Below are 56,968 nucleotides of genomic sequence, written 5' to 3'. Positions count from 1 at the left end.
TGACAGCTGGACTTCTCGCTGCAGGGGTTTTTCTCTCAATGAGGCTTGTATATATTCAAAAAAGGCGATTTGCTGTCTCTCTGGCAGACGCTGTGTAAAGGGGAAGTGGGGTTCCGTTATATTGGAACCTCACTTTTTATGCGTTTTTTTCAAATAACCGTAGTGTCAAAAAGCAGGTATGCACTAGCCCAAAAGCGAATATACGTTACATGGAGGTGCAGAATATGCAGGGTAAATCCTATTTAGATCTTGTAGTCGAAAACTTTACTAGCATCAGAAGGCAGGCAGAGCGGGCAATGGAACAATTGACCTTTGAACAAATACAGTCCAGCCCAAACGACGAGTCTAATAGTATTGAAATACTGGTTAAGCATATGTCAGGGAATCTAAGGTCGCGTTTTAGTGACTTTCTAACCGCTGATGGAGAAAAGCCGGACAGAAACAGGGATGGAGAATTTGAAGGAAGCTTCCAATCCGGAGAGGAAATGATGGAGAGCTGGAATTCAGGTTGGGATGTTCTGTTCAATACGCTTGAGTCATTAAGCGAAGAAGACTTAAACAAAACCGTATTCATTAGAAACGAGCCTCACACCGCCATGGAAGCTATTCAGCGGCAGGTCGTCCATCAATCGTCCCATTCTGGTCAAATTGTGTATATCGCTAAAATGATCAAAGACAATGGCTGGAAAACCCTAAGCATACCGCGAGGACAATCATCCCAGTTCAATGAAAAAATGAAGAGACAGTTTAAGTAGAAAATGATTTTTGTAATGAATACCAATTAGTAATTTCATAACTTGGTTCTGTTGTGATGGCTGTAAAAGACACTCACTACTGCATCCCGGAAACGAATGTCTTATAGGAAAGTTGTAAAAGACATTCACCCACACATTTGGGCAGCCAATGTCCATAAGAGTCGTTATTAAGGACACTCCTCCTCCTTTGCTTCTCCCACGGATGAACATCCATAATCAATTAAAATTGTGTAATATAATCGGTTCAAAAAAAGACCGTGATAAGAGGTAATACTCGTATCACGGTCTTTCAATATTAATTTACTGCTGTCTTCCTCGCCAGGTACTTTTTCCATTGGAATCGAATAAAACAGCCTATACAAAATCCAAGGATTGCAATAAAGGCTGCAAGTGCAACCATGATAGTGAAGATATGCCCAAGCAATGGTATTCCAAATAAATAGGATGCCAGACCGCCACCCAGACAAATAACGGAGATCAGCTGATTGAATTGCTGCTGCTCCCAATCTTCCGGAATATATTCTTTCATTGGTTTCTTCAAAAAGGATTTTGCGATTCTCATTATTGGATTTAAGCCGAATAGCAAACCAGATAAACCAGCGGCAAGAGGTATAGACAATATCCATTCAACACCTGTCAGCCAGGAAGCAATTACACTTAATACGATAAACCATTGATTTGTACGAACAAGAGGCTGGGGTATTGAACGAGGAGCTTCAGTCATTTTAATTCCAACCTTTCTTATATGTTTTATTGGATAATAGTTATTTTATATCATTTTGAAATATAAGTGAAGAAAAAGAACCATATTTCTTAAAAATAACCGTTTTGCTGAGATATGGAAAAGTCTCCCTGAATAAAATAGAAAATGAATGGCCGGAGTTTATTTCGGTACAAATATAGAGAGAACGATGGGGGAAATATGGAAAAAAAGAATAGGTTGGTTTTATGTTTATTGATCGGTGTGTTTTTAGTGATAGCTGGGTGCTCGGGACAGACTGCAAAGGAAGAAGAGCTGGAAAAGAAGGTCGCTGAGCTGGAGAAAAAAATTGAACAAGAAACAAAACATGAAGAAGAACAGCAAGAAGAACAGATTGAGCAGGAGGAAGAAGCTGTACCGGTTGTGGTTAATATTATTGACCCAACAACGCAAACTTTATTGAGATCACTTACTCCAGAAGAATTAGGGTACGGCGTGGATAATGAAAAATACAAAGCAGAATTGGAGAAATGGGCAAGGGAACTGGCAAGGGGAGATGGGACGAAGCCAGGATTTGACCAGCGAATGACACTTGATAAAATTGGGCCTGATGGCCAGGTGATAAAAGGTCAGCCGCAACGTATCCTTGAAGAGGCGGAATTAGTCGAAAAAATCTTTGAGGCCTCCGATGCAGGAGGGGATGTTGAACTCCCGCTCTATGTAACCGCGAGTGGCTATAAGATAGAGGATGTTACCAATCTGGGAGAAGTTGTAGTCGGTAAGTATACAACATACTTCAATTCAGGCGTTGCTGGACGGACAAAAAATATCGAATTATCAGCGGAAGCCATCAATAATATCATTGTTGGAAGCGGGGATGTTTTTTCGTTCAACACAACTGTTGGCCCAAGTGACGCTGCTCATGGATATCAGCCAGCAGAGGAAATCGTCAATAAAAAGCTGGTGATGGGCATTGGTGGAGGGATATGCCAGACATCCTCGACTCTATACAATGCTGTCGATATGGTCGGTGTAGGCTATGTAGAAAAACATCACCATTCACTAGAAGTTGGCTATGTGCCAAAGGGGAGAGATGCAACTGTATCTTATGGCGGCAAGGACTTTCGTTTTCAAAACACAACAGGAGTTCCATTATTATTGAAAACAGTTTTAAATAACGGTTCCCTGACAGTAGAAATCAGGACTGCCAAACAGTATGAGCCTTTGTTAAAGAAGAAATTCTAATGTGGGTTAAAGGCTGAAAAAAAAATCAGCCGAACGATGTAGACAGAATCAATCCAGCGTAGAATGTTGCCATTCAAGATTTCCTTTATTCTTAAAGTATGAATAAGGGAGGCGATCAATATGGAAATGAATCCACTGGTTTTAGAAAGTATATGGAAAATTAGAAAAGAAGCAATGGAGAAAGAAGCTGCATTTAAGGAAACCTACAAGCTGTATCCGGAGTTTCAAGCCGTGAAAAGGATGCTAAAAATAAATAACCAATAATCATAAATCCCTTGCCTGTTTGGCAAGGGATTTATGATGTCCGCTTTTTTTCTTTTACATCTACAAGCAAACCGCGTTTTATCCAATAATGTAAGTTATCCTTTGGAAAAACACCTCTGTGGACCGCATTATTCATCTTGATCACAACGCTGTTCTCATGTACCTCCAGCACCTTCAAGCGATCGGAATTATTCATATTAGGAGCAAAACCATGCCTGATTTCAAACTCCATATCATTATAATATTCCAAGCAAATACCTCCTTGTTTCTTCCAGTAACATTAGTATTTGCCAATTTGGCCCATTTTATCCTTGTTCATATTTCCTGGGCTGCTTATTGGCATAAGATTGATTCTTAAACACCAAAGACAGACGCAAAAAAACAGCCAAGGGAAGTGCCTCCTGGCTGTTTCTTTTTATAAGGGCAGAGTATTAACTGCTTAAGGAGCTAGAGTATCAGAAAGTTCCTACTCATTTACTCAATCACTCTTCAAAACATTAAAATACCTGGCCTCAGGGTGTGAAAATACGATGGCTGTAACAGATGCTTCAGGCTCCATCATGCAGCCTTCTGTAAGATTAATCCCAATTTCCTCTGGCTTAAGAAGTTTGAACAGCTTACGCTGGTCTTCTAAGTCAGGACACGCTGGATAGCCAAATGAGAAACGCTGGCCCTGATATTTTGCCGCAAAACGATCCTTCATCGTCATTTCAGGTGTGTCGGGGAAACCCCATACATCGCGCATCTGACGGTGGATCAATTCTGCAAAGCCTTCCGCAGTTTCTAGTGCAAGTGCCTGGAGGGCATGGTTTTCGAGGAAACGGCCCTGATTTTTCAGCAGTTCAGCAGCCTGGCGGATCCCCGCTCCCGCAGTTACAGCAAACATGCCAATATAATCAACCTCAGAGTCACTTACAGGTCTGGCAAAGTCTGCAAGGCATAATCCAGGTGAAACCTCCTGGCGAGGGAAGTCGAAGGTTTCGATTATTTCGCGGCTTTCCTCATTGTTGTAAATAAGCAGCCTGTTTCCATCCGATTGGGCAGGGAAAAACTGATAGACAGCAGCAGGATTAATCCAATTATTATCCTTTGCTTCCGCTAAAAGTGATTGGACTACATCATGCAGCTTTACTGCTTTTTCATCCTTTTCACGAAGCAGCAGTTCCACCTTGCCTTTAAGGCCAAGATGATGCCCCAACAGCATTTGCTGATTTATATAAGGCTCGATATGCGCTATAGAGTAAGATTTTAACAAATGTCGCTTAGTATCACTTGGAACATAAACCGGAGCTTTCGAAATCGTTTTGGGCCGGTCTAAAACAGCTGTTGCCGAGCTTTTCTCACGAACGAAGACTGGCTTATTTAGGGCAGCCTCTTGTTTTTGTTTCTGTTCCTCCACAAATTTCTCATATCCATCAGGTTCACGCAGCTGATTGGCAAGAGACAGTCCATTCATTGCATCCTTGGCGTAAAGCACAAGGCCATCATATTCCCTGGCTATTTTTGTATCAGTGAACTTTCTGGAAAGTGCAGCGCCTCCGACTAAAATAGGTACATTGATGCCTGCCTGTTTCATGTCATGTGCAGTCAGCACCATTTGCTGTGCTGATTTTACGAGAAGACCCGAAAGGCCGACGATATCCGGTTTCTCTTTTTTTATCGCTTCAACCAAGGCTGTCGGAGCCACTTTGATGCCCAGATCGATGACATTATATCCATTGTTGCTTAGGATGATATCAACCAGGTTTTTGCCGATATCATGGACATCACCCTTGACAGTTGCAAGCAGGACTTTTCCTTTTGTGGAAGCTGAATCAGATTTTTCCATATGCGGTTCCAAATAGGAGACAGCTGCCTTCATAACTTCCGCACTTTGCAATACCTCGGCAACAATCAATTGGTTGTCATTGAAAAGCCTGCCGACTTCCTTCATGCCATCCATGAGCGGCCCGTTGATGATATCCAGCGGGGCAGGGAAGGAGGAGAGAGCCAATTCCAAATCCGGAAGCAGGCCTTCTTTCGTTCCTTCTATTACATAGTAAGCCAGCCTTTCTTCCAAAGTCATATCAGGCAAGCCACTTTTTACTTCCTTCTTTTTATCACGATAGAAATCCGTAAACTCTGCCAATGTTCTGTCTGTTGTATTAAAAAGCAGTTCTTCTGCCATTTTTACTTCATCAACACTGATGGAAGCAAAACGCTCAAGCTTTTCGGTATTGACAATTGCATAATCCAGGCCGGCCTGAGTGCAGCGATATAAAAATACTGAATTCAAAACTTCCCGTCCAACAGGGGGAAGGCCGAAAGAAACATTGCTGATCCCCAAAATGGTTTGACATTCAGGGAAGGATTCTTTAATAAGCCTGATGCCATCCACTGTAGCTTTTGCAGATCCGATGTACTGCTCATCCCCGGTTCCCACTGGGAATACAAGCGGATCAAAGATAATATCTTCTGGTTGGACCTTATATTTGTTGACGAGCAACTCATACGAGCGGCGGGCGATTTCAAGCTTTCGTTCAGCTGTAACTCCCATTCCTATTTCATCGATGGTTCCGACTACTACGGCAGCCCCATATTGATGGATCAGGCGGGCCACAGATTCAAATCTTTCTTCCCCATCCTCGAGATTGATCGAATTGATGATTGCTTTCCCCTGTGAATATGTGAGGGCTTTTTCGATGACATTATCATCAGTCGAATCAATCACGAGAGGCACTTTAACCTTTTTGACGACTTCCGGGATAAAATCCTCCATATCCTGAAGTTCGTCCCGATCAGGATCTGCAAGGCAAATATCGATGACATGTGCGCCATTTTTAACCTGGGCTCTGGCGATTTCAGCTGCTTCTTCAATTTTCCCTTCAGAAATAAGGCGCTTGAATTTCCTTGATCCAATTACATTCGTTCGTTCACCGACCATGATCGGTCTTAAAGTAGGATCATCATAAATAAATGGCTCAATGCCAGAAACCATATGGCTATGATTTACTGCTGAATTGCGGGGGGTTTGCTCCCGCATTTTTTCAGCAATGGATTTAATGTGGTCAGGAGTTGTACCACAGCATCCGCCTACGACGTTCAGCCAGCCTTCGCGTGCGAAACCTGCCAGTTTTTTTGCTAGTGTTTCTGGAGTCTCATGGTAATTTCCTTCCTCATCTGGCAGGCCTGCATTTGGATAGCAGCTGACTGCTGAAGAAGACAGGGCAGAAAGGGAGCGCAGATGCTCCTGCATAAATTCTGGTCCTGTTGCACAGTTCAGGCCAATGGCAATCGGATTCATATGCTGTACAGATATGTAAAAAGCTTCAATGGACTGGCCGGCAAGGGTAGTTCCCATCGGTTCAATCGTCGCAGAAATCATGATGGGCAATTTCCTTTCCCGGAGCTTGAAAGCTCTGGTGATACCTGAATAGGCGGCCTTTACATTTAACAAATCCTGACTTGTTTCCAAAAGAAGAAGATCCACGCTGCCATCAATCAGTCCTAAAGCCTGTTCTTCGTATGAATGTGACATTTCTTCAAACGATGATCCTCCGGTGACGCTTAGGGTTTTTGTTGTTGGTCCCATCGAACCTGCCACAAACCGCGGCTGGGAAGGGGAAGAAGCTTCATCTGCAGCTGTCCTTGCCAAAAGGGCTGCTGCCTTGTTTATTTCATATGCTTTATCACCTATCCCATATTCATCCAGTACTAGCCGGGTTGCTCCAAAGGTATTGGTCTCCACTATATCTGCACCAGCATCAAGATAAGCCTTGTGGATTTTCATGATTACATCAGGAGCAGTAAGGTTGAGGATTTCATTACAGCCCTCATATTCCTCACCACCGAAGTCCTCTGCTGTCAGTTCAGCCTGCTGCAGCATCGTTCCCATCGCGCCATCCATGATCAGGATTTTTTTCTTCATCTGTTCAGTTAACGTAGTTGACATTTTGTTTCCTCCTCATTAGACGGCTGCTATATTCGTTGGCAAAACGAGCCAATTCAACGCTCATCTCGTAGTTCATAAACGGTGTGATCAAGTAGATGCCATTAAAAAGTTCTGCTGCAGCCTCGATCAATCCTTTTGTAATAGCGATGCCTTCCCGTTTTGACTGGAGTGGCTCATTATTAAACTTCGCCATCGTATCGAGAATTTCCTGTGAAATCTTGATGCCAGGGACTTCGTTATGCAAGAACTCAGCGTTTCTGCTGCTTGTAAGGGGCATCAGTCCAATATAAATAGGGACATCAAGGTGCTTTGTTTCTTCATGCACTTCCATCAGCAATTTTTCGGAAAAAACCGGCTGGGTGATGAAGTAATCCGCTCCACAGTTTATTTTTTTCTCCATTCGTAATACTGCCTTTTCAAGAGACCGAACATTCGGATTAAAAGCAGCACCGATAGAAAAAGCTCCTTTTTGTCCAAGATCCTTTCCTGAATAAGAGAGTCCTTCATTAAATTGTTTTATCATCTCAATCAATTCAAAGGATGATAAATCGAATACCGATGAAGCGCCAGGGAAATCACCAACCCTTGCCGGATCACCAGTAATCGCGAGAATATCATGCAATCCGAGTGTATGCAGTCCCATTAAGTGAGATTGCAAACCGATAATATTTCTGTCCCGACAGGTTAGGTGCACGAGGGGGCGCAGGCCGATATTTTCTTTCACCAGATGTCCGATTGCAGAATTTGAAATCCTTGGTGAAGCCAGAGAATTATCCGCCAGAGTCAGGGCATCGATTCCTGCTTCTTTTAACGCTTTTGCTCCTTCAAAAAATCGGGTCGTATCCAGCTTCCTCGGAGAGTCAAGCTCAACAATGACCGAAGGACGTTTCTTTACAAGCTCAGGCAGGGAAGGGACAGGCCTTGAAATCTCAGTTGGACGTATTTCAACACTGGCTTTTTTTGCCGTTACTTTCTTTTCATTCGCAGGTTTTAGGCCTTTTAGTTCCTGAGCGAAGGCTCGTATATGCTCCGGTGTTGTACCGCAGCAGCCGCCAATCAGCCTGATACCCTGGCTATGGAAGTTGTGGGCAGACTTTCTGAAATACTCAGGGTTTCCTTCATAGTGGAACCTGCCATCTGTATATGCGGGCAGTCCAGCATTAGGATAGGCAGACAGATACGCTTTTTCAGGCATCCTGACTTGCTCCAGGCTGGCAATCATATGATGAGGCCCAAGCCTGCAGTTTAGCCCTACGATATCAGCGCCGATCTGCTCCAATTTATCAAATACAACCTGGAGTGGAGTCTGATCCTGCATGATGCCAATTTCCTGGAGTGAAACCTGGGCTATGATTGGCAGATCCGTTTCTTTCCGGGCAATCGCCAGCACGGTTTCGATTTCTTCCATATCATAAAACGTCTCAAGGAGTATTCCGTCCACACCTTCGAGAAGAAGGCAATATAGCTGTTCACGAAAGCTCCTTTTTATTTCTTCGAGTGGAATCGCTGAAGGACGGATTCCACGATTTCCGCCAATCGTTCCGAGAACATATGCATTTTTGCCAGCGGCCTGCCGTGCAAGCCTGACCGCTGTGCTATTAATTTCCTTGACTTGCTCCTCAAGTCCATACCGTTCCAATTTTATATAGTTCCCAGCATATGTATTTGTCTGGATTAAATCGGCTCCTGCCTCTATATAAGCTTCATGGATGCGGATAATGTCTTCAGGATGAGAAAGGTTCAGTTCTTCAAAGCAAGTTCCGGCACCATAGGAATAGAGAAGAGTGCCGATTGCGCCATCAGCTATCAATATCTCATTTTCCAATCGTTTGAGAAAATTCATTTTACACTCTCCTTTACTTCAGTTTTCCTGGTGGCAGCTGCCAAGGCCTGCTTAATGTCGCTGATCAGGTCATCAGGGTTTTCAAGGCCGACCGATAGGCGCAGCAAGCCCTCGCTTATTCCGCGCTTTTCCCGTTCCTCTTGTGGCATAGCTGCGTGTGACATTTTTGCAGGATAGGATAGGATGGACTCAACAGCGCCAAGACTGACTGCGAAAACTGGAAGTTTAGTATTTTCTATGAAATTGCTTAATATCTGTTTGTTTTCTAATTCAAAAGAGAGAACCGCTCCTGGTCCTTCTGCCTGCCTAAGCTGCAGAGCATATTGTGGATGATCCTGAAGACCAGGATAGTAAACATTTTTTATTAATGGTTCATTTCTCAGGTATTCCGCTACCCTTAATGCACTTTCCTGTGATTGCTTCATCCTGACTGACAAGGTTTTGATGCCCCGCATGACAAGCCAGGCATCCTGTACACCCAGTACGGCTCCAAAGGAATTTTGCAGGGAATAAAGCCGTTCACCCAGTTCTTTATCCTTTACAACTGCCAGTCCGGCAACTGTATCACTATGTCCTGAAAGGAATTTCGTTGCACTATGCAGGACAAGATCTGCTCCTGATTCAAGCGGTCTTTGCAAAAATGGAGTCAAGAAAGTATTATCGACAAACGAATATGCACCATGATCCTTCGCAAGTCTGCAGATGGCCTCAATATCCGTAACCTTCAGCAATGGATTCGAGGGCGTTTCTATATAAAATAAAGCTGTATTTGGCTTAATGGCATTTTTAACTGCTGTTATATCCGTCATCTCCACAAAGGTATGCTCTATACCGAAGCGGTTAAGCACCTGGGTGACCATTCGATAGGTTCCTCCATATACATCCTCAGTTATGACTACATGGTCGCCCTGAGAAAGAAGGAGAAAGGCGGTCGAAATGGCAGCCATACCGGAGGAAAAAGCAAAACCTCTTGCACCTCCTTCAAGGCTGGCGATGACATCTTCGAGCGCTTCCCGGGTAGGGTTTAAGCTTCTGCTGTAGTCATATTTGCCGAACTTGTCGACTGATGCCTGATGAAAGGTAGAGGCATGCTGAATCGGAACGCTGACACCGCCAGTAGCAGGGTCGAATTTATGCTTGTTATGCAATAGCTTTGTTTCAAATGTGTAAGATTGACTCATGCGTTCGCCTCCTGTTCAGCTTTTGAAAAAGCGCTGTTCAAATCCGCAATCAAATCGTCTGCATCTTCAATGCCAACCGAGAAACGGAGAAGCCGATCACAAACGCCAATTTCTTCACGGATTTCAGCAGGGATGTCTGCATGTGTCTGAGTTGCAGGGTATGTAATAAAGCTTTCGACACCGCCTAGGCTTTCGGCAAATGTAATGGTCGACAAGCTTTGTAAAAAAGGATTCACCATTGAAGGGGATTGAACCCTGAAGGAAATCATTCCGCCTCTGCCAGGATAGAGCACGTCACTGACAGCATCATGTTCCTTTAAATATTCTACCAGCTGTCTGGCATTACGTTCATGCCGCTCCATCCTTAATGATAATGTCTTCATTCCACGAATCAGGAGCCATGAATCGAATGGGCTGAGAACAGCACCGCCGCCATTATGATGGAGGAACAAGGAATCACACAATTCCTTGCCCTTTGCGACAATCAACCCGGCAAGGACATCATTGTGGCCTCCCAAATATTTAGTGGCGCTATGGATGACAATATCAGCACCAAGGGCAATTGGTTTTTGCAGAAGGGGAGTGTAGAACGTATTGTCAACAATGAGTAAAAGCCCATTAGCTTTTGCTATCTTTGCGATAGATTCTATGTCCGCCTGCTCCATAAGCGGATTTGTCGGAGTTTCAACAAACAATGCCTTCGTCCGCGGAGAAATAGAAGATTCAATTTCCTCTAAATTTGCCATATCTGCGTATGTACAGTTCAGCCCCCATTTTTTAAAGCCCTGCTCGAGCAATCGGTATGTTCCACCATATAAATCTTTTGATACTATCCATTTATCCCCATTCTGGAACAATGACAGGATCGTCCAGATAGCAGCCATACCTGAACTGCAGGCGAAACCCCGGTCTCCTTCTTCAAGATCGGCAATTGCTTTTTCAAGAATTTCACGAGTAGGGTTTCCTGTCCGGATATAATCATATCCGCTAGACTGGCCAATTCCTTCATGGCGATATGCGGTCGTTAGATAAATCGGGGGATTCACTGCCCCGGTAGCCGTCTCACTTCTGTTTCCAAGCTGTGCAAGCTTTGTATCAATCTTTGTCATTTTTCTCACTCCATCTGTTTAATGTAAACTCAATAAAAAAAAGTCTTCTATAAGAAGAAGACTTTGGAATTTACGAGCCATTCTCCTTATCTTCCAAGTTAACAAACTTGCTGGAATTAGCACCTTTTCAACTAAAGTTGAAGGTTGCTGAAGCTTCATCGGGCCAGACCCTCTGCTTCTCTTGATAAGAACTTATTCAATTATGAAATTTCTCTAAATATTACATCTCTTTTATGCGGATGTCAATCATTTTCTTATTAGCGCGTTAAAGGGCTGGTGTAGTTTCGTATAGAGATTAAGAGGTGATGCTTTTCAGAAGGAGGGGGCCAAGAGGTTTTATGGATTCCCGGGTAGCAAAAAAATTTTAAGTGGAGATAACCTGGAGATTCTTAAAGATTGCCTGTAAGGAAGAAAACTGCAAGAAGAGGGAATCTTGAGAACTTATATCTGCCCTGTAACGGAGAAATTTCTAAAAGGATGTAACCTATAAGGCTCTTAAAAATAGGGAAACTAAAGCATTATAGATACCAGAAAGTAAATAAAATACAGAAAGATATATAAACAAAAAGAACGTAGATTTCATTTTAAAACAAAAAAGCAGCCAGAGTAGGATATATCCCACCCGGGCCGCTTTTCAAAGCAAATAGTCTATTAATTCACACCGACTGCATCGAATGCTTGTTTAACAGAGTTAACTTCAGCAGATGTTGCACCATATAGGTCTGTTGCAGCCTGAACGAGACCTGCTCTGGCCTGGCTAAAGTTAGTAGAAGACGTGAAATAAACTGTGTTAGCGCGATAGAAGATTGCACCCAGCTTGGTCGTGCCAATTTCTTGAACTGTTACACCATAATGTGTGCCACCCTGGCTTAGAAGGTAAGCTGCTTTGTTGATAATTCCGCTGTTAGTGTGGACTCCGCCATTATCGGAAGTTCCAGTATAACGCTTTGAATAATGGTCTGGATCACCGTATTTAGTTGGATCACTCATTGAACGGAGCGCATCACCCGCTTTATTAGGTGTATAGATGTCCTCGCCGATTTCAAAATCAGGATTGTTGTTGTCATAGTATTCCATTAAAGTTCCAAAAATATCTGAAATCGCTTCATTTAAAGCACCAGATTCATACTGGTATACAAGGTCTGAGCTGAAGTCGGTAACCGCATGTGTTAATTCGTGAGCTACTACATCTAGTCCTCCTGAAAGCGGGATGAAAGTTGTTCCGTCTCCATCACCGTATACCATTTGCTGACCATTCCAGAATGCATTATTATAGCTTCTGCCATAATGAACTGTCGATTTAAGCGCAGCACCTTTATTGTCATAAGAGTTTCGTCCGAAAATATTCTTATAATAGTCATATGTCAATCCGGCATAATAGTGAGCATCAACAGCTGCACCATCATACTTAGCGTTCAGATTATTATCGGCATCCGACCATAAAGTACCCGGAGTGCGCTGTCTATTTTGTGCATCATAAGTGAAAACTCCTGAGCCGCGCGTATTATCCTGTAAATAATATGCACCATTTGAAAGCAGGGTATTTAAAGTTTTAGTATCACCTAGTACACCTACTCCTGATCCAACAGTGTTCGAGCCTGTTAATGAAGGGTCTGTCTTTCCTGCAGTATGAATCGCATTATATTTATTGATGATTTCGCCTGTTTCAGCATTAATGAAATATTGATAATTTCCTGGTTCTGGGCTCAAGAAGTTCAATGTCACATGATATGCATACACTGCTTGATCAGCAGTTGGGTAGATAACAAGGTTTGCTGATGGTGCCAGTTCATAAGTCGGCTTGAAGCCTAAGTCAGCTTCAGCAAGAGCGATTGCCTGTTTTTGTGATTTTTGACTTTGCTTTTTAACCAGCTTGCTGCCAAGCTCTTGACTCAAAGTACCGCTAAATACTTGAAGGACGCCGCTTTCATCGACTTTAGCAACCTGAGTAGAACCCCACACTGGCACTCCATCGAACAATTGCTGCAAACGAACCACGTCACCGCCAAGTTTATCTGCTTGTTCAGAGGTAACTGCAAATGAGTCCTTTGTGCTCAATTTATATTTTTGCTTTGAATTTTCAAGGTATTGAAGTACCACATCTTTCGCAGCTTTCGCGGAAGGGTTTGTCAGTTTGCCGGCAACAAACTCAGGTGTGCCATTGTTTTTCTCAAACTTTTTGGATTGTGAATCAGCCGAGGGTGCAGCGAAGGCAGATGCACTTACTAATCCACTTAATGCTAGACTCGCAGATAGACTTAAAGCTACGACATTCTTCTTCAAATAAAATTCCTCCTAAAATAGATGAAATGATGTGATCCACAAAATTATTTTTGTAGATTAAGATATTTATACTTTAATATTCTGAACATTTCAAACATTATCTCGCTTTTTGTCGAATAATCATGTTGGGAAATTTTTATCAAGGCGAATGAATGAATATAAATTACATAAAAGGAAAAAACAGGTAAATATAAGAGGAACGGGCATGCTGATAAAACAAATGATGCATAAATATTCATTAATATTTTTTGCATACCTTTGTACTTAGAACGAGTTATAGATTACTTTTAATCCATTTAGATAAAAACAATAAAAAAGAAAGGATCCCCAATCTGCAGCTTAATACCTTAGCTCATTTTACTGATGGAGCTAATTAAAGGGATTTCGAAATGTACTGGCGAAATTAACCATGTCGAAAGTATTATTTCGAATACATAATGGGAGGATAAAACCTTGAAAGAGTATTTGATAAATCTAGAGGAGCAAGTATCTTTGAATGTTAAAGCTTCAAATATAGATAGCAATAAACCTACCATCATTTTGATACATTTTAGCGGTGGTACCTCGTCCATCTGGAGTGGGGTTATACCTCGTCTAGAGAAAGAATTTAATCTGCTGGTACCAGATTTACGGGGACACGGAAAGTCAAGCTGCCCTGAAAAAGGCTATCATATTGATGAGATGGCAAATGATGTATATCATCTGTTAAGAAAATTTAATATTGATAGTTGTCATATTGTCGGAAGTTCAATGGGTGCAGAGGTGGGCGTCAGTCTCGCTGCCAGGCATCCAGAGCTGGTGCAATCCCTGATTTGCGAAGGCGCGATTTTTAATGAATTTGGTGAAAACGGCCTTTTCAATGGCAGCAGGGAGGATATTGAGCTGGAAAAAGAAAAGCTGCGGGCCAAATTGGCTGAGCGAAAGGAGGTAGTTTTTGATTCACATGAAGAATTTATCTCTTTTTATAGAAAGCCAATTGAAGATATGGGCTTATGGAATGAACATTTTCATGAGTTTATAAATAGCTGCAGCCAAGAAGGAGCCGCTGGCTATGTCCATTTTTACAAAAATCACGTAAGAAATGAGTATATGAATAAATATTGGGATTTGGATTTTGGAACTTATTATAAAAAAATCAAGTGTCCTGTTTTATTCATGCCAAGCGAGGAAGAGTGGAAGGACCCTAAGATCAAGAAATCACTAGATTACTTTGCAGGTCTGTTAGATACATATGAAATTAAATTATTGGACAATTCCCTTCATGCATATGTTTGGATGCAAATGCCGGAGCAAGCTTCAGCGGCAGTAAAGAGCTTTTTGAAAGAAACGATTTAAACAGGAGAAGGATGGCGAATTTGCCATCCTCCTTAAGGTAAAACAACTGGAATCAACTTGAAAAATTCTTCCTCATCATATACCTGGTAAAGTATCTTTTCATGGTCAAAGATCGCGTAGTAGGGCAAAGACTTTATATCTAGATCAGGGAATTGGGACCTTGCCTCATCTATCGTAACCACAGACATTGATTGAGCCTTATGAATATAGGAATTCTTTATTCTATCCAGTGCCCAGTTAGCTCCATGCTGTTTTTTGTCATATATCTCGAGTATTGCCAGGCCTCCTTTTTCCTCAGCCAGCTGATTCTGATAGGAAACCACCTTTTCAATATTGATTGGGAATGTGTAATGCACTTCCTGTTCATCATGGAATCCCCTTATTACTACAATTTGTTTACCAGAAAAATTATTGAATGTGTATTCGCCATTTAATAATGGTTCAAAGAGGAAGCTTCCATCTTCAAGATCATCAGTCCATTTGATTACCGCAATCTCGGCCTGGCGGGGTTCTTTTGAAAAATTCATCTGCAGCTGGCTAAAAGGCTTGATGGATTGAACAGGCGTATTTTTGAATAAAATTGGGGGTTCATCCTGGTCAATTACTACGCCGGTGCCTTTATTTACCCAATTGTAGTGCCCAGTTACAAATTCTACTGGCAGTCCATCGATCGAGAGTTGAAGAGTGGGCATTGAGCTATTTTTTTTCACAGATGACTGTTCTTCTTTATCAGGTTTATTTCCTTCTATTGAGAATATTGTGATCATGACCAGAAGCGCTATTGCGTATGGGAGAAATCTATTTATCATCCACTTTATGCTCCGATTCCAAGATTTTCTCTATTTCTTCATCTGTGGGTGGATAAGTCGGACGAATATGGTCAATCAACTGATCCACTTTGCGGTGAAGTCTGTATAAATCTATAAGTATAAAAACTAGCAAAACCACCAAAATCCAAAACATAGGTGCCTCCTTTAAACGTCTTTAGTTACAATATAATGGAAATTACATGTGGTGAATAGAGAATAATGGAATAACAGGGAATTTATCATTGCGCTTCCAATAAGATTAATATAGTATCTTACTGAATACTTATGGTGGTGTTGCAATGGAAATTACGAAACATTTGCTAATGAATTTATCGCTGCTGATCGTCCTGCTTTTTTTCGCTTATCTTTTTATTGAGCGAAAGACAGAAAAAGAAAAGCGAAAACGGCTGCAATTATATTATTTTATCCTTTCAGTTCTCACATGCTTTATTTTTTCCATTGAAGCGCAGGATGGCATTCGCTTTGATTTAAGGCATGTGCCTATGATTCTGGGAAGCCTATATACTGGCGCAAGTTTCTTGCTTGCAGCTGTGACAATAGTAGTGAGAGGAACTATGGGGATCAATGATGGATTCTGGGCCTCTTCATCCGTATATTTTCTGCTTGCCATTCTGTTGAAGCTGATTTACAAAAGGGGTTTTCACCGATTATCTTTGAACCAGCGGGTGGGAGTGTCCGTCCTGATAACTGTGATTACTTCCTTCGTTCTGATCCAATTGATTGGTGTTGTCAACAAGCCAATAGCAAGGCTGGAAGTATGGCTGAGTTTCATTGTTATTCCCGCAATTACAGCTTTTCTTGTGAGTTATTCGATCGAGATGATCCGGCAGACAATGTTGATGAGAAGGGAGCTTGCAAAGGCAGATAAAATCGAAGCCGTAAGCCATTTAAGTGCCTCAATATCTCATGAAGTCCGGAATCCGCTGACAACTGTGAAGGGATTTCTTCAGCTATTGGATGAGCAATCCTATCCAGAGGAGAAAAAGAAGGAATTCATCAAAATTGCTATAGAAGAATTAGACAGGGCCGAGCAGGTTATCAGTGATTATTTAACCTTTGCAAGGCCTGCTTTAGAGAAGGTTGAAAAAATTGATGTGGAAAAAGAACTCAACCATGTAATCAATATCCTAAAACCCCTTGCTAACTTGAAAAACATTTCGATCGTGTGCGATTACAAGGATTGTTTGATCATTTCAGGTGAGCCAGCCAAATTTCAGCAAGCTTTTATAAATCTGATGAAAAATGGGATTGAGGCCATGCATCAAGGCGGGGAGCTCTCTGTCCGCACTTTTAAAACAGGTCCTGTAGCCCATATCCTTATTTCCGACACCGGCGTTGGGATGACAGAGGAGCAGATTGCCCGGCTAGGCGAGCCATATTATACAACCAAAGGTCAGCGGGGCACAGGGCTTGGAATGATGGTGACTTTCAGTATTCTCCGGGCGATGAAAGGGAAAGTGGAGGTCAAAAGTGCAATTGGTAAGGGAACGACCTTCCATATCCGAATGTCCATGTTAAACGAGGAAAAATAGCGGCTGTTTTGCTCAGCGATTGATCTGAAAAATGTTAGGTATTTCATGTTTTCCAATACTCCAGGATGATCAATCCCATTGACAAATATACCCATCGTTGGTATGTTTAAAGTAGCAATTTGCACGTGCCAGGGTTAATGCATTTTGCTTATTCCAATGTATCAATACGTTTGAATGAGTCAGGCAGACAGGGACTAAACGTTGTGATTTGCTAATTTATTCAGGGCTTGTTCGGCCGCACTGGGAGGAAATTTTTTCATGAAAAATGGTAAAGTTAAATGGTTTAATGCAGAAAAGGGTTTTGGATTCATTGAAACTGAAGATGGCACCGACGTTTTTGTCCACTACTCAGCTATTCAAACAGAAGGCTTTAAGACATTGGAAGAAGGCCAGGAAGTAACTTTTGAAGTCGTTGAAGGTGCTCGTGGACCTCAAGCTGCTAATGTAACGAAACTATAAGCTCCATTAATATTACCTTTATAGCTCAGCCATCCGGCTGAGCTTTTTTAATTATTTTCCATTTCCTTGAAACCATACAAGCATCAAGTCCGTATGTATATTCATGATGTCTATGGGAAAAATGCAGGATTGATGGAAACTATATAAATTATTCAAGGAGGTATGCCAATATGGGAATTTTCATAGCTACGGCCGCTGGGGTAGCCATTGTCCTTTCATTTATATGGATTAAGAAGAAAGAAAATGAAAAGAAAACTTTATTAAAGGAAAATATTCCTGAGAATCTTGGACTCCTTCAGGGTGTGCCAGCAGACAAGATTAAATCCAAACTTGAGCGATCTCTTTCATATGAGTATTTGAATCAGGTGAAGTTGAGATTTTTGAGTGAGCATCCAGACATAACCGAAGATGAGTATGAATGGAGATTATTCGAATTAAAAAGATATTTCCTTATGAATTTAATACTGAAAAATACTCCGATGTTCAGTGCAGAGGCAGATGGAATTTGGCATGAGATGCTAATGTTTACAAGACAATATGAAAACTTTTCTGATAGATATATGGGTAAGATGCTGCATCATACTCCTAATGTAAATCCTGAGCCAGCACCTCAGGAGCGGGCCATGTTTGACTGGCTTTTTGCTCAGCTGTTTGAAATCACAGAATACTCCTGGAAGACGTGGGGCTCTTTTTTTCAATATCCGCTGTCTCAAGATTTCTTCAAGAATATTCGCAGCTTAAATGAAGCGGAGATAAAAAAGCTCTATTTTACAGTAAATGAAGAAAATGAAGAGTTAATCTCTTATTTAATCCAAAGACTTAAGAAGCAGGTAAGGGAATCAGAAGACATGTATTCGACCCACCGAAAAGGGAAATTTATAAGGCCCTCCAATTATGGAGATTTATCTTCACTAACTATGGTGATGGTATTCTATTCCTATTATTATTTTGATGAATACTGGATATATGCAAAGGAATATGCATACTCACAGCAGGCACAAGGAACATCAGGCTGCAGTGCAGTATTCTGCGGCTCTGGTGGAAACCATGACTCCAATGATGCAAATGGATGCTCTTCTGGAAATAGCTGTTCTTCAAGCAGCTGCTCCAGCTGTGGAGGAGGGTGTTCCTCATAGGAGAATGGGTTATATTAAACTCTGAATCTGTTTAGCATCTGAATTTTCAAGATGAGAAAAAGATTGTAATTTGATTGCAATGTGTCAATAGTAAGGAGTGATTTCATCCAAACTCTCACAAAGAGAAATTATACTGTTTCGTTTATATCATTAGCATTATGTTTGGCCACTGCGATATTGTTACTTATATTTTTTATAGAAGATAAAAGCTTGGAAAGCGCGGTTACTGACGAACTTGAAGAGACATTTGACACTGAAAAGATTACAATCAATTTCATACAAGAGTTAGAAAAAAGTATAGTTGCAAGTTATCAACTTGAAGGTTATGAGACGACCTTTTTAAGTCTCTTTGAAAGGGATAATGGAGATTTGACTCTTGTAAATACAAGAGAGGTTGAGGAATAATTCACCGAATTGATACGAATTTATAATAAATGGTAATAAAAAATAGAACCCAGATCCATTAGGTCTGGGTTACTGCAATTAATTAAAGGATTCGCCTGCCAAAAAGGAATCCGTTAGTAAAAACGCAGGTTTTTCCAAGGCATTTTGAAGTCATTTTCCAATAAGAGATTTAATCACATTATGAAGATTCCCGCCAGTCGCGATCCCCGAAAAATCCAATCCAAGCTGCACCGCAGTCTGCGCAACCTCTGGCCTGATCCCAGTCACAATGGTTTTAACGCCTACTAGCTTTAGGGCTTCGACCATTTTAAAAATCTGGTGGGCGACCATAGTATCGACCATTACAACTCCCGACATATCGAGTACCAGCGTATGGACTCCTGCCTGTACACTTTGTGCCAGAGTGGATTCCATTAAACCCTTGGCTCTTGCTGTATCGATATCGCCTATAAGAGGAAGGAGGCCAACACTGCTGGTTAAAGTAATGACAGGCGCACTGAGCTCCCGGATCAGTGTCGCCTGCGAAGATAAACGGTTCATCAATATTTCCATATAGACAATAATAAAGGTTTCAAATACGTAATCAAGCGTGTAATTGACTTTCTTTTCCCATAAAAATATATCATCAAGCGTGATATCAAGATCAGTAACTTTAACAAATTTCTGGATATATTCCCAATAAACTCGCCTGAATACTCCCGAATTCCATGCTACTTCTGTAAGCTGGGTCTGTGATTTGATTCTGTCAGCTGCCGTCTGGCTGGTCCAGGAAGAAATCGTTTCTTGCATTTCAGCTTCAGTTTGAAGAAGGGATTTGGCTACAAGGCGGACATAATTAGAATTTTGCTCCTTAACACGCTTCATTACTTCAACAGGTGCATCAGCTGAATAATCAGAGCCTGTTTTAACCTTCTGTCTTCTCATCCAGTCCTCGGTAAAATCAGCCGCACGTTCCACCAGGAATTGATATAGTGCCTCTGCTTTTTTGTCCATGTTCATTCACCAGTTTTCTTGAAAATTTATTACTACTTCCATTGTTGAAGATGATAGATGAAAAGTCAATTTTCAATGCGTTTTTACTTCCCCTTATTTGATGTCTATTTGCGGACATCCTTGACAGGAAAATTACGGTAGAAGTTTTATTGCTGATTTGATAGAATAGGAACGAATGTTCTGTAATATTTTCCTGTTATTTGATTGCCCAATACAATTTTCATTTTGCTATAATAATAGCATTGCAAATCTGACCAAAATTTAAAAAATAGATGAAAACTACAGGGGGGATTGGAATGAAATTTATCCATACTGGCGATTGGCACTTAGGCAAGCTTGTCCATGGAATTTATATGACTGAAGACCAGCGGGAGGTGCTGAACCAATTTGTTGATTTAGTAGCTGAAGAACAGCCGGATGCAGTCGTTATTGCCGGTGACCTTTACGATCGTTCCGTACCGCCAACAGATGCTGTGGACCTCCTGGATGAAGTCCTTTTTAAAATCAATGTAGAATTGAATACTCCTATAGTAGCAATATCAGGGAACCATGACAGCGCTGAAAGACTATCCTTTGGCAGCTCCTGGTATAGACACAGCCATTTTTACCTTACAGGGAAATTAACTGCTGATTTTAGGCCGGTGCATCTAAATGGCGTTAATTTTCACCTTGTTCCATATGCAGAGCCTGGCCTGGTCCGACACTTGCTCGATGATCCATCCATACATTCACATCAGGATGCCATGAAAGCAGTAATTGGAAAAATAGAGGAAAATCTCAACCCGAATGAGGCAAACGTTTTTGTTGGACATGCCTTTGTCCTCGGTGGTGATTCCTGTGATTCGGAAAGAACTTTGTCTGTTGGAGGTTCCGGCTGTGTTACCCAGGATTTATTCGATCCTTTCTCCTTTACAGCTCTGGGTCATCTCCATAGCCCTGATGCAATCAAACATGACAAAATCAAATACTCAGGCTCACTATTGAAATATTCATTTTCAGAGGCAAAACAGAGGAAGTCTATTTCTATTGTTGAAATGAATGAAAAAGGCGGCTTTGAAATGCGGTATCGCAGCTTGCAGCCTAAGCAGGATATGCGTGAAATTGAAGGACATCTGGAACAGCTGCTTGATCCTTCGTTTTATGAAAAAGAAAATACCAGCGATTATTTAAAAGTGACACTGCTCGATGATGGTGCCCTGATTGACCCTATGGGCAAACTCCGCCATGTTTTTCCGAATGTACTTCACCTTGAACGCAAAATTGAAAGCATTGACCAAAAGCAAAAGCAGAGTTTTACATCCATACGTGAAGAAAAGAAATCAGAGCTTGAATTATTTGAACAATTTTACAGTGAGATGACCACTTCCGAGTTCACAGATGACAAGCGTGGAATGATTGCTGATGTAATTAACAAGGTTCTAAAGGAGGAGGACAGATAAATGAAACCTCTGAAATTGACCATGCAGGCATTTGGGCCTTATGCGGGAACTGAAACAATAGATTTCAGGGAACTTGAAAACCGTACTATGTTTGTGATCTCCGGCAAGACAGGCTCCGGGAAGACAACCATTTTTGATGGAATCAGTTATGCGATTTATGGAAAGGCAAGCGGCGAGGACAGAAATGGTCCTGATTTACGAAGTCAGTTTGCGAATGAGGATTTATTGACCGAGGTAACACTAGAATTCTCCCTTCGCCAGAAAACCTATCGCATCAGCAGATCACCTCTTCAGGAAAAAAAGAAGAAAAATGGTGAGGGATTTACGACACTTGGAGCTAAAGCGGAGCTATACATGATTGATGAGAATGGAGAAGCGCAGCTGCTTGCGTCAAACGTGCGTGAAGTCGATGAGAAAATCAAAGAAATTATGATCATTGACAGCAACCAATTCCGCCAGATATTGATGATTCCCCAGGGAGAATTCCGCAAGCTGTTAACATCAGACAGTAAGGATAAAGAAATCATTCTTCAAAGGCTTTTTCATACGGAAATTTACAAAAGAGTAGAGGAAAAGCTGAAGGAAGAAGCCAGCATCCTGAAGAAATCGGTTGAAGACCAGGTCGAGAAGAGAAACTCAGCGATACGCGGGATCAAAGCTTCAGAAAACGAAGAACTTAAAGAATATATGGAAGCTGGCAGTGTGAACGACACATTGATGCTTCCTTTATTGAAAGATGAGATCAGTTTAATGAGCTCCAGGCTTCAGGAATTGGCGCAAGAACGGGCATTGCTCCAAAAAGAACGTGATGCGCAGCAGCAGCGTTTGTATGAAGCAGAGACAACTCTCAAGCAATTGCAAATGCTTGAGGATCTGCGGACGAAAAAGGCTGATTTAGAAGGCAGGCAGAAGAGCATTTCAGAGAAAGAAATGGCTGCTGAACTTGGAAAAAAGGCTGCGCTGCTGGCGATACAGGAACAATTGTGCTACCGGCTAAAAGCTGAGTGTGACTCGCTAAGCGACCAGTCTTCCAAAATCGCTGACAGGGTAAAAGGACTGACGGAAAAGCTTGCAGCCGCCGAAGCATACCAGCAAAAACAGATTGAGCGTGAGCCTGAACGGAGAGCTGCTGCCGATTTGGTAAACAAATTGGAAAATATGAAAGAGGATATTCATGCTTTTGCCAGTATCGCCAAACAAGCTGAGGAACTGGAACAGTCTTTGAAATTGACCAAGCAGCAGAGGGATCAGGCTGAAAATATGCTTAGTGCCGCTGAGAAAAAGCTGAAACAGCTACAAGCCGATAAAGAAGATGCCGAGCAGTCCCAGCTGCAGCTGATTGAAATTGACAGGAAGCTTGAGAAGTTAGGCCTTGAGATGGACAAGCTGAGGAAGCTGGAAGTACAGCTGCAAAAAGAAGAACAGGCAAAGCAGTTTTTTGACAGGAATAAATCATTGCTAACCAACTCAGCATCGAGACTTGATGACTCCAAGTCTACCATCCTTGAGCTTGAACAAAAATGGCTCCATTCCCAGGCTGCCGTTTTGGCTGCATCACTTCAGGATGGCCATGACTGCCCAGTCTGCGGGTCTCCCCATCATCCTAAGCCTGCCTCTGCGGCTGGGGGTTTTATTCCGACAGAGGAGGATTTGAAAGCGGCCAGAGAGCAAAGCAACATGCTAGAGAAGGAAAAAAGCCAGGCAGAGAAAGCGTTCATAGAAGCTGAAGCAAATCTTAATTCAATTGCCAGTAATATAGAAGACCTTCACTCTGAAATTCAAAAGTTACGTCCCGGCTTCGAGGATGAAGAACTGTCTGATCTGCTTATGCAGAATCATAGAGTCCGGGAACAGCTTCAACAAGAGCAAAAGTCCATATTCACAAAAGTGAACAGCCTGGATAAAATCAAATCAGAGCTTAAGAGATTTGAAGATAGCAAGGATAAACTATTGCAGCAAGTGAAATTGCTTGAAGAAAATTATCATCAGAAAGTAATTAAGTATACTGAAGCAAAAACAACACTTGAACGGATGACAGAAAAAATACCGGAAGAATTGCGCTCAGTCCGCGTTTTTGAGGCAAAGCTAATGGAGGCTGTTAACAAGCAAAAAAAGATGGAAGCTGAGCTGGAGCAAGCCAAAAAGGACTTTCAGGATGCAAAAGAACAGCTCGGAACCGAAAAAGCAAGAAGCGAGGATGCCCAAAAGCGGCTAACGGAAAAGAATGCTGAACTGCTTGCAGAGCGTGAAACATTCAAGAATAACATGGCCTCTCAAGGCTTTGACAGTTTCCAGGCTTACCATCAGGCTAAAAAGTCAGAGCATGATATCCAGGCTCTTGAACTGGAAATCCGCAGTTTCCGTGAAGAGCTTAGGTCGGTATCTGATCGATATACCGAAATGAAAGATATGCTCAAAGAAGTAAAAACACCTGACATTGACTCATTGAAGAATGTTTTCCAAGAGCTCAGTGAGAAAATCAGACAAGCAGATGAGGTGTACCAGGACTGCCAGATCAAGAAACGAGATAATGAAGCCATCCTGAATCTGGTCAAGTCATTGAACGAGCAGATGAAGGTCCTGGAAGAGCGGTACAAACTGATCGGTCACCTATATGAAATATCCAAAGGACAGAACACTTACCGTATTACCTTTGAACGCTTCGTGCTTGCTGCTTTTCTTGATGATATACTTGCTGAAGCAAATGTAAGACTGAACAAGATGACGAGCGGACGCTACAGGCTGTTACGAAAAACGGATCGTTCCAAAGGAAATGTCCAGAGCGGGCTTGAACTGCTTGTATTGGATTCTTACACGGGACAGGAACGCCATGTAAAAACCTTGTCAGGAGGAGAGAGTTTCAAGGCTGCTCTTTCACTGGCGCTTGGGCTTGCAGATGTAGTTCAGAATTACGCAGGCGGCGTCTCTCTTGAAACGATGTTCATTGACGAGGGATTCGGCACACTTGATCCCGAATCGCTGGATCAGGCAATCGAGGCGCTTATTGATATTCAAAGCAGCGGCAGACTGGTTGGGATCATTTCGCATGTTCCCGAATTAAAAGAACGGATCGATGCCCGTCTTGAAGTAATTTCTACTCAAACTGGAAGCAAAACTGAGTTCATGTTGATGAACTAATGGATAAATACAGCATCAACAGGACGATGATGCTGTATTTTTTTGACGCTGACAGAAAAAATAGCAGCAGGGAGAATAAACATGGATTTCGATGTGCAATTTTTATCATTTTATGTTGTAACAGTTGATGGAAAAGGCGATCAGGCAGATAAACGATATAAACACTTTCAGACACTTAATGAAGAAGAATATGAAAATAGCTCATTGAAGGATTTCCTTGATGGCGAATTTGCGAAGATAGTGAAGCGAAAGGTAGAGCGCCATCCAAAAACTGACGAAGTTCCTACGAAATTAGGCTATTTTATTGTCGAAGAAGGACATGACCTCACTTCTAACCCTAATTACAATCTGTTTAACAGGGTTCGATTTGCAGAAGCAAAGGAAGAGTTTCAGAATGAGAGTGAGAAATTCGCCATTGCCTATGTAGATACAAGTGCAGTGCGAGGCGGCGTGTTTATAGTCGCCCGTGCAAAATTGCGCAAGTATTTTGATGATGCCTTCGTATTCATCTTAAAATGTGATTTCGAGCCAAAAGTGGCATCTATTTCTGACGAGTCTACATTAATTCGCCAGGTTGAAATGGCCATTACCACAAAAAATATGAAATCAATTCAGTATCCTTACATGCCCGAAGAAGGGATGATCCAGGATAATGAGCTGAAAATCAATCAGGCTTCCCATGCGAGGTACTTTGAGGATTTCCTGAAATATGTTGAATACGGCCAATCCATGCCGGAAATCGTTAAAACACAGGTAATTGAGATGGTCAGGGACCATATGGAAGAAGTATTTGAGCCGGAAAGTGAGGAGCGTGAGCAGCTTGAGAATGCAATGGAAATTTGGGCTGCAAGCGAAAAACGGGAACTCCAGGAACGGTTTGAGCCTGAGCAGGTAATCGAGGCAGCAGCCCAGTTAATCGAGCACACGCCAGAGCTAGAGCTGAAAATGAAGCTTGACCATGTGTCAGTAAAGGGCTTGCTTGCCGATTTCGGCGAAAGTATTCACCTTGCCAAATTAAATGGCAAATATGTATTGATGATTGAGGCAGATTCTGTGACCTTTGAAAAAGGGTTTTCTCCAGTGGAGTTTGTCAAGCCGGCTGAGGTAGCGACTGTCATCGAAAGAATCAGGCAAAAGGGCTAAAAATACCATCTTGAAAGAGGTTCCATTTTTATGATGGAATCTTTTTTTATAGCATATTTTCATCTGTATTAGTATAATTGGAAAGGAATGGTATTTTTCAGCTTGTATAAACAAATTGCTTTTTCTTTACCAATAATTTTTTGGAGAGGATCTACTTGGATCTTATTACTCAACGCTTGTTAGTCATTTCGATTTTTATCCTTGTGGTTACTGCGATTGAAACATTGGCATACTCTACGAGGCTTTCAGGTGCCAGGGTAGGACTGATCGCGTCTGCAATCTCTTTGTTTAATACACTGGTAGTTACCAGCCGATTTTCGACAATGTTCCAGCAGCCGCTTACTGGTAAGCTAATAGCAGAAGTTCCAGAAAATGCAAATAGACTAGTTTTCCTTGAACATCAATTCCGGATTTTAATTGGATTCACATCTCTGGGCGTCATTATAGGTATATTTTTATTCCCTTCTTTTATAGCAATATTTTCGAGAGCGATTATACAGCTTTCAAATGAACGCGGGTCCGTATATGCTTTGACAAAAAAATGGTTCAACATAAAAGGGTTTAAAAGGATTATGAAATGTTTTAGACTTCCGAAACCTGCCTTGCTAAAAGGAATTACTAAACAAACCTTCCCTAAAAGGCTGTTTGCCGTGAATGTAATCATTACAGCTGTTTATACAGTTGGAGTGCTTGCTTCCATTTATGGTTCCTTGCTCACAGACCCAAAATATGCACCGGCAGTCGTTCTATCTTCTGGAATTATAAATGGAATCGCCACTATTTTATTGACGCTATTTATCGATCCTAAAGCATCAGTACTCGCAGATCGGGTCTCTAAGGATAAGACTCAATATAACTATTTGAAAAGCTATTCATTTGCGATGATCACCTCGAAATTCGCAGGAACGATTTTAGCTCAGCTGATCTTCATTCCCGCAGCATATTATGTTGTCTGGTTTGCAAAATGGCTGTAATTATGAATAACGATTGTAAAAATTAAAAGTAAGGAATGATGAAGATGGACACAAATGTACAAAATAGTATGGCATGGGATAAAAAGGTCGAGGAAAATGCTGTGTATACTATGGCAGTTTCTTCTGAATCAATCGATAAAGCAAGGGGAGGAGAGTGGGAAATAACGGTAACCGCTGGCAAACCTGTACCTAGGACCTGGTTCCCCAACTCATTAGAAGGGCTGAAGGTTCTGTGTCTTGCTTCAGGCGGAGGGCAGCAGGGCCCCATTTTAGCTGCAGCCGGGGCTGACGTGACTGTAGTCGATATCTCCAAAAAACAGCTGGAACAGGATGAGATGGTAGCACAACGAGAAGGACTCATGTTAAAAACCGTATTTGCTGACATGACTGACTTATCGATGTTCGCTGATGGAGAATTTGATCTTATTGTTCATCCAGTTTCTAATCTTTTCGTTGAGAATATCTCTAAAGTCTGGAATGAGGCAGCTAGAGTTTTAAAGGAAAAGGGTGTCCTCCTATCCGGCTTTGTGAACCCGCTTTTGTTCATTTTTGACGATGAAGAGGACCAGAAAGGAAACCTGGTTGTAAAAAATCACATTCCTTCCTCATCTTTGGACAATCTTACTGAAGAAGAGGTCACTGAGTATTTGAGCTCAGGTAACACCATCGAATTCGGCCATACACTTGAAAGCCAGATACAGGGACAAATCGACGCAGGTTTGGTGGTCACTGGATTGTATGAGGATGATTTTGGCGGCAGGCGGCCATTGGATCAATATATTAAATGCTTTGTTGCCACGAAATCGGTAAAGGTCAGGATTGACTGACAGATACATAAATAAGGCGCCGATTCCACAACGGAATCGACGCTTTTTTTCTACAGTATCATCTCTGACTGTAAGTAATGATAGAGAAGTTTAGCTGTATTATCGATTGATTCCTTATGAGTACGTTCAAAAGCATGGGAAGAATCGATTCCTGGCCCAATTAAACCGTGAATGATATCATGGCCGGAACGGATGGCCGCAGATGCATCAGAACCATAAAAAGGATAGATATCAAGTTTGTAGCCAATGTTATTATCTATTGCAAGCTTGGTCAGTCTTTTCCGCAATTCATAATGGTACGGGCCGCTGGCATCCTTAACACAAATGGAAACAGTATATTCATCGGTCGACTGGCCGTCGCCCATTGCACCCATATCTACAGCCAGATATTCTACAGTCTCTGGGGTAATGTTAGAATTACCGCCGTAACCGATTTCTTCATTATTGGAAATGAGGAAATGGGTAGTATAAGGAAGTTCGATGTGCTCATCCTTCACTTGCTTGATCAGCTGAAGCAGGATTGCCACACTGGCTTTATCATCTAAATGGCGGGACTTGATAAAGCCTGATGGTGTAATTTGTACACGCGGGTCAAAGGAAACAAAATCACCAACCTCAATGCCAAGGTCTTTTACTTCACTGGCATTTTGCACTTTTTCATCCAGGCGGACTTCCATATTGTCCTGGTTGCGCTCCGCTTTGCCGGCATCTTTATATACATGAACCGATGTTTGATGCATGAGGATTGTGCCTGTGTATTTTTTGCCGGATGAGGTTTCTATTTCACAGTACTCTCCTTCGATCGAGTTGTACTTAAAGCCCCCGATTAAATCCAGTTTCAATCGGCCGCTTGGCTTGATTTCTTTGACAATTGCTCCTAGCGTATCGACGTGTGCTGTCAGCATCCGATGATTCTGCCGGTCCTTTCCAGGCAATGTCGCAATCAGCCCTCCCTTGCGATTTCTCTTTGTGTCTACATTCCATTCCTTTAAAAGATTTTCTACATATGTAATGACTTCATTTGTATTTCCTGAAGGGCTGGGGATTGATACCAATTGCTTCAGCAAATTCATTATGTCTTCTGTGTTTGGGTATGCCATTAAAATTTCTCCTTTCGAAATATTGTTTATAACACTTATTATAGACTTTTTCTCTCAAAGCACGTAAAAATTTTAAATCAATTGAGAAATTTGTCCAGTAGTCCATGAGGAATTATTGCTATTTCAGCTGCTTGGCTCCTGTCATTTATATTTGAATGGACTCATATGGTGTTAAAGATGTCTATGAGGGAGGCGAAATATATGGGTGCAGATTTGTATAGAGCAGCGTTATTGGAATGGTGCCAAGATCTGGAGGCAAGCTGGATGGCTGTAAGGGATCAGCTGAGGGACAGCAGTCAGAAATCCCAGCTAAGCGTTTGGGAGGAACAGCTTTCATTTTTTAAAAAGGCAATTTTGACTGGGGAATTAAATGAATCAGAGCTGTATGAAGAAGCAAATGATTTATATGACAACTTTCAACGTTATCTACAAGCTGAAGATCAATCCATCAACCTGGATGAAGATGAAAGAACTCAATCTGTACCAATAGGGGGGCATAAGCTGCCGCCGCTGCCATATGCATATAATGCTTTAGAACCTGTGATTGCCGAGGAAATCATGAGGCTTCATCATTCTAAACATCACCAAAGCTATGTGGATGGATTGAACAAAGCCGAAAAGGAAATGAAAAAGGCCCGGGAACAGGGAGATTTTTCTTTAATAAAGCACTGGGAAAGGGAAGCGGCCTTCCATGGTTCAGGGCATTATCTCCATACCATTTTCTGGACGATCATGCACCCTGATGGAGGCGGAGAACCAAGGGGACAGCTAAGCAAAGCAATCAATCAAACCTTTGGCAGCTTTGCAGCCTTTAAAAAGCATTTTTCTGAAGCAGCAAAGAATGTCGAGGCAGCAGGATGGGCCCTCCTTGTTTGGGCTCCACGTGCCCAAAGACTTGAAATTCTCACAGCAGAAAAACACCAAAACCTTACTCAATGGGATGTAATACCACTTCTCGTACTAGATGTATGGGAGCATGCATACTACCTCCAATATAAAAATGAACGGGCAAAATATATTGAAAACTGGTGGGGTGTAGTGAATTGGAGGGCAGTTGAACAGCGCTTCAATAAAGCCAGGACAATTTTGTGGGAACCCTATTAGGAATCTTAAAGGAAACTATCGGGGAGCTTTATGCTTCCCTCTTTTTACATAAAGCATGTTAAATCCCGTAGTTGATGATTAAATTCTGTTGATTGTAGTGGAAGGCGGGCAGTCTATTACGGGACTTAGCGGGCAGGTTAGACCCCTCAGGAGCAAAGCGAAGCGCCTGTAATGAAAATCATCATCCAAATTTATTAGAGCCTACATAAAAATTGTGATTAAAAACAAAACTAAACATATGTTCGGGAGGTGTTAAAATGGAACAAAAGGATTTTAATCAAATCTACAATGAGTATAGAGAGCAAAGCCAGGAACAGGCAAGAATGGAGTCAACAGAAGCTGGAGCTGCCGAAGGGCAGGATAAAATAGTTGCTGTCCGGAAAAATGATGACGGTGATCTGATCGCTTTTAAAACCGAATCAGGAAGAGAACTTGATTACATTACAGCACTTAATGAAGCCAAGGCTGGGAAACTGGCACATGTCGATGTATTCCATAAGTATGGGCGTGACATTTTGCGGAGCGAGCCAGATGGCATCAAAGAAAATAATCTGGACAATCTGCCAGATTTTTAGGCAAAACTATTCTACTGCAGAAGGCGGCGGTTATTTGGACTGCTGCCTTTCTTTTGCTTTATATGGAGATGGAAAAGTAAAATAAGACATAAAGGCTCAAGAGAGGAGAGGAGCGGTTACAATGCCAAACAGCAGTATAGGAATAGATGCAGGCGGAACTCTCATAAAGATTGCCTACGAAGAGAATGGCAGATTGCTTTATCGAAACTACCCAGCAGAGGAAATGGAGTCAGCGATGGGCTGGCTGAAGATGTTCTCTTTCAGCAAGAGGATCATGCTGACTGGAGGCAGGGCTGCCAAAGTAAAGTCACTTTACTTTCCTGATGCAGAGTTAATTGATGAATTCACTGCAGCCTGTAATGGGGCCAAATTTTTGATGGATAGTTATGATATAACATTTAATGAGAAAATGCTGCTTGTTAACATTGGGACCGGGACGTCGTGGTTCATAATGGATGAGACTAAATCCGAACGCATTCTAGGCAGCGGGTTTGGCGGAGGGACTCTTATGGGTCTTGGCAAACTTTTAGCGGATATCGGTAATTATGAGAATCTGACAGAGCTTGCTTTACAGGGCAATAGGGAAAATATCGACATGATGGTTAAAGATATATACGAGCCTGAAACCCCGCCTATTCCAGGAGACTTGACAGCAAGCAACTTTGCCAAGGCTTCTGCTGGTGAACATCATTCTGTTCCGGATGTAGCTGCATCTCTTATGAATCTTCTTTCAGAAACCATAATATTGTTCACTGGGCAGGCTGCCATGTTGCACAATATCAAAAAAGCGGTTTTTATTGGCAGTACCTTATCAGGAAACAAAGCATTGAAAGAAAGTCTTGCTAAATATGGGAACATGTCAAATCTTGAGACCGTATTTTTAAAAAATGGAGAATACAGTGGTGCCATTGGAGCAAAAATGTTCTGAATTTCGTTTCTTGAACAATACGCTGTTTAAAGTTAGAGTAGTTTTATAGCGAAAATAAAGAAGGTGTCACTTTTGAGCAAGAGATATTTTACGATTGGGATGGCAGGACATATTGACCACGGGAAAACTTCGCTGACAAAAGCGCTGACGAACGTCGATACGGACAGGCTAAAGGAAGAAAAAGAAAGACAGATATCAATAGAACTTGGATTCGCTCCGTTATATGAGGATGAAGAATTACAAATATCTGTAGTCGATGTCCCTGGGCATGAACGCTTTATTCGCCAGATGATTGCAGGTGTTGCCGGGATCGATCTGGTTGTCCTGGTAGTTGCGGCAGATGAAGGGGTTATGCCTCAAACAAAAGAGCATCTTGATATCCTGCGATTCCTTGGAATTCGAGCAGGCATCATTGCCATAACGAAAATTGACCGAGTGGATGAAGAGTTTGCCGATCTGGTGAAGGATGATATTCTCGGAGAACTCGAAGGAACGGTTTTTGAGACAGCACCCTTCATGATGGTCGACAGCCTTTCCAAAAAAGGAATTCAAGAACTGAAAGAGCTGATTATCGAAACTCTGAAGGAGCAGGAGATGCGGGATGCAAAGGGAGCTTTCCGGCTTCCGGTCGACCAGGTTTTTACTGTTAAAGGACAAGGAACAGTTGTCAGAGGAACGGTATATGAGGGGACAGTGGAGGAAGGGCAGCTTCTGAAGATCTTGCCTGGAGGCACAGAAGTCAGGGCGAGGCAGCTTCAGGTCCACCATAAGCCAGCCAAAATGGCCTTTGCCGGCCAGCGTACTGCCATCAACCTATCAGGAGTATCAAGAGATGATATTCAGCGGGGTGAGGTTCTCGTATCCTCAGATCACTTTATTGAGACAAATACGATTGACGTGGCCATTAAAATTGTAGAGGATCTGGAACACCTTGTAAAACAGCGGACTCCGATTAAATGCCATATCGGTACAGCAGAAGTAATGGGCAGGATTGTATTCTTCGACCGGAATGAATTAAAAGAAGAAAACGGAGAAATCCTCTGCCAGCTTCGACTGGATGAAAAAATAGTCACCAAACGGGGGGACCGGTTTATCCTTAGGAGACCAAGCCCGCAGGAAACGATAGGCGGCGGCTGGGTTATTGATCCACGTGGAAACAAGTATCGATTCGGGCAGCAGACGATTGAGGAGCTCGAAAAGAAAAAAGAAGGATCTCCAGCAGAACGTATCCATGCAGCACTTTACGAAGCGAAAAGCCTCCCGATTGAGGAGCTGATTAAACGTACTGCATTAGATGAAGACACGCTGATGACCAATCTAGAGGATCCACAATTCATCAAAATTTCGAGCAGGGAATACAGCTTACAATCACTGGCAGAATTGATAGAAGAAGATATAAAGGATAAGTTGGAAGATTATCATGGTGCGAATTCTATGCGCCCGGGCATGAACAAGGCTGAGCTGCTGCAGTCTCTTCAAAAAATGTTCCCTAAAACTTTAATTGAATTCATCATTGATAAAGGTATCAGTAAAGGGGTTTTTTCGAGGAAGGAGCAATTTATTGCCCTTGCCAGTTTTGAACCTCATGTTCCGAAAAATTGGGAAAAGCGGACAGAAAACCTGCTGAATGAACTTAAGAAAGACGGTTTCAAGGTGGCTTATTTGGACGATTACATAAAAAATGCTGGTATCCCGGATGCGCTCGTAGTGGAGCTGAAACGATTCCTTGAAGATCAGGAAATAATTGTTCCTTTAGATGATCAGTATGCATGGTACGGTGATTATTTTAATGAGGCAGTACAGAAGCTGAAGGCCCAGACTGGACCTGAATTTGAAGTGTCAGGAGCAAAGGAAGCACTGGAGTTATCACGGAAATATATGATTCCTTTCCTGGAGCGTCTTGATGCACTTGGGTATACGAAAAGGGTGGAGAATAAGAGAATTTGGAAAAATTAATTAAAAGCAGCAGTCTATATATCGACTGCTGCTTTTAATCATTTTCAGATGGTATCCGTGAAACTGGCACAAATGTATCCAGCAATAGTTTACATAATATTATTATGCTCGCTCAGTTGATTTAACCTGCAGGGGAGGCGGCACGAGCCATCCTTTTGTTTTATTCAATTTCAGCATTTTAGCTCCAAACTGGGCTTTGGCCATATGGAATTGGCCATACATTGCGGCGATATCCTCCCGGATTGCCTGCCCAATGATCGTACCTGCAGCCACCAGGCCTTCAGCTACATCCTTTGACACTGCTGCACTTATTTCCGGATCAGTAAAACGTGCTCCCGGCGGGATATCCTCAATGTGCGCGACAGGACGTTCAGGGGGAGCCGGTGGAAGGGCGATTCCATTAACTTTTAATAATTCTTCTACCTGACGGTTTTCTTCCTTCATTGCCTCGATTGCTTCCTGAACAAGCTTTTTGAGATCCTCATCGCCAATATGGTTTATGAACGTCTGATAGCCGGCGATCAAACCATGATTAACAGAAAGGTGTGTCCATGTCCCGTAAATCTCGCCAAAATGCATCGGTTCATCCTTCGGGTTTCCGCTTAAAATTCCCATAACAGCACTCCTTATCATATCAAGATTCATAGTAACTCCTTACAAAAAAGGATTTTCACAATACAATTGTTATTTTGTATTGGAAAACACAAATGATACCTAACTAAAGCAGGAAAAGAATGTATTTTACACATTCGAATAGAAATAGAAATATATCATCTCACTGCCGCATCACCGCACTGGGGGTCAGACCCCCAGTGCGGTGATGCGGTAAAGTCAGTCTAAAGTTGTAGTTGTGTTCCTTCATCTTTCCGATGTGATAACAATACCTTTTTAATAAAATAGGTTTATCAAATGGTTGAGGGGAGATTATTAAATGGAGCATTTTATCTGCAATACATGTGGAGTGCAATATGGCCTTACTGCTGAAGTACCATTTTCATGCAGGATTTGCGAAGATGAAAGACAATATGTGCATCCGGATGGTCAATCATGGACTACACTTGAAAACATGCAGAACTCAGGGAACTTTTCTAATACAATAATTAATGAGGAAGCCGGATTGACGAGCATTACGACTTACCCATCCTTTGCAATCGGGCAGACAGCTTATCTGATCCAAAATAGCGGGTTTAATCTATTGTGGGATTGCATTACTTTTCTGGATGAGGACACGATAAAAAGCATTGAAGAGCTAGGCGGGATTGATGCCATCGCTTTGTCTCATCCTCATTATTATTCAGCGCAGATCGAATGGGCGGAACAATTCGATGCAGTCATCTATATTCATGAAAAGGACCGACAATGGGTGACAAGGGAAAGCGAGAGGATCATTTTCTGGAAAGGGGACTCAATCCAGCTTGCAAAAGGACTGACATTATATCGGCTTGGCGGCCATTTTGATGGTGGCTCCGTATGCCATTGGGAAAATGATGCCAATCAGAAAGGGATTCTTCTCACCGGTGACATAATCCAGGTCGTAGCCGACCGAAAATGGGTAAGCTTTATGTACAGTTATCCGAATCTGATCCCTCTGCCGGCTGCACAGGTTGAAGAAATGGCAGCGAAGGTAATGGGTTTGCGTTTTGACCGGCTTTATAATGCTTTCCATAAAATTATAAAGGCTAATGCCCATGAATCTGTACAAAAATCAGCAATCAGATATATACAGGCGCTGCAAGGCAAATTATTGAGGAAACTACCATAACAAAGCTGCCTGAGTAACCCCAGGCAGCTTTGTCTTCTTATTCACCGAACACTCCATTATAAATTTTAGCGACTTTCTCTTTGAAATTCTCTACATGAACGATCCTGGCTTCTCTTAAATATTCTTTGCCGTCTACATATAGGACAAGAACTGGCACCGTAAATGCCATCAGGAATCCCGCAATTTCTTCAACCTTCCCGGCATTGACTAGTCCCATTTCAATTTTCGGGAATTCCACCATCACTTCCTCAACCTGAGGAAGCAACCCATGACAGACACTTCAACTGTCAGTCAGCACATAGATAAAACTGACCTCATGGTTTTGGATCAAGCTTTTTACCTCTTCCATGGACGTTAATTCTTTCATGAAAATTACCTCCTTACAAACATACATACCCTTATTTGATTATCATAGCCCCGGGTCCTTTTATCATACTAAAAAAAGGGTAAAGGGTATAATAATCAAGAGGAGTGATGAAATGGGAAATCCGTGGAATGAAAGATTCGGTGCTGAACAATATGTCTATGGAAAGGAACCAAACAAATTTATACAATCAAAGGTTTCGGTGTTAAAAAATTGCGATAACATCGTTGCATTTGCGGAAGGTGAAGGAAGGAATGCAGTATTCCTGGCTCAAAATGGGCATAAAGTCACGGCATATGATTACGCTTTAAATGGCCTTTCCAAAACCAAGGCACTAGCTGAACATTCAAATGTTAAGGTGAATACCGCACAAAAGGATTTAATTCAGGATGAGGTCCCTCTTGAAGAGTTTGATGGAGCAATTATGGTATTTGGCCATTTTGAAAAAAAGGATCAAAAAACCGTTTTTGACAAGCTGGTTTCAACTGTTAAACCATCGGCCATTGTTATGTTGGAAGTTTACTCCGAGGACCAATTACGTTATAAAACCGGCGGACCTAAAACAGTTGAAATGCTCTATGACCCTTCAGACTTACTAAAATGGAGTCATGGATTTAAAATATTGCACTTTTTCTATGGCGAACAAGAGAGAAGAGAAGGCGAACTCCATACCGGAATGGGGCATGTTATTCAACTGATACTGCAAAAGGAAAAAGTGAAATAAAAAGTCATTTTCAAGCGGCACTTCTATTAAAGAAGGCCGCTTTTTCAGTGTTTTTCCAAGGGTTTTCCATATTAATGTCGAATTAAACTAGTAGGTCGAAATAGTGGGGATGTTTTTATGAAGTTTACTATTTGTCGTGATTTGTTTTATCGCGCACTTGCTGACATCTGCAAAATTACTGTTAATAATGATCAACTGCCATTGCTGAACGGAGTCAAATTGATTGCCGATTCAAGGGGCTTAACATTGATTACAAGCAATCTTACTATTTTTATCGAGACCATTCTTCCAAAATATTTGAATGGAGACCTCATGATTTTAGAGGAAGGAAGTATAGTTGTCCCGGCTAAATATCTCATTGAACTTGTTAAAAAGATGCCAGGCAGGCTAACGGTCACTTCGATTAATCTGACTAAAGTGAGCCTACAGTCAGGTGATATACATATTCAAATGAATGCCTTTAATGCAGAGGATTTCCCTAAATTACCGGATGCCGCTTATTTGCAATCGTTTATCATTCCTGCCAGCGAGCTTATCGACATGTTCAAACAAACATCTTATGCAGCAGCCGTCAATGTCAGCAGGCCGGTATTATCAGGAGTACTATTTTCCTTGGACCGAGAAAAGCTTATTTGTGCAGCTACCAATTCTCACCGGCTGGCTCTCAAAGAAAGGGAAATGAAGATTGGATTTAAAGGAACATGCATTATCCCGCTTCCAGCTGTAAAAGAAATAGTAAGGCAATTTCAGAATGAAAAAAGGAATGTCACTGTATATGTCTCTGACAATTCTCTGATCATTAAATCGCCAAACATTTCTCTTTACACAAGACTGATTGAGGGAACATACCCAAAATTATCTGCTTTAATCCCAAAAGAATTACATACGATTATAAGAATTAATGCAAAGCAATTTTTAAATGGGATTGAACGGGCTTCTCTTTTTGCACGTGATTTAAGGAACAACCACATTAAGCTCGAAATAAAAGAGGGGACATCTCTGTTCATATCCTCCCATTCAAATGACATTGGCAAAATTGAAGAAAAGCAGCAATGTGAATATATTCTGGGAGATAAGGAGCTTGTTATCTCTCTTGATGGAAATTTTTTAAGTGAAGCGTTAAGGGCAGTTGCTGAGGAACAGGTAACGCTTAGTTTTACCGGCACCATGAAGCCATTAATGATACAGCCAGCAAGCTCAACGGGACTTTTCCATCTTATTTCACCAGTTAGAACGCAATAAATAGGGGGAGCGACATGGAAGAAACAATCTATAGCTATGATGATTTATTAATGATGCTCGACAGTTTGTTAAAGGAGGAATCAACTTTCAACTGGGATCAGTTTTATTCTGATCGCCAAAGGAAAATTCCCTTTTTTAAAAATGAGCCGGACGAGAATGCAGCTGAATACTTTAAAAACGGCCAAGTACGGCCTGGCAATGTTCTTGAATTAGGCTGCGGTCCCGGAAGAAATGCCATCTTTTTCGCCGAGAACGGCTGTAAAGTAGATGCGGTTGACCAATCTGTTGAAGCACTGCAATGGGCGAAGGAAAGAGCAGCAGAAAAAGGCGTCAACATCAATTTTATTCAAAATAATATTTTCGACATAGTGTTAAATGAAGGCACATATGATTTTGTTTATGATTCAGGCTGTCTTCATCATATAGCTCCACATCGGCGGATTGCCTATGTGGAACTTGTCAATAAAGCATTGAAACCAGGCGGTGTATTTGGAGTAACCTGTTTTGTCCTGGGTGGTGCCCTTGGCGGTTCAGACCTTTCAGATTGGGATGTATATAGAGTCAAAAGCCTGAGGGGCGGTTTGGGTTTTACTGAGGAAAAACTTAAAAGCATTTTTCATGATTTTGAAGCCGTTGAGATAAGAAAAATGAGAGATGTTGAACAAACTGAAGGTCTTTTTGGCACTTCTGAATTGTGGACTGCTTTATTTAGAAAAAGATTCGAATAAAACACGCTGGATTATATGGGTGGCAGTTGAAATTCCAGTCTAAATCAGTAACCAGAAGGACTGACTGAATACAAAACTGATATCAATTTTATTCAATGGGGGAGAGACATGGGCAAGGACGAAGAGGATTTTTACTGTGATGAAGTGCTTCCAGGTAAGACTGTGGTTCACAAACTGGTTGAAACAAAACATAGTCTGGCATTTTACCATACCAGGCCATATTATGAACATCATATTATTGTGATACCGAAAAAGCATATTCAGTCGTTTTTAACGGTAACCGATAAAGAAGCTGAAATATTGGCTGACGTCCTCAAGGTTGTTAAAGAAGCAGCTGGCATCCTGAATGAGGAATATGGGGCATGCACGATTTCTACGAATATTGGAGATTATCAAAGCAATAAACATATGCACTGGCATGTCCATTTTGGCCAGCGGATCAGAGATGAAAACGGGAGAGTCATTCATGGTCACGACTCAAAATAATGGCTGGGAATTCATCGAGTATCTAAGTTTAAAGTCATCGGATTTATATGAATATGAACCACTGTCAGGGTCATTTGTAATAATTGAATGTAATCGAAAATATCTTCTATGCTTTAATCGCTTCCGACAGCAATGGGAATTGCCCGCCGGAAAAAGAGAACATGGGGAAACGGCCCTTCAATGTGCAAAACGGGAATTGTTAGAAGAGACAGGTCAGGAGATAATTGACCTCGCATTTAAAGGAATTGCCCGGCAGCAGAATCGATCTGCCAATAAAATCAAGCATAATCCTATATTTTACGCTTCAGTCAAACAATTGACCCCTTTTATTGAGAATGCAGAAACCACTCACATCATGCTTTGGGATTTGCTGGAACCTATACATATTGATCAGGCAGATTTAGATTTGCTGAGAAACTTTGCAAGGAGGAACATCGATGCTCAAGCTGAGAAACCCTAGGAATGCATCCCAAATCATCTTTATTGGGTTCATTGTCGCAACCGTGACAACGTTCGCGGACCATTACATAACGTGGGGAAGCAGGATATATGCCGGAATTTTCGCTGGATTAGTCAGCGTATTAGCGATCTGGCTAGCTGACAAATTGTTTAAAAGGAAAGAGGTTTGATCTTTTGCTAAAGTGAATCTGAGATGTTTTTTTAAAAAAGGGCAGAAAGATAATTTACACAAGAAAGGCGGAAAGCTGGTCAAAGTTGGCCAGCTTTCGGTTTTACTAAACTGATTTTTCCCTATTAAATATCAGTAGCTATTAAGTATATCATCCACTATTTTACACACTTGAATATAATGGTAGTGGGCAGCGCGGAAACCTTTGCTTCATTATACCACCGGTTTTCATGTCTTGTTTTTAATTCGTCCGTAAATCGGACATCCTCTATCATACTTTGAATTTTAAAGCCGGTGCTGACCAGCTTATTTATATATGTACTTACTTTATACTGCTGCATGAACGCTGGCTCGCCCCATGCCTCGTGCGCGTAGCTGCCTTCCTCATGATAAGGCTTTGCAAACAACAGTCCATTCTCACTATTTTTCACTCTGCTAAAAAGGGGATGTTCCCAGCTGAAAATAAAAATGCCACCAGGCTTCAAATAGGTATAGACGTTGTGCAGAGTCAGATCTAGATTCGTCGTCCAGCCAAGTGCAAAAATGGAGTATACGATATCAAAATAGTCTTTAGGCAAGCCGAGATCTGTCTCCATAGGTGATTCGAATAAATTAGATTCTTCATCCTGCAACAGCATTTTCGCCGTTTTAATTTGAGTGCTGGACAAATCCAGTCCCCATAATTCGGCAGCATTGCGCTCAGCCATATACTTCAAAGAATGTCCGCTGCCACAGCCCACCTCAAGAACTTTTAAACCAGCAACTTCACCGAATAAATTCAATTCATCTTCTGTAGGTGCAAATGGACCATATTCAGGCAATGAAGTCCTTCCAAAAAAGCGGGGTGCAGCTTGATCCCAGCTTTTCTTATTTATTGCTAAAGTTTCCGAATTCATAATACTGCCTCCTAACTGTTGCTAAAAGAATATTCTATATCGAATGTTTAATTACCTTTAGGACTGCAGACTAAAATCGTTATAAAAATACCTTTCAGAAATGATAAGGCATTTGGCATTGTGACCGAGAATCAATCTAGCTGCCATTAAGATTCCACGTCCAGATTTTTATAGTTTGATGTCTAACAAATTCGGTGCAATTCCTTAGGGGCAAAATTAAATTTCAGAAAGGAATTTCATCATTTTCGCAGAAGTTTTAGTAAAGTAACATTAGCTAATCTAATTTATTATGAAACTGGGCAGTCAGGTTTGCTTTAACAATATGTCTGAGGCACATGCTTTTTTTTACGAGATTTTGAGAAAAGTTAGAAGAGAAGGTTTTATAGAATGATTACAGCAGCAGTCCATGGGTTTATTTTAGCATTTGGCCTGATACTTCCATTAGGAGTTCAAAATGTGTTTGTATTCAATCAAGGAGCATTGCAGCCTAGCTTTAAAAGGGCAATGCCGGTAGTATTAACAGCATCCCTTTGCGATACAATTTTGATATTAATGGCGGTTTTAGGAATATCTGTCCTTGTTCTAAAAATCAGCTGGCTGCAAACTTTACTTCTTGCTGGCGGTTTTATCTTTTTATTATATATGGGCATAATCACATGGCGGTCAGCACCAGCAGGGGAATCAGCAGGAAGAGAGTCATTTTCACCCAAAAAACAGATAGCCTACGCAGCCTCAGTGTCGCTGCTTAATCCTCATGCAATTCTGGACACAATCGGCGTGATCGGAACAAGTTCGATCGCTTACTCAGGTAATCCAAAGATTGCATTTACAATGGCCTGCATCCTTACCTCATGGATTTGGTTTTTGTTGCTTGCATTTGTCGGCAGACAAGCAGGACGGTTGGGGAAGTCCTCCAAATTCCTGGCTATTCTCAATAAAATATCTGCAGTGATTATTTGGAGCACAGCTATTATTCTTTTGCAATCACTTATACAAATGAGGTAGAAACTATGAAATTTGCCGTCTTAACCGATATCCATGGGAATTCAGATGCTTTAAGGGCAATATTAAAGGAAATAGATAATTTAGAGGCGATTGACCATATTTACTGCCTTGGGGATATGATCGGGATTGGCCCGGATTCCAATGAGGTACTTGACATGCTATTCGCCAGGCGTAATGTATCCATGATAACCGGCAATCACGATGAAGCCATCCTGGCATTACTAAAAGGGGAAAAATATCCTGAAAGCCACTTAGATGCAAGGGAGCATCATAGGTGGATTGCTGAACGGCTCGACCCAGCGTTTATCCCCAAAATAGAACAGCTCCCCAGGATTATTGAGAGGGAGATAGAGCAGCACTCAATTCTATTTTGCCATTATCAATTTCGGCCTGGAAGAGAGTCACATCACATAAGCGAGGATCCATTCAGCTCAATTGAGAATCCTTCATTAGTAAACTTAGAGACCCTGTTCTTCAATCGGACAGAACAGGCAATTTTCTTCGGTCATCATCACCCAGTCCATTACTTTAAGAATGATAGGACACTATTTGTCAATCCCGGTTCTTTGGGATGCACCGATGAGCCAGCCGCATTATTCGCTATTGTGGAAGTTAATACTGAAGGTATGGAAGTTCACCTCAAAAAAGCAGCTTATGATAATACCCGGTTCTTGTTATCCTACGAAAAACTAAAGGTGCCTGACCGGGATTTCATTTTAAAAACGTTTCATGGCAACCAAGGAGGAAAAATAAAATGACCAATACTATTCACTTAACTGATATCAATGTTTATCAGGTTGATACAAAGAATAAAGTCAAGAAAGCTGTAATTGAAGGATTCCCTGAACCAATCATTTATGGAGTTCATAGTGGAGTCAAGGAGTTTTACAAGGTTGAAACCGACAAGGAATATCCATCAACGTTAGACCATATTGTTGCTGCGGCAGGCGGCTGACTGGTGGGGACACTTTCTGGTGCGCTGGAAGCGCGCCAAATCCCTGCTGTTCCTGATAAGGTTAAGGCAAATGTACAAGGAGTAATTCAAGCCCCTGAAGGTGTGTTAAAAATCACGAAAATCTACTGCCACTTTGAAGTCAAAATCCCTTCAGGCAAAAGAGAAGCTGCCGAGAGAGCACTTTCGGTGTTTGAAAGAGGGTGCCCAGTAGCTCAAACTCTTAAAGGAAGCATCGAATTTATCCATTCTTGGGAGCTAGAAGAATATTGATGACCCTGATGAGTCCTCTATAATGCGAGGGCTCATTTCTTTTACAGATCCAATTCTTCAAAATAACTGTCACACTTTTTTATCACACACGACTGATAACTAGTGGAGGAAATGGGGTGGGAATAGGAGTGGAACAAAACGAGGAAAAAAAATTAATGGAATGGTATCAAAGCTATTACGGCGACATTTATCGCTTTATCCTGTTTATGCTTGGCGATCGGCAATCCTGTGAAGATTTAGTCCATGATACATTTGTACGCGCATATACGGGAATCTGGCGTTTCGAGAATCGATCTAGTCCAAAAACTTGGTTATTCAGCATTGCCCGGCATGTGGTGCTCGATGAGATCAGAAAGAGGAGGCGCAAAAGAATTTTCACTGTATTAACAGGTGAGAAAGAGATTCCTTCTTCCTTTGATATTGAACAGTATATTTTCAATCGGGATGATGTAAGGCAATTGCTTGTGAACATCAAAAAGCTGAAAACGGAATATCGGCTCGTCATCACTTTGAAAAATATTGAAGGATGTACAACAAAGGAAATAGCTGAAATCCTTGGCTGCAGCGATGTTAAGGTGAGGAAAACATTATCCCGCGCAATAGCTGCGTTGAGGAAAATGGATGGCATGGAAAGGGGGAGAGATAATGAACAATCATCCTGAAGATAAATGGGAAGTTTTAAAAAAGGTGGAACCAGCTGAGACTGAAAAGTCCGCAACACGCAGCAAAATACTTGCAACAATCAGAACAAAATCTTCCCAAAGGAAGCGGCAGACTGACTTTGATTGGAAGTATATTGTACTTACCAGCCTTTTTCTGATTATCTCTGCAGGTACTCTCCTGCATCTGCAGTCAGCTCAGCCAAAGCTTGGATCTTCAAATTCGGAAACAGCGAACGAGGCGGATTTCACATGGGAACTGGAAAAAGTGTACAGTGAGAAAGACGGGGAAGGCTATATCTTCTATAAAAAAAACGTCTCAGCCCAGGTTGGTTATGCTGAGGATGTAACCAGCAGCAAAAAAACGGATATTTTCAGAAACAAACCCATACATCTCGTGAAAGAAATGGAGAACTTCCCATACCCAACCACATTATATATCGAACATGTAAAAATGCAGGATGTCAGTCTTCGATACCATTTTTTAGTTACAGCGGGAGAACATATTACCCATTTTAGCTTCGATTACCCCAAAATCGATTATGCCGAAATCTTTCAGCTGGTTGCCTCATTGAATTTTAAAGGCAGTACCCCTTACAAACATGGTGAACAGTTGTACGTTACACACGGATATGATACTCTTCCATATCCTGTTGGAATAGAACCGGTCAACGAATACGGGGAAAATACAGAGAAATATACTTGGGAAAAAGTGAGCAAAAAAGAATTCAGCCAATACCTCGAAAAAATCAAATCAACAGGAGAATGGAGAGAAAAGCAGGGCGGAGGGAAATCTTATACATTCGAGTCTGTTACGGGGTATGTAATTGTGAAAATTACACTTGATGGAAAGATGATAACATTTGAATATTCGTATCCAAAGCAGGAGGAGTAGTGCAGTAATAAGACAGGTTCGAACCCTTTTTTAATAAAGCATTTTCGCAAAGATTGTGGCCTTCATCAATGTTGAATTAAAATCCTGTTACACTGCGTTCCAGGCGCGCAGACTCCTTCGGGATGGAGCGGGACAGGTGAGACCTAGGTAGAAATGGCCCGAAAAGAAGGGTCATTTTACCCCGCAGGAGCTAAAGCGACGAGGAGGCTCACCGCACGCCCCAAGAAAAATTTGCTCTTGAAAAAGCCGGCAATTGGGCTTTTTCATAATTTTTCAGAGGAAAGCGAAGCCCCTGGAACGGAAAACAACAGCGTTTTACTGCAAAGCCCTTTTTAAAAACATAGGGTTACCTTTTATAAAAATGGGAGTTCTCTTTCAAAATATATATAGAATAGCAACAAATTATAAGAAAAGAGCCTTTAATAAAGATACTATAATATCCCAATGTTGATTTTTAAAAAAGGGTTTTTAGTTTCTAACAGCGAATAAAATTAAACAGTAAAAGCCAGATAGTTTAATACGACTTTATATATTCAAATTTAAAACAATTGCCATCATGCAAGATAAAAAAGAGATCTAACAGCTGTTTTTGAGAGGAGCAGGATGATTGATCAACTTAGTGCCTGTTAAGCAGGAGGATGAAAGAATTCTCCATAATATCATGCAATTTTATATTTATGAATTCACAATGTTTCAGGACATCAGGCTCGAGGAAAATGGCAGCTTTGCTCCGTTTGACTTGACAGCCTATTGGAACGATCCGGATTTGCACGCTTACTTTATCGAATACAAAGGTGAGCTGGCGGGATTCGCGTTAATCGAAGCCGGAACGGAAGGAGCACCAAATATCATTCGTGAATTCTTCATTATGAGAAAATTTAGCCGTCAGGGACTTGGTCAGGATGCCAGTTCAAAGATCTTCAACCTGTTCCCTGGTACTTGGAGTGTCACTCAGGTAGAAAAAAACAAGCCAGCAACAGCATTTTGGCGCAAGATAATCAATAAATACACGGACGGAAACTATACAGAAGAACTTGATTCCAGGAATCGCCCTACCCAACTGTTTCAATCAAAGCTTCTGACGAAATAATCCTTGCAACAAGAACAACCTTGTCATATAATGGTAAAAATATTCAATCGATGAAAAAGAGAGTAGTTATTCAATGTCTTTGTTAGCGAGCCGGGGAGAGTGGAAGCCTGGCAGGACGGGATAATGAAGCGCACTTTTGAGATGCATTCCTGAAGTCAGTAGGGAATGCCGGAATGATGGTTCCGTTATCAAAGCAAGCAGGTTCCTGATTAGGAACAATTAGAGTGGTACCGCGGGATTAGACTCTCGTCTCTTTTTAGAGACGGGAGTTTTTTATTTTCAGAGGGGGAATGGACATGAATTATAAACAGCAATACGCAGCGAGGATTGCTGCTGGTCTAGATGAAATACAGTCCGCTGCAGAAATTGAGCAGCTTATAGAAAAACCTAAATATCTGCACCAGGGAGATTTAGCCTTTCCGTGTTTTCAACTGGCAAGAATGAAGAAAAAACACCCTGCAAAAATAGCTGAACAACTCAGCAGTAAACTTTCGGCCGATGACTCGATTTTTTCAAAAGTGGAGCCAGTAGGTGGTTATGTTAACGTATTTCTGAATAAACCTGCAGTAACCTATGAGGTTCTTTCGGCTATTTGCAAAAGGAAGAATCAATATGGGTATCAAAATATCGGCGAGAATGCCAATATAACGATAGATATGTCATCTCCGAATATCGCCAAGCCTTTTTCAATGGGACATCTCCGTTCAACAGTGATCGGAAATTCAATTGCCCTTATCTTGGAAAAAACCGGTTGGAAACCAGTGAGGATTAATCATTTGGGTGATTGGGGAACTCAATTTGGCAAACTGATAACAGCATTTAAGCATTGGGGAAGCGAGGAAGCGGTTAAAAATAACCCAATTGCCGAATTGCTTGCACTTTATATAAAGTTCCATCGGGAGGCGCAGCAAAAACCTGAGCTTGAGCAGGAGGGGCGGGACTGGTTCAAAAGGCTTGAGGATGGAAATCATGAAGCAATAGAACTATGGAAATGGTTCAGGGAAGAATCACTGAAAGAATTCACGAGAATCTATGAACTTCTGGGCATCGAATTTGATTCCTTCGCTGGAGAAGCATTTTATAATGATAAGATGGATGCTATCGTTCAAATCCTTGAAGAAAAAAGCCTTTTGCAAGAGTCCGAGGGAGCCCGAGTTGTCATGCTGAGTGAAAGTGATTTACCCCCTTGTCTGATAAAAAAATCAGATGGAGCCACATTGTATGCAACTAGAGATCTGGCAGCAGCGAAGTACAGATACGACAACTACCAGTTTGCCAAATCAGTTTATGTTGTAGGAAATGAACAAAGCCTTCATTTTAAACAACTGAAGTCTGTACTGGTTAAAATGGAATATGAATGGGCTGAAAACATCATTCATATTCCTTTTGGGATGATTCTCAAGGATGGTAAGAAAATGTCTACTCGGAAAGGAAAACTAGTCCTTCTCGAAGATGTCCTGAATGAATCGATTCAATTGGCACTTAAAAATATCGATGCAAAAAACCCGGGTTCAAGGAACAAGGAAGAAGCAGCCCAAATGGTTGGTACTGGTGCGATCATTTTTCATGACCTCAAAAATTTCCGGATGAATGATATTGAGTTTTCCCTTGATGATATGCTAAAGGCCGAAGGAGAAACAGGTCCATATGTTCAGTATACAAATGCACGTGCCAATTCCATTCTTCGGAAAGCTGGGAATGAGGTTTCTGATACCTACTTTACAGGAAGCTGTGAAGCTGAGTGGCCTGTCATAACCCAGCTGCTAGAGTTTCCCGGCATCATCAAAAGGGCAGCTGAGTACTATGATCCCTCATTAATAGCAAAATATATCATCACACTATCACAAGCTTTCAATAAGTATTATGGCGAAGTCCGGATTCTCGAGGAAAATCCTGAAAAAGAAATGCGCCTGGCATTGGTTTTTTCGGTGAATATTGTGCTTGAGGAAGGACTTAGACTGCTTGGGATCAGAGCACCGAAGGAAATGTAAATAGAAACGAGCCTCTTTTTTTGAGGCTCGCTGCTTTTTTTAAAATATTATTGAGTTTCACGATAGGAAGCGAAAATTTCCTGGTTCATCTCACTGAATTTTATTTCAACGTCTGTTTCATCAAAAAACCAAGAGTCGTTTGACTCAACAAAAAAGGTAATTCCGTCAATTTCCTGCTGCTGTACTGCAAGAGCAGGGGTTTCAAGTGCAAATGCCAGACTGTAGCCTTTATTTTTGTCCCCGAATCCTGCGTATTGTGGATAAAGGCGGATGAAAAACGGCTTAGGAGAATCAAATTCCTTTTCAAACCATTTAAATGCGTTTTGTTCAATCGAGATTGTCATAATTGCACCATCCTTTCGTTAATTATATTTTAAAACGAAGGACGGTCACAGCTCCGTGCTTTATATCACAGTAAACAACAATGTCATGAATATGTCAAAATTAGAATCAGACTCTTCATTCACCGAGAACAAATTAAATGCTAACTCAAAAATATGCCCACTTAATTTATTTGACTGTTTCTTTTTTCCTCAAAGCTTCAGGTATATATACGCAAAAGGGTTCGCTGTCCAAATAATCACCTGTCACGGCATAAGTCCGCGACCGTGAGCCTCCGCAAACATAGCGATATTCACAAACACCACATTTACCTTTATAGTTGTCGGGATTTCTAAGCTCTTTAAAAATAATTGATTCCCTATAGATATCAGCAAGGTTCTGTTCCCTGACGTTCCCGCAGACAAGAGGGAGCAGGCCGGATGGCATCACATCCCCAGTATGCGATATAAATACAAACCCGTTACCATCATTTACACCCATAGGGGCCCGTTTAAGTCCATCTATTTGTGATGCCATATCCTTCGTCAAAGTATCCTGATAATGAATCGTCGTTCCGGCAATTTTGTGTTGCCGGTTTTTTTGCTGATAGACAACCCTTCGGTAATGCTGAGCAGCTGTTGTCTTAATATCGAAAGGAGCAGTCTTGCTTAGCTCATACAGCCAACGAAATACCTTTTCATGCTGTGCAGGCGTCAAACATGCATCGAGCTGGCCTCGTCCAGTTGGGACTAGGAAAAATATGTACCACATCACAACTTTCATTTCCTTCATCAGTTCGGCCATTTCTTCCAAGTAATCATAATTATATCTAGATATGACCGTATTCAGTTGAAGCGGCATATTTAATTCATTTAGATATTTAACCTTTTCGATCGTCAACTCGAAAGAACCTGGAGTTCCGCGAAAATGATCGTGGATTTCCGGTCGCGGGCCATCAAGGCTAAAGGCCCAGCGGGATAAACCTACAGCTTTGGCACGCTGCATTTTTTCCTTTGTAACGTTAGCGGTTGCACTTGGTGTCATTGAAACCCTCATTCCTTTTTTCACTGCATATTCAGCCAGGTCGAAAAGATCTTGCCTCATCATGCAGTCACCGCCTGTAAATACCAGTATCGGATTGTCCATGTCAAAAATCTGGTCAATCAGTTCAAAGCCTTCTTCTGTTGTCAGCTCAAAAGGGTCAGGTTTATTCTGGGCGTCTGCTCTGCAATGAATACATTGCAGCTGGCATGCTCTTGTAACTTCCCAAATCACGATATAAGGATTTTTATTGTAATCAGCGAAAAGTGGTTGCCCATTGTTCATTACACTTTGATTGATCATAATATCACCATGCTTTTTTGAGTACATTATAATTCCCCAGCGAAAATCTGCATGTAAGAAAAGTTACATTGCAAAGTTTGTAAGACACACAATAAGTTTTCAATGAATTTTGAAACTTTCCCCATTCTTGAACCGTCTACTTATTGGTATGTAATCATGAAGGTTCAGGGGGCGGAGAAGTGGAAAAACCCGTATGGTGGATCACATTAATCTTAATGTCACTATTATGTTTCTTGAGCTGGTCAGCCTACACTAACTACACGCCCAGACCTTATATCCTGAAGCTTGAAAAAGCACATGACAGGACGGTTCTAGAAGCAGATACATATTCACTTGAAAAATGGGGCCGGTCAGCGAAGGCTTCATCTTATACTGATCCGATAGAAATGGTAAAAAACGATAAACCGATTCTGATGAAATCCACTGATTATTTAAAACTAAGCTTTGAAAATAACCCTGTTTCGGTGAGATGCTATTTATGGGATATGAAAACTGGTTCTCTTGCGTATAAAAGCCTTGCAGGGTCTGTTCTCAACTTTTCGGAAATTGACATCCTGGCAGGGGATTACGCGATGGAAATACATGCAAAGTGGGAAAATGGATATGGACTTTATAATACAAGGGTCATTGTTAATGAAAAATAGCCATTGGCATTCCTGCCAATGGCTTTTTATTTTACAAAGTAAATCGAGTAATAATCCGGTGAAAAACAGCAATACTAAAATAGTACCAAATTTTCTTGAAAGAAGGGAATCAATTTGACAGTAGGAGCACAGGTAAAACAAACAATTGCAGGATTAAAAAGTGCACAGGCAAGCTTTGAGACCTTCGCGCTTGGTACAGAAAACCAACAGGCAAAACAACTTTACCAGCAAGCTGCGGCTCAAACGCAGTCGATTATTGACAGTATCCAGCCAAGGCTTCAGCAAATTGAGCAGGAAGAACCGCAATATAAATCCTAAAAACAGGGAGGGCTGGTGCAGCCAGCCCTTTTCCTGTACCTAAGAGGTGAACCAGAGATGACTGTTGCAGCGAATGTAAATCAATGCTTATCCACCATTAAAGGCATCGAAGCCCAGCTTTCATCACTAGCATTAAATTCAACTGTAGAGGAAGCCAGCAGAGTATTTCATGAAACAATGCTGGTGATGGAAGAAATTAAAAAAGACTTAGAAGCACGAAAAAACCAGCTGGAAGTAGAGGAGCCTCAATATAAAGGGTAGCTTAGGAGTGAATTTTCATGTCTGAATGGACGCAAATTATTATCCGGTCTTTTTTATTTGTTGTAACCTTGTTCGCAATCACAAAGATTGGCGGAAAAAAACAGCTTTCAGAGCTTTCATTTTTTGAATATGTTGCTGGCATCACTATAGGAAGTATTGCCGGAGAGGTAATTATGGGACTTGACGGCAATATGTTCCATGGCGTGTTAGCAATCGCCATCTTTGGAGCATTTACTTATTTTGTTGATGTCGCTTCCATTAAAAGTAAAGCTTTTCGAGATGCGGTAGAGGGGAAAGCAACCGTCTTGATTAAAGATGGGAAGGTCCTTGAAGAAAATATGAAAAAGGAAAAATATACAATCGATGAGCTAAATTCATTATTGCGCCAAAAGAATGTCTTTAAAACAGCTGATGTTGAATTTGCAGTTCTTGAGCCGAAAGGTGATTTAAGTGTCTTGCTAAAAAAAGAACTTCAGCCTTTAACGCCCAAAGATCTCAACATTGCAGTCGCACCGGAAAAAGAAAGTCAAACTGTCATAATGGATGGAAAAGTGTTGCATGATTCTTTGACTTCAGCAGGAAAAAATCGTGGTTGGCTTGATATTGAACTGGCGAACCTTGGTGTGACTCTCGATAACGTTTTCATTGGACAAATTGATTCTTATGGCGTTTTAACCATCGATACATATGATGATCAGCTTCAAGTCCCGTCACCCCAGCCAAGAAAACTGCTTCTGGCTATGCTGAATAAGTGCCAGGCAGATTTGGAGCTCTTTTCACTCGAAACCGATTCAGAAGAGGCTAAAGAAATGTACAAAAAGAACGCTGAAAAATTACAGGCTGCAATTGACATTGTAAAGCCTTATTTAATCTGACAAAACACAATGACAATGATTTCCGGAATATTGGCCCCAAAGAATCCAATAATAAATATGGAGGGTAGTTATTATATCCTCTAATCTAAACGGGGGTGCTGCCGAATGAATCGATCCGCATGGATTTCAACTTTGATGAAATCAAATGTTCCTCAAAACCTTATGAAAACTTTCGGATATAGAAGGAAAAGCAACCGAAGCATGCGCTATTCGTTAATGGGTGTTGCAGTCAGTGCTGCAGCTGCCTATTTATTCAGGAACCGAATGGGCGGGATGAGGCAGCTTTTTCAAAATACCAATATGGATACAGGTATCAATAGGCAAGTATCTGCAGGTTTGACGGAATTTGCGAGAGAGCTGACAGGCGGAATGAAAAATCAAGCCTCCTCTACTAATGGAACTGGCTATCACTCAACAACCTCTACTAATCCGGAGAGCAGTGAGATCATTAGCCAAATTGCCTCCACAGCCAATGAAACGGGTAATGGCCAGCAGATGGACCAATTAGCCAATAAGCTGATTCAAAAAAATGTATAAAAAAATAAGTCCGCTTTAGCGGGCTTATTTTTTTGATTGTCCAGAAGATTTTGGTTCCTTTTTCACACTTTAAACTTAAACGCAAATATTAGAGCAGAATTTAAAAAATATTTCAAAAAATATTACATCAAAAGAAAGCTATAGAAAAAAGGCCCATGAGACCATGTATTTGCATGGGTTTTAGGCTCTTTTATCTTTGACCTGTGTAAACCTCGGTATTTATGAGCAAGGACCACTTTTTAACCCATACCCATTTTAAAGCCGCGCATACCTCCTCGAAGGAGGTTTGTTTGTTTTTTTAAACTGATATTTTATTCTCTTCCTTATATTACCTAAATATTATGTCTCACGAGTTTAAATTTGAAACAATGCTGGATTTTAGCGTATAATCCAATTAAAACTTATTTGCTAACGTGCAAGTATGGAAAAATCATTCAAGATCGATTCAGTCTATTTGTACATAGTGGATTTCGGTGAGTTTAATGATTTGGAGGCATAGGTAAAGTGAGAATTCCTATATTAAAATTAAAGGATTATTTGTTAGTTTCTATACAGGTTGAATTAGATGACCAGACAGTTTTGACGTTCCAGGAGGATTTGCTAAATAAGATAAAAGACACGAGTGCAAAAGGGGTTGTGATTGATCTTACTTCTGTAGATATGATTGACTCCTTCATTGCCAAAGTGTTAGGGGATGTCATAGTAATGACAAGTCTAATGGGCACTAAGGCTGTTCTGACAGGTATACAGCCTGCTGTTGCAATTACCTTGATCGAACTTGGCATAACATTGGACAATGTCCATACTGCCCTGGATCTTGAACAAGGAATTACGATATTAAGCCAATTGTTAGAGGGTTAGCCATATGACAGAACCAATTTTAATAAGTATAAATAATGAATTCGATATAGTGCTCGCCCGGCAAAAGGGGAGAGAAGTTTCAAAAGAACTCCAGTTTGGCGGAGTGGATCAGGCAAGAATTACAACTGCTATTTCCGAGCTCGCAAGAAATATATACCTGTATGCGGGAAGCGGACAAATAACCATCAATGTGCTTGAAGAGAATGGACGAAGAGGAATCCAGATAACGGCAGCAGATGATGGACCCGGAATAAATGATATTCGCATGGTGCTTCAGGATGGATTTTCAACTTCGGGAGGTCTGGGAGCTGGTCTTCCCGGTGTAAAAAGATTAATGGATACATTTGACATTGATTCAATGCCGGGTTCAGGGACAAGGATTACCATTACTAAATGGGCAAGGTAATCTTTAAATCATTTAAAAAAATTAGAGAACATGTTCCATCTGGTCCGACTATAAAACAGGATATTTCTCTAATTTTCCCCGGTCTATATTTTTGAAATGTACCGAGTAGAATGCAATTCAGCTCATTTGAAATCTAGCTGAGGGCAGCCAAAGCCTAATTAAATTGGTTTCTCACAAGGACACTCCCAAACGGACCAAGTCACGAGGCTGCCGGCCGCAGGCATCTTCATTTTAGCTGTAAAAGATTTGCCTGCGGCCATTCGCCAACAATCTGCGAACAATTTTAAATTTAATATTGACTAAATAAGATGTACACAGTGCAATACCAGATGCACACAACTCAAATTATTTGAAAAATCCCCTCGTCATAGCCCACAATCAAATCTTAATTTTAACCATGTTCATTTATATCGCGCAATTTTATCCATCAAAAAAGGATGTTCAGCTCTCGCAGAACATCCTCTTTTCATATCTATATTGTCCATTGCTTTAAGACTTGCTCTCGTGCTAACTTCATTACTTCTTCCTCAGAAGTGTCACGATGTGCAATCACATTTGTTAAATAATTTTTTCCCTTATAATCCACTGTTACTGTAATTTCTCTCATCTGACATTTTCCTTTCTGTATTTGAATCACATGATGTATGAAAATTTACCATAATATACATTACCAACCTTGTTGACTCCCTAAACCTGTGTACAGGCAGGCTTCTAGAAATTTAATTTCTTTAAAAGCTTGTTTTTAAATCTGTGTTTGTCAGTGGATTTATAGGGAAAAGAAAATTAAACTTTAAATTTGGAGGGGAGCATTATGCAACAGGATAATAACAATCAGCAGGATCTGGTCAAATATGAAAAAGAAAAAATGAATCAGCAAAACAAAGTTGATGAATTCAAGGATCAAGGCAGGGTACCCGATCAGCAAAATCGGTTAAAGGATACAGAAAACCTGCGTAAGTAAAAGAACAGCATTGATATATAATCCGACTGCTTTATCCGAAAGCTGTTACCTTGGGTACTGACTTTGCCAAAGAGCCATACAACATCGTATAAACCACTGTTTTAACAGAAAAGAATGTCAAACCACTTCACCGCGAAGTGGTTTTTTTACAAAATTAAAGAGGGAAATTTTTACTTTTTGTTGAATATATAAGTGTATTAGAGAGATAAAGAAAAAGGGGATTCCGAAATGAGAGAACAAAATAGCGACAGAGCCGGAAGTTTATTGATTACAGCTGCCATCATTCTTATCTTTGCAGCTGTTCCAATTGGCATCTTTCTGGTTACTTTCATTCATCAATCATTTTATTTAAAAAAAACACATTGGTTTTTTGACAGCCCAGTCTCAAGCTACATAACTATGGTCGCCATGCTTTTGACCATTCCTGTTTTATTAATTTTCGTCGCCATCTATCTATTCAAATCTTATGCATCAAAAAAGAGGGCAATCATTACAGGTGTTCTTTCCTTATTTATTGTGGCGGTAACGGCAGCAGGCGGCTTCCTGTCCCTTGATAATTACTATTATATGGACCGCAGTGGCCTGTATTATGATGAACTCTGGAAAATTAATAAAACAGCCTATTCGTGGGACAATATCACTGAAATAAAACAAATCAATAAAAAAGATGGCGGAACACTTGTCCCTGAAAAGATGATATTCACTTATGGATCTAATGTCATTGAATTGCCCTTAACACCTAAACTGCGTAATGAAATTGAACCGGTGATTGGGTATATCGAAAATACAAAAGGTTTAAAGCTTATTTATGAAGAGCGGACTGTAGAATAAAAAGAAAACCTTTCATATTATGATGAAAGGTTTTCTTTATTAGTTTACACTCATTCGATACTTTCTTTTGAAAAACCTTTTCAGTCCTTCTGCCAGTAGGAAAAAAGTGAGGATCATCACTGAAATGAACAATACGGTAAAGTAGGGAATCCAGGTGCTGACCCAAATATCTGTCAAAATTCCTTGCAGCAGCACTGGATATGATATAGAAGTAGTGATATTCTCATAGCCTCCATTTAATGTTGACACGAATTTTCTGCTGACAAAGATCTGGATGACTCCTAATTGTGCCATCAAAAACATCACTCTGCCCATATCAGCCGCAAAGGAAGTAAGGATAAGGGGGCGAAGGTGAGGCCAATAATGGCGACCTATCATCGTAAACTTGCTTGTTCCGGAGGTTTGTGCCGCTTCTGCAAATTCTTTCAAAGAAAGTTCAGCTAATTGGCTGCGAATCAATTCAGCAACACGCCCCACTTCGATAACCGCTAAAATTATCACGTACCAAAGAAACAAATTCTTTGAAAAATAGATGAAGGGGATGCCAAAAACTAGTGCTACCAGAAATATTGGCGGTATGAAGGATAAAAAATAATTCCAGCTATCGAGTAACCATCTAAAAAACTTAATATTTGCAGCAGCTGCGCCAAGAGGCAAGGCAAGCAAGTATCTTAAACCTGCTATCAAGAACACCAGAATTAATGTTTCTCTTGTCCCAATAACGAGTAAACTTAGCAGGTCACGGCCCCACTTGTCACTCCCAAGCCAGTTTTCAGAGGAAGGCGGGTAAGGAGGGATTGACAAGTGACCAGATGCATCCTTTCGCATAACTTCTTCCTTTAAGGATGAATCAATAAAGGGAAGAGACGGTCCTGCAAAAGCGAAGATTAAATAAACAGTGAACAAGATGATTCCAATGATTAAAGGTATATTTCTCATAATTTATCTCCAATGTCATAGGGTGTTGATTTATAAACAGCGATCAAGCATATAAGATGGACAATCAGAATCACGCCGGTGAAAATCAATGTATATGCCACTGCCAGCGTTGGCATTCCAAGGTTCCGGTCACTTCCTACTGCAAAAACAGGGCCTAGGTAAATTGTTTTAAGATAGAAATAACCGGCCCCTTGATAATCTGCAAATCGCTCGATGATAAACAAGTTGGACAATATATACAGGACAATTGTATTAAAGTGGCGGATCAGCTGTATTCTTATATTCGCTAGTACATGACGATAAATTATAACTCTCTCCTTAATCCCCTTGGATCTTGCTGTACGGATATAATCTCTTCCTATTTCCTCTTCTAATGCAGCAGATGTAATTGCCGCCGTATAAAATATTGGATAGACCATCAGGTAGACAATCTGCATCAAAGCATTGTCTTTGTCGTCGCTGCCAAATAAATCAATATGTGGCATTAAACCTTTGTAATATAAGTCCATCAGGATGATTTGAAGAGTGATGACAATGAAAAAATCGGGCAGCGAAAGGAAAAACCATGTAGTCCCCTTACCAAATCCACCCCATTTACTTCCACCTAATCGGTGGTCCCAAATACCCTTCAGAATACCGAGAACATACCCGATCAGTAAAGCGGGGATAACAGTCTTGGCGCTTCTTTGAAGGGTCATGGTCAAAATCTCACTAACTGTATAATCCAGAGAATAATCTCCCAGAGACTTATTTTCTAAAGCATCTCTAAAAAAAAAGGCGACTTCATTTAAATGATCATTGAATGAATATTGGTATTCAGCATCGATAAAAACACCAGATGAGGTGCTATCATAGCTGACATCTCTCGGGATAAAGATTATGAAGATTATGAACAGAGATGCAATGGCCCAGGTTATGATACTTTTTATTATTCCTTTAACTAATTCCACAAATATTCCATCCCCTTGTTACTATTTGACTATATTAAAATACTCCTAGCAGGGAAGGAATTCCTTTATTTTTTACAAAAAAGGAAAAATCCAGACAAATTATCGTCTGGATTCTCTAAAAAAGTATTGAAAACCGTATGCTAAAATCGCAAAAGAATATATTGTACTGAAAAAGTATAAAGGCTGAAGCTTTTCCAGCCTATAGATATTCATCTTCCTAAAGATAGCACTAACTGGATAGGCGAGGATAAAATCCATAACAAGGTTCACCCCAAGATACTGCCATATATTGCCGTAGGCAAGCTTGAACACCCAAAGGTTCGCAGCAAAAAAAGGACCGAAGGTGAAGGAAAGGTCATTTAAAAGCTTTGTGCCAAGGCCGCCAGTTACTTTCCACAGCCTGTAAGGTTTTGATAATAACAATAGAATTGACACCATTGCGGTAACAAACAGGGTAACCGGAAGGAATCGTTTGAAGGCACGCCGTGGATACAGAAGCAGCGATGCCCATGAAAACACTACCATCAAAAGCCTGAAAATATTATGCAGCATGCGGTCTCCTTTCAAATAGTAGGCAACTTAGAAATTTATGTATTTTAACGGTGCATGTGCATAGTTTCTCCACATTTGTAAAATATAATAACGTACCAGAAAGTTTTTCTTTGTTTTTAGAATAAATGTATGCTAAATTTAACCACACACAACTTTTGTCCTATTAAGGAGAAATGTGCCATGATAAATGAAGAAGAAAAACTCATATTCCTAAAAGAACTCGGCCGGTTAATCGAAGATTACAATAAATGCTGCGATGATCAGTATCAGGAACAAATTTATGAAGAT

At 41.0% G+C, this 56,968-nt stretch carries 62 protein-coding genes, 1 riboswitch and 1 other annotated feature (1 of these 64 only partly in view); of the genes, 42 read left to right on the top strand and 20 right to left on the bottom strand.

Features of this window, described 5'->3' with window-relative positions; genetic code table 11:
• Both AC3EBE_RS10080 and AC3EBE_RS10075 read left to right on the top strand, forming a co-directional pair.
• On the top strand, positions 1-98 hold the end of the coding sequence (locus AC3EBE_RS10080) for an MATE family efflux transporter (RefSeq protein ID WP_488594897.1). It extends 1,270 nt beyond the left edge of the window; the window shows 98 of its 1,368 coding nt (coding positions 1,271-1,368); the start codon falls outside the window, past its left edge; it ends in the stop codon at positions 96-98.
• Between the two features lie 126 nt (positions 99-224).
• Complete coding sequence (locus AC3EBE_RS10075) at positions 225-755, top strand: DUF1572 family protein (protein ID WP_488594896.1); 531 nt, start codon at positions 225-227, stop codon at positions 753-755.
• 295 nt (positions 756-1,050) lie between these two features.
• Here the strand turns inward: AC3EBE_RS10075 and AC3EBE_RS10070 are convergent, their stop codons facing one another.
• Complete coding sequence (locus AC3EBE_RS10070; RefSeq protein WP_488594895.1) at positions 1,051-1,479, bottom strand: DUF4395 domain-containing protein; 429 nt, start codon at positions 1,477-1,479, stop codon at positions 1,051-1,053.
• Positions 1,480-1,677: 198 nt separating this feature from the next.
• Between AC3EBE_RS10070 and AC3EBE_RS10065 the strand changes: the two genes are divergently transcribed.
• Positions 1,678-2,700, top strand: coding sequence for a VanW family protein (locus tag AC3EBE_RS10065; protein WP_488594894.1), 1,023 nt, complete (start codon positions 1,678-1,680; stop codon positions 2,698-2,700).
• 120 nt (positions 2,701-2,820) lie between these two features.
• Positions 2,821-2,964: a hypothetical protein gene (locus AC3EBE_RS10060; RefSeq protein WP_488594893.1), complete on the top strand. Its 144-nt coding sequence runs from the start codon at positions 2,821-2,823 to the stop codon at positions 2,962-2,964.
• A gap of 31 nt (positions 2,965-2,995) precedes the next feature.
• Here the strand turns inward: AC3EBE_RS10060 and AC3EBE_RS10055 are convergent, their stop codons facing one another.
• From AC3EBE_RS10055 to AC3EBE_RS10030, 6 genes are all read right to left on the bottom strand, one after another.
• Complete coding sequence (locus AC3EBE_RS10055; protein ID WP_488594892.1) at positions 2,996-3,214, bottom strand: hypothetical protein; 219 nt, start codon at positions 3,212-3,214, stop codon at positions 2,996-2,998.
• A gap of 228 nt (positions 3,215-3,442) precedes the next feature.
• Positions 3,443-6,895, bottom strand: coding sequence for a methionine synthase (metH, locus tag AC3EBE_RS10050; RefSeq protein WP_488594891.1), 3,453 nt, complete (start codon positions 6,893-6,895; stop codon positions 3,443-3,445).
• The gene (locus AC3EBE_RS10045; protein WP_488594890.1) at positions 6,876-8,738 is read right to left on the bottom strand and encodes a bifunctional homocysteine S-methyltransferase/methylenetetrahydrofolate reductase; all 1,863 of its coding nucleotides are present in this window, start codon (positions 8,736-8,738) and stop codon (positions 6,876-6,878) included. The genes metH and AC3EBE_RS10045 overlap by 20 nt, the downstream gene beginning before the upstream one ends.
• Complete coding sequence (gene metC / locus AC3EBE_RS10040; RefSeq protein WP_488594889.1) at positions 8,735-9,919, bottom strand: cystathionine beta-lyase; 1,185 nt, start codon at positions 9,917-9,919, stop codon at positions 8,735-8,737. Before metC ends, AC3EBE_RS10045 begins: the two co-directional genes overlap by 4 nt.
• On the bottom strand, positions 9,916-11,028 hold the full coding sequence (locus tag AC3EBE_RS10035; RefSeq protein ID WP_488594888.1) for a methionine biosynthesis PLP-dependent protein: 1,113 nt from the start codon (positions 11,026-11,028) through the stop codon (positions 9,916-9,918). The genes metC and AC3EBE_RS10035 overlap by 4 nt, the downstream gene beginning before the upstream one ends.
• 83 nt (positions 11,029-11,111) lie before the next feature.
• A riboswitch (SAM riboswitch) is annotated at positions 11,112-11,219 on the bottom strand.
• Positions 11,220-11,679: 460 nt separating this feature from the next.
• Positions 11,680-13,311, bottom strand: coding sequence for a M4 family metallopeptidase (locus tag AC3EBE_RS10030; RefSeq protein WP_488594887.1), 1,632 nt, complete (start codon positions 13,309-13,311; stop codon positions 11,680-11,682).
• Between the two features lie 453 nt (positions 13,312-13,764).
• On the opposite strand from AC3EBE_RS10030, the gene AC3EBE_RS10025 reads away from it, so the two are divergent.
• Entirely contained in the window at positions 13,765-14,646 is an 882-nt protein-coding gene (locus tag AC3EBE_RS10025; protein WP_488594886.1) for an alpha/beta fold hydrolase, read from the top strand.
• A 32-nt stretch (positions 14,647-14,678) separates the two neighbouring features.
• Here the strand turns inward: AC3EBE_RS10025 and AC3EBE_RS10020 are convergent, their stop codons facing one another.
• On the bottom strand, positions 14,679-15,455 hold the full coding sequence (locus AC3EBE_RS10020; RefSeq protein WP_488594885.1) for a hypothetical protein: 777 nt from the start codon (positions 15,453-15,455) through the stop codon (positions 14,679-14,681).
• Entirely contained in the window at positions 15,445-15,609 is a 165-nt protein-coding gene (locus AC3EBE_RS10015; RefSeq protein WP_488594884.1) for a hypothetical protein, read from the bottom strand. Before AC3EBE_RS10015 ends, AC3EBE_RS10020 begins: the two co-directional genes overlap by 11 nt.
• Positions 15,610-15,754: 145 nt before the next feature.
• Here AC3EBE_RS10015 and AC3EBE_RS10010 point away from each other — a divergent pair, with 145 nt between their 5' ends.
• The 4 genes from AC3EBE_RS10010 to AC3EBE_RS09995 all read left to right on the top strand — a co-directional run bounded on the left by AC3EBE_RS10010 (position 15,755) and on the right by AC3EBE_RS09995 (position 19,008).
• Positions 15,755-17,008, top strand: a complete 1,254-nt coding sequence (locus tag AC3EBE_RS10010; RefSeq protein WP_488594883.1) for an ATP-binding protein — start codon at positions 15,755-15,757, stop codon at positions 17,006-17,008.
• Between the two features lie 258 nt (positions 17,009-17,266).
• The gene (locus AC3EBE_RS10005) at positions 17,267-17,467 is read left to right on the top strand and encodes a cold-shock protein (protein WP_488594882.1); all 201 of its coding nucleotides are present in this window, start codon (positions 17,267-17,269) and stop codon (positions 17,465-17,467) included.
• A 170-nt stretch (positions 17,468-17,637) separates the two neighbouring features.
• Positions 17,638-18,603 (top strand): glycine-rich domain-containing protein, encoded by a 966-nt coding sequence (locus AC3EBE_RS10000; protein ID WP_488594881.1) that lies wholly within the window; start codon positions 17,638-17,640, stop codon positions 18,601-18,603.
• Positions 18,604-18,813: 210 nt separating this feature from the next.
• On the top strand, positions 18,814-19,008 hold the full coding sequence (locus AC3EBE_RS09995) for a hypothetical protein (RefSeq protein ID WP_488594880.1): 195 nt from the start codon (positions 18,814-18,816) through the stop codon (positions 19,006-19,008).
• 150 nt (positions 19,009-19,158) lie between these two features.
• Here AC3EBE_RS09995 and AC3EBE_RS09990 read toward each other — a convergent pair whose 3' ends face one another.
• Entirely contained in the window at positions 19,159-20,001 is an 843-nt protein-coding gene (locus AC3EBE_RS09990) for an STAS domain-containing protein (protein WP_488594879.1), read from the bottom strand.
• A gap of 296 nt (positions 20,002-20,297) precedes the next feature.
• Here AC3EBE_RS09990 and AC3EBE_RS09985 point away from each other — a divergent pair, with 296 nt between their 5' ends.
• The 5 genes from AC3EBE_RS09985 to AC3EBE_RS09965 all read left to right on the top strand — a co-directional run bounded on the left by AC3EBE_RS09985 (position 20,298) and on the right by AC3EBE_RS09965 (position 27,522).
• Positions 20,298-21,440, top strand: a complete 1,143-nt coding sequence (locus AC3EBE_RS09985; protein ID WP_488594878.1) for an exonuclease SbcCD subunit D — start codon at positions 20,298-20,300, stop codon at positions 21,438-21,440.
• A complete protein-coding gene (locus tag AC3EBE_RS09980) occupies positions 21,441-24,578 on the top strand; it encodes an AAA family ATPase (RefSeq protein ID WP_488594877.1) in 3,138 nt (1,045 codons plus the stop codon).
• An 81-nt stretch (positions 24,579-24,659) separates the two neighbouring features.
• The gene (locus AC3EBE_RS09975) at positions 24,660-25,721 is read left to right on the top strand and encodes a DUF3900 domain-containing protein (protein ID WP_488594876.1); all 1,062 of its coding nucleotides are present in this window, start codon (positions 24,660-24,662) and stop codon (positions 25,719-25,721) included.
• A 155-nt stretch (positions 25,722-25,876) separates the two neighbouring features.
• Entirely contained in the window at positions 25,877-26,695 is an 819-nt protein-coding gene (locus AC3EBE_RS09970) for a lipid II flippase Amj family protein (RefSeq protein WP_488594875.1), read from the top strand.
• A 44-nt stretch (positions 26,696-26,739) separates the two neighbouring features.
• Positions 26,740-27,522, top strand: coding sequence for a class I SAM-dependent methyltransferase (locus AC3EBE_RS09965; protein WP_488594874.1), 783 nt, complete (start codon positions 26,740-26,742; stop codon positions 27,520-27,522).
• Between the two features lie 50 nt (positions 27,523-27,572).
• Here AC3EBE_RS09965 and AC3EBE_RS09960 read toward each other — a convergent pair whose 3' ends face one another.
• Complete coding sequence (locus tag AC3EBE_RS09960) at positions 27,573-28,622, bottom strand: M42 family metallopeptidase (protein WP_488594873.1); 1,050 nt, start codon at positions 28,620-28,622, stop codon at positions 27,573-27,575.
• Between the two features lie 201 nt (positions 28,623-28,823).
• On the opposite strand from AC3EBE_RS09960, the gene AC3EBE_RS09955 reads away from it, so the two are divergent.
• The 4 genes from AC3EBE_RS09955 to selB all read left to right on the top strand — a co-directional run bounded on the left by AC3EBE_RS09955 (position 28,824) and on the right by selB (position 33,185).
• On the top strand, positions 28,824-29,726 hold the full coding sequence (locus AC3EBE_RS09955) for a superoxide dismutase (RefSeq protein ID WP_488594872.1): 903 nt from the start codon (positions 28,824-28,826) through the stop codon (positions 29,724-29,726).
• 257 nt (positions 29,727-29,983) lie between these two features.
• Positions 29,984-30,301, top strand: coding sequence for a DUF3892 domain-containing protein (locus AC3EBE_RS09950; protein ID WP_488594871.1), 318 nt, complete (start codon positions 29,984-29,986; stop codon positions 30,299-30,301).
• A 121-nt stretch (positions 30,302-30,422) separates the two neighbouring features.
• Entirely contained in the window at positions 30,423-31,229 is an 807-nt protein-coding gene (coaW, locus tag AC3EBE_RS09945) for a type II pantothenate kinase (protein ID WP_488594870.1), read from the top strand.
• Positions 31,230-31,328: 99 nt separating this feature from the next.
• The gene (gene selB / locus AC3EBE_RS09940; RefSeq protein WP_488594916.1) at positions 31,329-33,185 is read left to right on the top strand and encodes a selenocysteine-specific translation elongation factor; all 1,857 of its coding nucleotides are present in this window, start codon (positions 31,329-31,331) and stop codon (positions 33,183-33,185) included.
• Positions 33,186-33,287: 102 nt separating this feature from the next.
• Here the strand turns inward: selB and AC3EBE_RS09935 are convergent, their stop codons facing one another.
• Entirely contained in the window at positions 33,288-33,800 is a 513-nt protein-coding gene (locus AC3EBE_RS09935) for a DUF3231 family protein (RefSeq protein WP_488594869.1), read from the bottom strand.
• 316 nt (positions 33,801-34,116) lie between these two features.
• Here AC3EBE_RS09935 and AC3EBE_RS09930 point away from each other — a divergent pair, with 316 nt between their 5' ends.
• Positions 34,117-34,947, top strand: a complete 831-nt coding sequence (locus AC3EBE_RS09930) for an MBL fold metallo-hydrolase (RefSeq protein ID WP_488594868.1) — start codon at positions 34,117-34,119, stop codon at positions 34,945-34,947.
• A 37-nt stretch (positions 34,948-34,984) separates the two neighbouring features.
• Here AC3EBE_RS09930 and AC3EBE_RS09925 read toward each other — a convergent pair whose 3' ends face one another.
• Positions 34,985-35,191 carry a thioredoxin domain-containing protein gene (locus AC3EBE_RS09925; protein WP_488594867.1) on the bottom strand — a complete coding sequence of 69 codons (207 nt, stop codon included), beginning with the start codon at positions 35,189-35,191 and terminating at the stop codon, positions 34,985-34,987.
• A 235-nt stretch (positions 35,192-35,426) separates the two neighbouring features.
• On the opposite strand from AC3EBE_RS09925, the gene AC3EBE_RS09920 reads away from it, so the two are divergent.
• The 6 genes from AC3EBE_RS09920 to AC3EBE_RS09895 all read left to right on the top strand — a co-directional run bounded on the left by AC3EBE_RS09920 (position 35,427) and on the right by AC3EBE_RS09895 (position 39,120).
• Entirely contained in the window at positions 35,427-36,035 is a 609-nt protein-coding gene (locus AC3EBE_RS09920) for a class I SAM-dependent methyltransferase (protein ID WP_488594866.1), read from the top strand.
• Between the two features lie 117 nt (positions 36,036-36,152).
• Positions 36,153-37,277 (top strand): DNA polymerase III subunit beta, encoded by a 1,125-nt coding sequence (dnaN, locus tag AC3EBE_RS09915; protein WP_488594865.1) that lies wholly within the window; start codon positions 36,153-36,155, stop codon positions 37,275-37,277.
• Positions 37,278-37,291: 14 nt separating this feature from the next.
• Complete coding sequence (locus AC3EBE_RS09910) at positions 37,292-38,005, top strand: class I SAM-dependent methyltransferase (protein WP_488594864.1); 714 nt, start codon at positions 37,292-37,294, stop codon at positions 38,003-38,005.
• Positions 38,006-38,113: 108 nt separating this feature from the next.
• On the top strand, positions 38,114-38,491 hold the full coding sequence (locus tag AC3EBE_RS09905) for an HIT family protein (protein WP_488594863.1): 378 nt from the start codon (positions 38,114-38,116) through the stop codon (positions 38,489-38,491).
• Complete coding sequence (locus AC3EBE_RS09900; RefSeq protein ID WP_488594862.1) at positions 38,472-38,951, top strand: NUDIX domain-containing protein; 480 nt, start codon at positions 38,472-38,474, stop codon at positions 38,949-38,951. Before AC3EBE_RS09905 ends, AC3EBE_RS09900 begins: the two co-directional genes overlap by 20 nt.
• A complete protein-coding gene (locus tag AC3EBE_RS09895) occupies positions 38,929-39,120 on the top strand; it encodes a hypothetical protein (protein ID WP_488594861.1) in 192 nt (63 codons plus the stop codon). The genes AC3EBE_RS09900 and AC3EBE_RS09895 overlap by 23 nt, the downstream gene beginning before the upstream one ends.
• A 157-nt stretch (positions 39,121-39,277) precedes the next feature.
• Here AC3EBE_RS09895 and AC3EBE_RS09890 read toward each other — a convergent pair whose 3' ends face one another.
• Complete coding sequence (locus AC3EBE_RS09890; protein WP_488594860.1) at positions 39,278-40,015, bottom strand: class I SAM-dependent methyltransferase; 738 nt, start codon at positions 40,013-40,015, stop codon at positions 39,278-39,280.
• A gap of 387 nt (positions 40,016-40,402) precedes the next feature.
• On the opposite strand from AC3EBE_RS09890, the gene AC3EBE_RS09885 reads away from it, so the two are divergent.
• The 8 genes from AC3EBE_RS09885 to argS all read left to right on the top strand — a co-directional run bounded on the left by AC3EBE_RS09885 (position 40,403) and on the right by argS (position 46,880).
• Positions 40,403-41,020, top strand: coding sequence for a LysE/ArgO family amino acid transporter (locus tag AC3EBE_RS09885; RefSeq protein WP_488594859.1), 618 nt, complete (start codon positions 40,403-40,405; stop codon positions 41,018-41,020).
• Between the two features lie 5 nt (positions 41,021-41,025).
• Positions 41,026-41,778: a metallophosphoesterase family protein gene (locus AC3EBE_RS09880; RefSeq protein WP_488594858.1), complete on the top strand. Its 753-nt coding sequence runs from the start codon at positions 41,026-41,028 to the stop codon at positions 41,776-41,778.
• A complete protein-coding gene (locus tag AC3EBE_RS09875) occupies positions 41,775-41,975 on the top strand; it encodes a hypothetical protein (protein ID WP_488594857.1) in 201 nt (66 codons plus the stop codon). The genes AC3EBE_RS09880 and AC3EBE_RS09875 overlap by 4 nt, the downstream gene beginning before the upstream one ends.
• A gap of 3 nt (positions 41,976-41,978) precedes the next feature.
• Positions 41,979-42,245, top strand: a complete 267-nt coding sequence (locus AC3EBE_RS09870) for an OsmC family protein (protein WP_488594856.1) — start codon at positions 41,979-41,981, stop codon at positions 42,243-42,245.
• Between the two features lie 116 nt (positions 42,246-42,361).
• On the top strand, positions 42,362-42,907 hold the full coding sequence (locus AC3EBE_RS09865; RefSeq protein WP_488594855.1) for an RNA polymerase sigma factor: 546 nt from the start codon (positions 42,362-42,364) through the stop codon (positions 42,905-42,907).
• A complete protein-coding gene (locus AC3EBE_RS09860) occupies positions 42,891-43,799 on the top strand; it encodes a hypothetical protein (RefSeq protein WP_488594854.1) in 909 nt (302 codons plus the stop codon). The genes AC3EBE_RS09865 and AC3EBE_RS09860 overlap by 17 nt, the downstream gene beginning before the upstream one ends.
• A gap of 607 nt (positions 43,800-44,406) precedes the next feature.
• The gene (locus AC3EBE_RS09855; protein WP_488594853.1) at positions 44,407-44,889 is read left to right on the top strand and encodes a GNAT family N-acetyltransferase; all 483 of its coding nucleotides are present in this window, start codon (positions 44,407-44,409) and stop codon (positions 44,887-44,889) included.
• Positions 44,890-44,930: 41 nt separating this feature from the next.
• Positions 44,931-45,146 (top strand) — a binding site (T-box leader).
• 39 nt (positions 45,147-45,185) lie between these two features.
• Positions 45,186-46,880 (top strand): arginine--tRNA ligase, encoded by a 1,695-nt coding sequence (gene argS / locus AC3EBE_RS09850; RefSeq protein WP_488594852.1) that lies wholly within the window; start codon positions 45,186-45,188, stop codon positions 46,878-46,880.
• Between the two features lie 47 nt (positions 46,881-46,927).
• On the opposite strand, the gene AC3EBE_RS09845 is transcribed toward argS, so the two are convergent.
• Together AC3EBE_RS09845 and AC3EBE_RS09840 are read right to left on the bottom strand one after the other, a co-directional pair.
• Complete coding sequence (locus AC3EBE_RS09845) at positions 46,928-47,224, bottom strand: HesB/YadR/YfhF family protein (RefSeq protein WP_488594851.1); 297 nt, start codon at positions 47,222-47,224, stop codon at positions 46,928-46,930.
• 166 nt (positions 47,225-47,390) lie between these two features.
• Positions 47,391-48,545 carry a TIGR04053 family radical SAM/SPASM domain-containing protein gene (locus AC3EBE_RS09840; RefSeq protein ID WP_488594915.1) on the bottom strand — a complete coding sequence of 385 codons (1,155 nt, stop codon included), beginning with the start codon at positions 48,543-48,545 and terminating at the stop codon, positions 47,391-47,393.
• Positions 48,546-48,724: 179 nt separating this feature from the next.
• Here AC3EBE_RS09840 and AC3EBE_RS09835 point away from each other — a divergent pair, with 179 nt between their 5' ends.
• The 7 genes from AC3EBE_RS09835 to AC3EBE_RS09805 all read left to right on the top strand — a co-directional run bounded on the left by AC3EBE_RS09835 (position 48,725) and on the right by AC3EBE_RS09805 (position 52,447).
• Positions 48,725-49,189, top strand: coding sequence for a hypothetical protein (locus tag AC3EBE_RS09835; protein WP_488594850.1), 465 nt, complete (start codon positions 48,725-48,727; stop codon positions 49,187-49,189).
• Between the two features lie 114 nt (positions 49,190-49,303).
• Complete coding sequence (locus tag AC3EBE_RS09830) at positions 49,304-49,507, top strand: DUF1657 domain-containing protein (RefSeq protein ID WP_488594849.1); 204 nt, start codon at positions 49,304-49,306, stop codon at positions 49,505-49,507.
• A gap of 15 nt (positions 49,508-49,522) precedes the next feature.
• A complete protein-coding gene (locus AC3EBE_RS09825; protein ID WP_488594848.1) occupies positions 49,523-49,768 on the top strand; it encodes a DUF1657 domain-containing protein in 246 nt (81 codons plus the stop codon).
• Positions 49,769-49,785: 17 nt separating this feature from the next.
• The gene (locus tag AC3EBE_RS09820; protein WP_488594847.1) at positions 49,786-50,643 is read left to right on the top strand and encodes a DUF421 domain-containing protein; all 858 of its coding nucleotides are present in this window, start codon (positions 49,786-49,788) and stop codon (positions 50,641-50,643) included.
• 105 nt (positions 50,644-50,748) lie between these two features.
• Positions 50,749-51,180 carry a hypothetical protein gene (locus AC3EBE_RS09815; RefSeq protein ID WP_488594846.1) on the top strand — a complete coding sequence of 144 codons (432 nt, stop codon included), beginning with the start codon at positions 50,749-50,751 and terminating at the stop codon, positions 51,178-51,180.
• A 504-nt stretch (positions 51,181-51,684) separates the two neighbouring features.
• Positions 51,685-52,041, top strand: coding sequence for an STAS domain-containing protein (locus AC3EBE_RS09810; RefSeq protein WP_488594845.1), 357 nt, complete (start codon positions 51,685-51,687; stop codon positions 52,039-52,041).
• A gap of 4 nt (positions 52,042-52,045) precedes the next feature.
• On the top strand, positions 52,046-52,447 hold the full coding sequence (locus tag AC3EBE_RS09805) for an anti-sigma regulatory factor (protein ID WP_488594844.1): 402 nt from the start codon (positions 52,046-52,048) through the stop codon (positions 52,445-52,447).
• A 472-nt stretch (positions 52,448-52,919) separates the two neighbouring features.
• Here the strand turns inward: AC3EBE_RS09805 and AC3EBE_RS09800 are convergent, their stop codons facing one another.
• Complete coding sequence (locus AC3EBE_RS09800) at positions 52,920-53,054, bottom strand: BA3454 family stress response protein (protein WP_488594843.1); 135 nt, start codon at positions 53,052-53,054, stop codon at positions 52,920-52,922.
• Between the two features lie 204 nt (positions 53,055-53,258).
• Here AC3EBE_RS09800 and AC3EBE_RS09795 point away from each other — a divergent pair, with 204 nt between their 5' ends.
• On the top strand, positions 53,259-53,408 hold the full coding sequence (locus AC3EBE_RS09795; RefSeq protein ID WP_488594842.1) for a hypothetical protein: 150 nt from the start codon (positions 53,259-53,261) through the stop codon (positions 53,406-53,408).
• 228 nt (positions 53,409-53,636) lie between these two features.
• Positions 53,637-54,239 carry a hypothetical protein gene (locus tag AC3EBE_RS09790; protein WP_488594841.1) on the top strand — a complete coding sequence of 201 codons (603 nt, stop codon included), beginning with the start codon at positions 53,637-53,639 and terminating at the stop codon, positions 54,237-54,239.
• Positions 54,240-54,278: 39 nt separating this feature from the next.
• Here the strand turns inward: AC3EBE_RS09790 and AC3EBE_RS09785 are convergent, their stop codons facing one another.
• The 3 genes from AC3EBE_RS09785 to AC3EBE_RS09775 form a co-directional block, all read right to left on the bottom strand.
• A complete protein-coding gene (locus AC3EBE_RS09785) occupies positions 54,279-55,178 on the bottom strand; it encodes an ABC transporter permease subunit (protein WP_488594840.1) in 900 nt (299 codons plus the stop codon).
• Positions 55,175-56,128, bottom strand: coding sequence for an ABC transporter permease subunit (locus AC3EBE_RS09780; protein WP_488594839.1), 954 nt, complete (start codon positions 56,126-56,128; stop codon positions 55,175-55,177). The genes AC3EBE_RS09785 and AC3EBE_RS09780 overlap by 4 nt, the downstream gene beginning before the upstream one ends.
• A gap of 99 nt (positions 56,129-56,227) precedes the next feature.
• Entirely contained in the window at positions 56,228-56,680 is a 453-nt protein-coding gene (locus tag AC3EBE_RS09775; protein WP_488594838.1) for a hypothetical protein, read from the bottom strand.
• Positions 56,681-56,968: the final 288 nt, after the last annotated feature.

The organism is Mesobacillus sp. (assembly GCF_057785455.1).
Note: the sequence above shows the minus strand (reverse complement) of the source record. Positions and strands in the feature narration are given on the sequence as shown.

Excerpts from the sequence above, each read along its gene's own strand:
- AC3EBE_RS10010 (WP_488594883.1), top strand. The coding sequence starts at position 15,755 with ATGGAAATTACGAAACATTTGCTAATGAATTTATCGCTGCTGATCGTC.
- AC3EBE_RS09960 (WP_488594873.1), bottom strand. The coding sequence starts at position 28,622 with ATGGCATACCCAAACACAGAAGACATAATGAATTTGCTGAAGCAATTG.
- AC3EBE_RS09900 (WP_488594862.1), top strand. The coding sequence starts at position 38,472 with ATGGTCACGACTCAAAATAATGGCTGGGAATTCATCGAGTATCTAAGT.
- AC3EBE_RS09985 (WP_488594878.1), top strand. The coding sequence starts at position 20,298 with ATGAAATTTATCCATACTGGCGATTGGCACTTAGGCAAGCTTGTCCAT.
- AC3EBE_RS09785 (WP_488594840.1), bottom strand. The coding sequence starts at position 55,178 with ATGAGAAATATACCTTTAATCATTGGAATCATCTTGTTCACTGTTTAT.
- AC3EBE_RS09840 (WP_488594915.1), bottom strand. The coding sequence starts at position 48,545 with ATGATCAATCAAAGTGTAATGAACAATGGGCAACCACTTTTCGCTGAT.
- AC3EBE_RS09805 (WP_488594844.1), top strand. The coding sequence starts at position 52,046 with ATGACAGAACCAATTTTAATAAGTATAAATAATGAATTCGATATAGTG.
- AC3EBE_RS09890 (WP_488594860.1), bottom strand. The coding sequence starts at position 40,015 with ATGAATTCGGAAACTTTAGCAATAAATAAGAAAAGCTGGGATCAAGCT.
- AC3EBE_RS09820 (WP_488594847.1), top strand. The coding sequence starts at position 49,786 with ATGTCTGAATGGACGCAAATTATTATCCGGTCTTTTTTATTTGTTGTA.
- metC (WP_488594889.1), bottom strand. The coding sequence starts at position 9,919 with ATGAGTCAATCTTACACATTTGAAACAAAGCTATTGCATAACAAGCAT.
- AC3EBE_RS10035 (WP_488594888.1), bottom strand. The coding sequence starts at position 11,028 with ATGACAAAGATTGATACAAAGCTTGCACAGCTTGGAAACAGAAGTGAG.
- dnaN (WP_488594865.1), top strand. The coding sequence starts at position 36,153 with ATGAAGTTTACTATTTGTCGTGATTTGTTTTATCGCGCACTTGCTGAC.
- AC3EBE_RS09860 (WP_488594854.1), top strand. The coding sequence starts at position 42,891 with ATGAACAATCATCCTGAAGATAAATGGGAAGTTTTAAAAAAGGTGGAA.
- argS (WP_488594852.1), top strand. The coding sequence starts at position 45,186 with ATGAATTATAAACAGCAATACGCAGCGAGGATTGCTGCTGGTCTAGAT.
- AC3EBE_RS10070 (WP_488594895.1), bottom strand. The coding sequence starts at position 1,479 with ATGACTGAAGCTCCTCGTTCAATACCCCAGCCTCTTGTTCGTACAAAT.
- AC3EBE_RS10020 (WP_488594885.1), bottom strand. The coding sequence starts at position 15,455 with ATGATAAATAGATTTCTCCCATACGCAATAGCGCTTCTGGTCATGATC.
- AC3EBE_RS09800 (WP_488594843.1), bottom strand. The coding sequence starts at position 53,054 with ATGAGAGAAATTACAGTAACAGTGGATTATAAGGGAAAAAATTATTTA.
- AC3EBE_RS09930 (WP_488594868.1), top strand. The coding sequence starts at position 34,117 with ATGGAGCATTTTATCTGCAATACATGTGGAGTGCAATATGGCCTTACT.
- AC3EBE_RS09965 (WP_488594874.1), top strand. The coding sequence starts at position 26,740 with ATGGACACAAATGTACAAAATAGTATGGCATGGGATAAAAAGGTCGAG.
- AC3EBE_RS10075 (WP_488594896.1), top strand. The coding sequence starts at position 225 with ATGCAGGGTAAATCCTATTTAGATCTTGTAGTCGAAAACTTTACTAGC.
- AC3EBE_RS09950 (WP_488594871.1), top strand. The coding sequence starts at position 29,984 with ATGGAACAAAAGGATTTTAATCAAATCTACAATGAGTATAGAGAGCAA.
- AC3EBE_RS09920 (WP_488594866.1), top strand. The coding sequence starts at position 35,427 with ATGGGAAATCCGTGGAATGAAAGATTCGGTGCTGAACAATATGTCTAT.
- AC3EBE_RS09975 (WP_488594876.1), top strand. The coding sequence starts at position 24,660 with ATGGATTTCGATGTGCAATTTTTATCATTTTATGTTGTAACAGTTGAT.
- AC3EBE_RS09795 (WP_488594842.1), top strand. The coding sequence starts at position 53,259 with ATGCAACAGGATAATAACAATCAGCAGGATCTGGTCAAATATGAAAAA.
- AC3EBE_RS10065 (WP_488594894.1), top strand. The coding sequence starts at position 1,678 with ATGGAAAAAAAGAATAGGTTGGTTTTATGTTTATTGATCGGTGTGTTT.
- AC3EBE_RS09885 (WP_488594859.1), top strand. The coding sequence starts at position 40,403 with ATGATTACAGCAGCAGTCCATGGGTTTATTTTAGCATTTGGCCTGATA.
- AC3EBE_RS09990 (WP_488594879.1), bottom strand. The coding sequence starts at position 20,001 with ATGGACAAAAAAGCAGAGGCACTATATCAATTCCTGGTGGAACGTGCG.
- AC3EBE_RS09980 (WP_488594877.1), top strand. The coding sequence starts at position 21,441 with ATGAAACCTCTGAAATTGACCATGCAGGCATTTGGGCCTTATGCGGGA.
- AC3EBE_RS09935 (WP_488594869.1), bottom strand. The coding sequence starts at position 33,800 with ATGGGAATTTTAAGCGGAAACCCGAAGGATGAACCGATGCATTTTGGC.
- AC3EBE_RS09875 (WP_488594857.1), top strand. The coding sequence starts at position 41,775 with ATGACCAATACTATTCACTTAACTGATATCAATGTTTATCAGGTTGAT.
- AC3EBE_RS10005 (WP_488594882.1), top strand. The coding sequence starts at position 17,267 with ATGAAAAATGGTAAAGTTAAATGGTTTAATGCAGAAAAGGGTTTTGGA.
- AC3EBE_RS09790 (WP_488594841.1), top strand. The coding sequence starts at position 53,637 with ATGAGAGAACAAAATAGCGACAGAGCCGGAAGTTTATTGATTACAGCT.
- metH (WP_488594891.1), bottom strand. The coding sequence starts at position 6,895 with ATGTCAACTACGTTAACTGAACAGATGAAGAAAAAAATCCTGATCATG.
- AC3EBE_RS09895 (WP_488594861.1), top strand. The coding sequence starts at position 38,929 with ATGCTCAAGCTGAGAAACCCTAGGAATGCATCCCAAATCATCTTTATT.
- AC3EBE_RS10045 (WP_488594890.1), bottom strand. The coding sequence starts at position 8,738 with ATGAATTTTCTCAAACGATTGGAAAATGAGATATTGATAGCTGATGGC.
- AC3EBE_RS09845 (WP_488594851.1), bottom strand. The coding sequence starts at position 47,224 with ATGACAATCTCGATTGAACAAAACGCATTTAAATGGTTTGAAAAGGAA.
- AC3EBE_RS10060 (WP_488594893.1), top strand. The coding sequence starts at position 2,821 with ATGGAAATGAATCCACTGGTTTTAGAAAGTATATGGAAAATTAGAAAA.
- AC3EBE_RS10000 (WP_488594881.1), top strand. The coding sequence starts at position 17,638 with ATGGGAATTTTCATAGCTACGGCCGCTGGGGTAGCCATTGTCCTTTCA.
- coaW (WP_488594870.1), top strand. The coding sequence starts at position 30,423 with ATGCCAAACAGCAGTATAGGAATAGATGCAGGCGGAACTCTCATAAAG.
- AC3EBE_RS09910 (WP_488594864.1), top strand. The coding sequence starts at position 37,292 with ATGGAAGAAACAATCTATAGCTATGATGATTTATTAATGATGCTCGAC.
- AC3EBE_RS09815 (WP_488594846.1), top strand. The coding sequence starts at position 50,749 with ATGAATCGATCCGCATGGATTTCAACTTTGATGAAATCAAATGTTCCT.
- AC3EBE_RS09955 (WP_488594872.1), top strand. The coding sequence starts at position 28,824 with ATGGGTGCAGATTTGTATAGAGCAGCGTTATTGGAATGGTGCCAAGAT.
- AC3EBE_RS09880 (WP_488594858.1), top strand. The coding sequence starts at position 41,026 with ATGAAATTTGCCGTCTTAACCGATATCCATGGGAATTCAGATGCTTTA.
- AC3EBE_RS09905 (WP_488594863.1), top strand. The coding sequence starts at position 38,114 with ATGGGCAAGGACGAAGAGGATTTTTACTGTGATGAAGTGCTTCCAGGT.
- AC3EBE_RS10015 (WP_488594884.1), bottom strand. The coding sequence starts at position 15,609 with ATGTTTTGGATTTTGGTGGTTTTGCTAGTTTTTATACTTATAGATTTA.
- AC3EBE_RS09775 (WP_488594838.1), bottom strand. The coding sequence starts at position 56,680 with ATGCTGCATAATATTTTCAGGCTTTTGATGGTAGTGTTTTCATGGGCA.
- selB (WP_488594916.1), top strand. The coding sequence starts at position 31,329 with ATGGCAGGACATATTGACCACGGGAAAACTTCGCTGACAAAAGCGCTG.